Genomic DNA, 56,003 nt, shown 5'->3' with positions numbered 1-56,003 from the left:
CAAGAACGATTACATCGTAGTTGCCCAGTGTTTCAGTCAGGTCCAAAGGTTGTCTAACGATCATCTTCAATGTTTCCACACCGAAATATTCGTCCATCTCGCGTTTGTTAATGACAATGCGTCCTTCACCCGGTACAAGGCGAACACGTGCTACCGAATGTTTACGACGACCTGTCCCATAGTATTGTACTTGTGCCATGAAACTGTCCTCCTCTATTCTTATCCGCGAAGTTCGTAAACTTCAGGTTTTTGTGCTGCATGTGGATGCTCGGCGCCTGCATATACTTTGAGTCTCAGCTTCATTTGATTGCCTTGGCGAGTCTTAGGAATCATGCCGTGTACGGCGGATTCAATGACACGTTCAGGTTTAGTCTTCAGCAGATCCTCAGCAACAGTAACTTTCAAGCCGCCTGGGTGCATCGAGTGACGGTAGTATTTCTTGTTTTGCAATTTCTTACCTGTCAAATGAATCTTCTCTGCGTTGATAACAATTACGAAATCTCCAGTATCAACGTGTGGAGTGAATTGCGGTTTGTGTTTGCCACGGATCAAAGCAGCGGCTTCGCTCGCCAAACGGCCAAGTGTCTTGCCTTCGGCATCAATAATATGCCAATTGCGTTCAACTTCGTTCGGCTTCGCCATATAGGTGGTACGCATGAAAGTTTCCTCCTTGTTCTCGTACGAAAATCATATGTTTCGTATATCTAATTTCTCATTGAATTACGATTATGTGAGTTAAAAAAAGCTTGTTTGTTGGCATTTTCTTGATCGGGGCTGTGGGATAGCCATCAAGAAAACACAACTTTTATATTACAGCATAATCGCGGCTAGCGCAAGTGATTTCTAATATTAAAGGCATATTTTTTCTTGATAAAAAAGATGCCCAGCGATTAGCTTTCCACCTTGTCATATTCTACGCTCCATAGCGCCAACCCATTTGCCACCGCTGTGGGGCCCGCTGCCGCACGGTCGCATGCTGCCAGTATACCTGCAACTGCTTCCGCACGAATCTTGCCTTCGCCCACGTGAATTAGCGTGCCCATAATAATGCGGACCATATGCTGCAGAAAGCCGCTGCCTGTAATATAAGTATGAATAACGCCCTGGTCTCCAGACCCGCTGCGGCACATACTGCGGTCAATCTCCATATGCGCCTCAAAAATCGTCCGGACATGGGATGCCTTCGTGGACTTCCTAGATGCAAACGATGTGAAGTCATAGGTCCCCACAATATGAGCCAATCCCTGCTCCATAGCTGAAAGATCGAGCTTCACCGGATGATGATGCTGCCAGCGCCGCTGGAACGGGTCTGGAAACCGATTGCCGTTGATTGTATACCGGTAGGTCTTACGCTTCGCTCCTCTGCGGGAGTGGAAGGAAAGAGGAACCTCAGTTGCCTCAGTAACCACGATATCCTGCGGCAGCCGGGCATTCAGGGCCAGACACCAGCGTTGCGTTGGAATTTGCGAAGAGGTTACGAAGTTAAAAGGTTGACCATAAGCATGAACTCCTGCATCTGTGCGGCCTGAGGCTGTAATCTTGATCCTCTCCCCGGTAAGATGAAGAATAGCTTGCTCCAAATGGTCCTGAATCGTATTGCCCTGAGGTTGGGTCTGAAAGCCATCATAATTAGTGCCATCATAATTGACCTTCATCAATAGATTGCGCATTACGTTCTTCCTTTCAATCGAATTCCAATCTGCACATTCCAGAGGTTCTCAAAAAAAAAGAGCCCCGGCGGGAGCTCCTTCTACTCTATACAAGGTGATTCCCGCGGTAATTGTGCTGCAGGGCCTTAATGCCCCTGCAGCACAATAACGTTCATACATCTCTGCACATACTGCTTACAGTATATGCGTAAAGGGTACATCCGGAAATCATGGCTTGTGATACTACGCGCGGTCTACCAGTTCAAGATAAACCATAGGCGCAGCGTCGCCACGGCGAGGTCCCAGCTTCAGGATACGAGTGTATCCGCCTGGACGCTCTGTGTAACGAGGAGCAATATCAGAGAACAATTTTTGGATAGCGTCTTGTTCACCGTCTACAGTCTCACGACGGACAAATGCTGCTACTTGACGACGAGCATGAAGATCGCCTTTTTTCGCTTTAGTAATCAGCTTTTCAGCGATGGAACGAACTTCCTTCGCTTTAGCTTCCGTTGTCTGGATACGCTCATAAAGAAACAGATCCGTTACCATGTCGCGAAACAACGCTTTGCGCGCACTGGAATCACGGCCCAATTTTTGGTAAGCCATTTGTTTTCCCTCCTTTACTCAAGCAATCTGTCAGCTATTCTTCTGTACGGAGTCCTAAACCAAGTTCCTCGAGCTTTTCTTGTACTTCTTCCAAAGATTTGCGGCCCAGGTTACGAACCTTCATCATATCTTCTTCAGTTTTTGTAGTCAGCTCTTGTACGGTATTAATACCGGCACGTTTGAGGCAATTGTAAGAACGTACAGAAAGATCAAGCTCTTCGATTGTCATCTCAAGCACTTTTTCTTTTTTGTCTTCTTCTTTTTCCACCATAATTTCGGCGTCTTTCGCTTCATCCGTAAGTCCTACGAACAAAACGAGGTGCTCGTTCAAAATTTTGGCTCCGAGGCTAACAGCCTCTTCCGGTCTGATACTGCCATCCGTCCAAATTTCCATCGTCAGCTTGTCGTAGTTGGTCACTTGACCGACACGAGTGTTGTCGATGCCGTAATTCACACGGGAGATAGGCGTATAGATGGAATCCACCGGAATAACGCCGATGGGCTGATCCTCGCGTTTGTTGCGGTCCGCTTGGACATAACCGCGGCCACGGCCTGCAAAAATACGCATGTGAAGTCTCGCGCCAGGTCCCAGCGTTGCAATATGAAGATCCGGGTTCAGGATCTCAACATCGCTGTCCGCACGGATATCACCTGCGGTAACGATGCCTTCACCTTCAGCATCAATCTCGAACACTTTCTCTTCGTCTGAATGAATCTTCAAGGAAAGAGCTTTAAGGTTCAGAATGATCTCCGTCACATCTTCCATTACGCCAGGAACGGTCGAGAACTCATGCAGAACGCCGTCAATTTGGACCGAAGTCACTGCGGCTCCCGGAAGGGAGGAAAGCAAGATCCGGCGAAGCGAGTTCCCCAGAGTCGTGCCATATCCACGTTCCAGCGGTTCAACTACGAATTTCCCATAGGTTCCTTCATCATTGGCTTCTACGGTCTCAATCTTCGGCTTTTCGATTTCTATCACGAGTGTACCCCTCCTTCAAACGTCGCTCCTATATGAAACTGTCACCCCATCAGGTGTATCATGTAGTATGCCTAAACACCTATTATTAGCAGATGCGTCAGAATTATACCACAATCACAATTCTGATTTCACTATACGCGGCGACGTTTCGGCGGACGGCATCCATTGTGAGGAACCGGAGTTACGTCTTTAATGAGGTTTACTTCAAGGCCTGCGGCCTGAAGGGAACGGATGGCTGCTTCGCGGCCCGCGCCCGGTCCTTTAACCATAACTTCAACGGACTTCATGCCGTGTTCCATAGCTGCTTTGGCTGCAGATTCGGCTGCCATTTGCGCTGCAAATGGAGTCGATTTACGGGAACCTTTAAATCCTTGACCGCCGGAGCTTGCCCAGGAAATTGCATTTCCGTGAGGATCCGTGATCGTAACGATAGTGTTGTTGAACGTGGAACGGATGTGTGCCACGCCACTCTCGATATTTTTACGGTCGCGACGTTTGGTACGTACGACTTTTTTCGGTTTAGCCATTGTCTCTTTTCACCCCTTCTTATTTCTTTTTGTTTGCTACCGTACGACGCGGGCCTTTCCGGGTACGGGCATTCGTTTTGGTACGTTGACCGCGAACAGGCAATCCACGACGATGACGAACACCGCGGTAGCAGCCGATCTCAGTAAGACGTTTAATATTCAAGGAAATTTCACGACGCAGGTCACCTTCAACCTTAACCGATTTGTCGATCATTTCACGCAGTTTGCTGACTTCATCTTCCGTCAAATCACGGACACGTGTGTTAACGTTAATGCCTGTTTCATTAAGAATTTTCTGGGAAGTCGTTTTACCGATTCCGAAAATATAAGTCAAGGCGATCTCAACGCGTTTATCACGTGGCAAATCCACTCCAGCTATACGAGCCATTTTACGCTACACCCCCTTCTTAACCTTGTTTTTGTTTGTGTTTCGGATTTTCGCAAATTACCATAACAGTCCCTTTGCGGCGGATGACTTTGCATTTTTCGCAAATGGGCTTTACAGAAGGTCTTACCTTCATGTTAATTACCTCCTCAAAGTTTTGCGAAGCAAAACTTTTGTTGTAGTTCCCATCTATTTTCGGTAAGTTATACGGCCTTTAGACAAATCATAAGGCGATAACTGCACGACCACTTTGTCTCCGGTTAGGATACGGATAAAGTGCATCCGCAATTTCCCGGACACATGGGCAAGTATTTGATGACCGTTCTCAAGCTCAACCTTAAATGTTGCATTCGGCAACGGCTCAATGACCGTACCTTCCACTTCAATGACATCTTCTTTAGCCACAGTTAGTCTCCTTTCTCACTTGCACTTTTTCCGGCTGACGCACCGTACTTCATAACTGCAAACCGCAGCTTTCCGTTCGTTACCCGGCCGGTTTCTTCCAAACTGTTCACAATCTCACTGCTGATGAATGGTATGAGCTCCAGATGTCCGATATTCTTCTTCTTGGGCCCATCAAACTTACGTTTGTCTCCATCGGCAATGTATACAAATCTGCTATCAACAACTGCGATAACAACGGCAGCCTCTCCGGCATCTTTGCCTTTGAGAATTCTCACTAATTGACCAATCTGCGGGCTGCTCCCAGTATTCACGTGAAGATCACCTACGCATTCAGTTTTGTGAAAATTTCCATGCCTTCCGGCGTTACAGCTACTGTATGCTCAAAATGAGCGCACAGTGAGCCGTCTACCGTGACGACCGTCCAGTTATCTTCCAGCGTTCTGACATATCTGTCCCCTGCGTTCACCATCGGCTCAATCGCGAGTACCATACCCGGTTTCAGACGTGGTCCGCGGTCCGCTATGCCATAATTCGGAATTTGCGGTTCTTCATGCAGTTCTGCCCCAATGCCATGACCAACATACTCGCGAACGACGGAGAATCCGGCATCCTCGATGTACTGCTGAATTGCATGGGAGATTGTAAACAAGCGCACATCCGGCTTGACTAACGCCAGTCCTGCGTATAAGGAGCCTTCCGTGATATCCAGCAGACGCTGAGCCTCTTCGGAAATGCTGCCCACCCCGTAGGTCCAGGCGGAATCACCGTGATAACCGCGGTACTCTGCACCGATATCCAGCGTAACAATATCGCCTTCAACCAGTTTTCGCTTACCCGGAAATCCATGCACCAATTGTTCGTTGACTGAAGCGCAAATGCTGGCAGGAAAACCGTTGTAACCTTTGAAAGACGGCACAGCACCTTGACTGCGAATGTATTGATCGGCAATTCTGTCGAGCTCCCCCGTCGTAATGCCGGGCTGGATAGCCTCAGCAATCAGACGGTGACTCTCGGCAACTATTCGACCAGCTTCCCTCATAAAGGCAAGTTCCTGTTCGGATTTACAAATGATCATTACATTAACCTCGCAGCATAGATACGATTTCGGAAGAAACGACATTGATTTCGTTTTCCCCGTTCACCTGACGCAAAAGACCTTTATTGTCATAAAACGCAAGCAACGGCGCTGTCTTGTTGTCATACTCATCCAGACGCTTGCCTACACTTTCTTCGTTGTCATCCGGACGTTGATACAATTCACCGCCATCAATATCGCAAATGCCTTCTTGCTTCGGCGGGTTGAAAATCAAATGGTAGGATGTACCGCAAACTTTACAGATCCGGCGTCCGGTAAGACGCGCCATCAGTAGTCCACGGTCCACATTCAAGTTGATTACATGATCCAAGGAACGATTTAGACGGCTAAGAATATCTTCCAGCGCTTCCGCTTGCGAAAGGGTTCTTGGAAAACCATCCAATAAGAAACCTTTTTCGCAATCGGACTGCTGCAGCCGTTCTTCAACGATTCCAATAGTCACATCATCAGGTACAAGCAAGCCTTGGTCGATATAAGATTTGGCCTTAAGTCCAACCGGCGTACCTTGCTTGATTGCCAAGCGAAAAGCATCACCAGTCGAAATATGAGGAATATCCAGTTCTTTCACAACTACCGCTGCTTGTGTTCCCTTGCCTGCCCCAGGAGGGCCCATGAATAAAATGTTCACGATTTCTCTTCTCCCCCCAAAAGTTCGCCACCAAGCAAGAAACAGCACAATAGGTGCCGGGAAGTCTGTGATTCTTATGCTTCGCCGGAACCTATCGCCTATTTATTGATGAAGCCTTTGTAATGGCGTTTGATCAATTGGCTCTCGATCTGCTTCATCGTATCCAGTGCTACACCGATAACGATCAGCAGTGAGGTACCACCAATCTTCACGGAACGGGGCAGACCGGACAAGTTCCCAAAGAATACCGGCAGGACAGAAATCAGAGCCAGGAAGATCGCACCTGACATAGTCAGACGGGACATTACCCGAGTCAAGTATTTCTCTGTCGCTTTACCTGGACGAATGCCTGGAATGTAGCCGCCGTTCTTCTTCATATTGTCAGCCATTTGCTGCGGATTCATCTGGACGAACGTATAGAAGAACGTGAATCCGATGATCATGATCACGTAGAGGACCATACCGAGCGGCTTATCATAGTAAAGATTAGCAGTGACCCATTTAGCCCATTCATGACTTGCCCAGAAGCTGGAGATTACAATTGGAAATTGAAGCAGTGATACGGCGAAGATAACCGGAATTACACCTGCCGCATTGATTTTAAGCGGAATGTGCGTATTCTGTCCACCGTACATTTTGTTACCGACCACTCGCTTAGCGTATTGCACAGGAATTTTACGGATACCTTGTTGTACGAAGATAACCCCTGTAATAATCGCTATAATAACGATCAGTACAATAACGACTTTAAGAATATTCAGGAACACCTGATCCGGCTGAATAAAGCTTGATTGCGCCGTAGTCGTGATATATCCCGGGATGGCGGCGACGATTCCCGCAAAAATCAGGATCGAAATCCCGTTTCCTATTCCCTTTTCTGTGATCTGCTCACCAAGCCACATCAAGAACGATGTACCTGCAGTCAGTATGATCGCAATCAGCAGGTAATCCGCAAAGGTTGCATTTGGAATCATCTCAGTGCCATAAATCCGGTTAAACCCGATTGAAGTGGCAAACGCTTGAATCAGACCGAGCACGACCGTGCCGTACCGGGTGATTTGCGCCAGTTGCTTTTTCCCGTGCTCCCCTTGTTTGGCCCATTCGGCAAACTTAGGGATAACATCCATTGAGAGCAATTGCACAATGATGGATGCCGTAATGTACGGGTAAATACTAATCGCAAATATTGAGAAGTTTTTGAGCGCTCCGCCCGAGAAGGTGTTCAAAAGACCCATCAAAGCGTCACCGCTTTGATTTGTTGATTCCAGCACTGCTTTGTTCACACCGGGAACCGGTACAAACGAACCGATGCGGTAAATGATCAGAACGAACAGGGTAAACAGGATCTTTTTGCGCAAATCTTCAACATGCCATATATTCTTAAGCGTCTTGAACATTAGATCACCTCGGTTTTACCGCCGGCAGCCTCGATTTTCTCTACCGCAGATTGAGAGAACTTATTTGCTTGTACAGTCAATTTAACGGCCAGTTCACCATTACCGAGAATCTTGATGCCGCTTTTGGAATTCTTGACAACACCAGTTTCGAGCAACAACTGTGGAGTCACTTCAGTTCCTTCAGCAAAGCTGTTCAGATCTTCAAGGTTCACAATCGCATACTCTTTACGGGTAGGATTGATGAAACCACGTTTAGGCAGACGACGATAGAGTGGGTTTTGTCCACCCTCGAAGCCTGGACGAACACCGCCGCCGGAACGGGAGTTTTGCCCTTTATGACCGCGGCCGGAAGTTTTACCGTTCCCGCTACTAGGACCACGACCCACGCGGTTGCGTTCTTTACGTGATCCAGGAGCTGGAGCAAGTTCATGTAACTTCATCGTTTGCACCTCCTTATATTTGTTAATTTATGCGAGGCGTTTAGCCTTCAATTTCAGTAACAGACAATAGATGGCTCACTTTGTTGATCATCCCGCGAATTGCAGGAGTGTCATTGTGAACCACGGACGAATTGGTTTTACGCAGGCCGAGCGTCTTAACAGTAACACGTTGTGTTTCTGGACGTCCAATTACGCTGCGTACGAGGGTGATTTGCAATTTTGCCATTGACGTTCCCCTCCTTAACCGCGCAATTCTTCGACAGATTTGCCACGAAGTTTCGCGACCTCTTCAATGCGTTTCAGACGGGAAAGACCCTCCAAAGTTGCATTGACCATGTTCATGGAATTCGAAGAACCCAGAGATTTTGTCAAGATGTCGCCAACGCCTGCCAATTCCAATACCGCACGAACAGGACCGCCGGCAATAACGCCAGTACCTTCCGATGCTGGTTTCAGCAGCACGCGTCCTGCGCCGAAATGTCCAGTAACGAGATGGGGAATCGAAGTTCCTACGATTGGAATGTGAATCAGGTTTTTCTTGGCGTCTTCAATGCCTTTACGGATGGCATCCGGAACTTCACCAGCTTTACCGATACCTGCACCGACATAGCCGTTGCCGTCGCCCACAACAACAAGTGCACTAAAGCTGAAACGGCGTCCGCCTTTTACAACTTTTGCTACACGGTTAATGTGTACAACTCTTTCTGTCAGCTCTAAACTGTTCGGATCTATACGCAAGTCGTTAACCTCCTTTTAGAAATATTCTAGAATTCAAGACCAGCTTCGCGAGCTGCATTAGCCAAAGCTTGAATCCGTCCATGATAAAGGTATCCTCCGCGGTCAAATACAACCACAGCATAACCTTTTGCTTTAGCGCGCTCTGCGATCAATTGACCCACTTTGCTTGCAGCTTCAACGCTGCCGCCATTTCCGATTGTAGCGCTCAGATCTTTGTCCAATGTGGAGGCAGCTACGATAGTAACGCCTGTCACGTCATCAATCAATTGAGCGTAGATGTGTTTCGAAGAACGGAACACATTCAAACGTGGACGCTCAGTGGTACCCTGAATTTTCTTACGAACACGCAGGTGTCTTTTGAGACGAGCCTTGTTTTTATCCTCTTTTGTAATCATGACTTCCCTTTCACTCCCTTCAGTTTGCCGTAAACAGCTTCACTTTAAGATGCACGGGGTATCTTACGAAGAAAAGCAAGCCGATTATTTCTTCTTACCGGCTTTACCTTCCTTACGGATGATACGCTCGCCTTCATATTTGATACCTTTACCTTTGTATGGCTCAGGTTCGCGTACGGAACGGATTTTTGCAGCATATGCGCCTACGCGTTCTTTGTCGATACCTTTAACGATGATTTTCGTGTTCGCAGGAACCTCGAACTCGATGCCCGCTTCCGGTGTAATTTCAACCGGGTGGGAGTAACCAACGTTCAGAACGATTTTATCTCCGGATTTGCTTGCACGATATCCGACCCCAACCAGTTCCAGAGATTTCGAGAAACCTTCAGTCACACCGCTAACCATGTTGCTGACAACGGAGCGGGTTGTGCCGTGAAGTGAACGATGCAATTTGTTATCCGATGGGCGAACAACGGTGATTTCGTTATTTTCAACTGTAACCTTCATGTCTTTATGAAGCTCACGAGTCAAAGTGCCTTTAGGACCTTTTACTGTAATAACGGTGTTGTCCAAAGTGACATCTACACCGCTAGGTACTGCGATTGGTTTGCGACCAATACGAGACATGTGTTGCACCTCCTTATCTTGTGACGTTTATTACCAAATGTAGCAGACAACTTCTCCGCCCGATTTTGATTGACGAGCTTCTTTGTCGGTCATAACTCCCTTAGATGTGGAGATAATCGCGATACCAAGGCCGCCGAGTACACGAGGCACTTCATTGCTCTTCGTGTAAACGCGAAGACCTGGTTTACTGATTCTTTTCAGACCAGAGATAACGCGCTCTTGGTTAGGGCCGTATTTCAAGAAGATACGGATAATCCCTTGTTTGCTGTCTTCAACGAATTCCGCGTCACGGATGAAACCTTCACGCTTCAAGATGTCCGCGATTTGTTTTTTCATAGTAGAAGCAGGCATTTCTACTGTCTCGTGACGCACAGTGTTAGCGTTACGAATACGAGTAAGCATATCTGCAATAGGATCAGACATAGTCATGTGTGTAAACCTCCTTCCCGTTTATAAACTTCTTACCAACTTGCTTTTTTCACGCCAGGAATCTGGCCTTTATAAGCTAACTCACGGAAACAAATTCTGCAAATTTTGAACTTTTGCAGTACCGAATGTGGACGACCGCAACGCTCGCAACGTGTATATGCACGCACTTTGAACTTAGGTTCGCGTTGTTGTTTAACTTTCATTGAAGTTTTTGCCACTTAGCCTGACACCTCCTAAACATTTTCGGAGAAATGGATGAACCGTCCTTATTTCGTGAAAGGCATTCCCAGTTGAGCGAGCAGCTCACGGGATTCCTCATCCGTTCTAGCAGTCGTTACAATAACAATGTCCATACCGCGTGCTTTGTCAACTTTATCATATTCGATTTCGGGAAAGATCAATTGATCCTTAAGACCAAGTGTGTAGTTACCGCGACCGTCAAATGATTTAGTCGAAACCCCACGGAAGTCACGTACGCGTGGAAGTGTTACGTTAAGCAATTTATCAAGGAAGTAATACATGCGATCTCCGCGCAGTGTTACTTTAACCCCGATTGGCATGTTTTCGCGCAGTTTGAAACCGGCGATGGATTTCTTTGCTTTGGTGATTACGGGCTTTTGACCAGCGATCAGTTGCATATCGTTAACTGCGGAATCAAGTACTTTGGAGTTTTGAACAGCGTCACCCACACCCATGTTGATGACGATCTTCTCAATCTTAGGCACTTGCATAACAGTTGTATAGTTGAACTTCTGCATCAAAGCAGGTGTAATTTCATTCAGAAAACGTTCTTTCATTCTTGCTGCCATGAAGATGTACCTCCTTTCTTTAGGACTGTATTAGTCGATAATCTCTCCGGATCTCTTCGCTACCCGAACCTTCTTACCGTTATCGAGCACTTTGTAACCAATACGAGTAACTTTACCGCTCTTCGGATCAATGTGCATTACGTTAGACACATGAATCGAAGCTTCTTGCTCGATGATTCCACCTTGTGGATTGAGCTGGTTCGGCTTCTGGTGTTTCTTCACCATGTTCACGCCTTCTACCAGAACGCGGTTTTCGCGAGGATAAGCAGCGATGACACGGCCTTTTTTACCTTTGTCTTTCCCGCTGATCACAAGCACCACATCATCTTTTTTCACGTGCAGTTTATTGTTATGGGATTCCAGAACTTTTTTCACTCTAGGCATTTATTACACCTCCTATGACACTTTTTGGGGCATGATTAAATCTTTGTTTAGATTACTTCCGGTGCCAAGGAAACGATCTTCATGTAGTCTTTATCGCGAAGTTCGCGAGCAACTGGTCCGAAGATACGTGTTCCGCGTGGGCTTCTGTCGTCTTTAACAACAACAGCTGCATTTTCGTCGAATGCGATGTAAGATCCATCTTTACGGCGAACGGAACGTTTCGTACGTACAACTACCGCTTTAACAACATCACCTTTTTTGACAACGCCGCCTGGTGTTGCTTGTTTAACGGAACAAACGATCAGATCGCCGATTGCTGCTGTACGGCGTCCAGTACCACCCAGTACGCGGATACACATCAGTTCCTTCGCACCAGAGTTGTCAGCCACATGCAAACGTGTAAATGGTTGAATCATTATTAATTTCCTCCTTCCGATCAAGCTTCATAGGTCGTCTTAGATGATAACCGCTGCTTCTACCACTTCAACAAGTCTCCAGCGTTTGTCCTTGGACAGTGGACGAGTTTCCATGACTTTGACAGTATCACCGATCTTTGCAACATTCTCTTCATCATGTGCTTTGAATTTCTTCGTAGACTTGATGCGTTTGTGATACAGGTTGTGCTTCTTATAGGTTTCAACAGCAATTACGATGGTTTTATCCATTTTGTCGCTGACTACTTTACCGATCAGCACCTTACGTGCATTACGTTCTTCGCTCATAGTTAGCCTCCTTCCTGATTACGGATGATACATCCGCCGTCACTTAACTGATGCCAAGTACTCTTTGATGGATAACGGTTTTAGCACGAGCTATTTCCTTACGCACATCACGAATCCGAGTCGGGTTATCCAGTTGGCCAGTTGCCAATTGAAAACGGAGATTGAAAAGTTCTTCCTTAAATCCGGCGATCTTCTGTTCAATCTCAGCAGTGGTTAAGTTGCGAAGTTCATTAGCTTTCATTTGCTTCACCACCCAATTCTTCACGTTTCACAAACTTAGTCTTTACAGGCAGCTTGTGAGCGGCAAGACGCATCGCTTCACGAGCGATTTCTTCTGACACGCCTCCGAGTTCGAACATAATCTTGCCCGGTTTTACCACTGCTACCCATTTCTCAACGTTACCTTTACCACTACCCATACGAACCTCAAGAGGCTTCTGAGTAATTGGCTTATCTGGGAAAATCTTAATCCAAACTTGACCGCCACGTTTGATATAACGTGTCATTGCAATACGGGCAGCTTCAATCTGACGGTTAGTAACCCAAGATGGTTCCAAAGCTTGCAGACCATATTGGCCGAAGTTCAGCTCAGTACCGCCTTTTGCCATACCCTTCATGTGACCGCGTTGTTGCTTGCGGTGTTTAACGCGTTTTGGTACCAACATGATTAGTTGCCTCCTTCCTGAGCAGCTTGTTTCTTAGCTGGGGGAAGAACTTCTCCACGGTAGATCCATACTTTTACACCGATACGGCCGTAAGTAGTATGTGCTTCAGCTGTACCGTAGTCGATATCGGCACGAAGCGTATGAAGTGGAACTGTTCCTTCGCTATAACCTTCTGAACGGGCAATCTCAGCGCCGCCAAGACGTCCGCCAACTTGAGTTTTGATTCCTTTTGCGCCGGAACGCATAGTTCTTTGAATCGCTTGCTTCAGAGCACGACGGAACGATACGCGACGTTCCAATTGTTGTGCAATGCTTTCAGCAACCAGAATTGCATCCAGTTCAGGGTGTTTGATTTCATTGATGTTGATGTGCACTTTTTTGCCGCCAGCGATAGTTGTAACTGCGCTGCGAAGTACTTCTACTTCCGCTCCGCCTTTACCAATTACCATACCTGGTTTAGCAGTGTGAATTGTAACGTTCACTCGGCTTGCCGCTCTTTCAATCTCGATGCGGGAAACAGAGGAATCTTTCAATTTACCTTTAAGGTATTCACGGATTTTGACGTCTTCCATTAAAAGAGTACCGAAATCTTTGCCTGCATACCATTTCGATTCCCAATCGCGAATAATACCGATTCGGAGTCCGACTGGATTTACCTTTTGACCCACGTGTTATCCCTCCTTATTTCTCAGATACCACCAAAGTAATGTGGCTGGTACGTTTATTGATCCGGCTTGCGCGGCCCATGGCGCGCGGACGGAAACGTTTCATTGTAGGACCCTGGTTAACGAAAACCTCGCTAACGAACAAACTGTTCACGTCCATGGAGTAGTTGTGCTCAGCATTGGCAATCGCCGAGTTAAGCAGTTTTTCAACTACCGGAGAAGCGGACTTAGGAGTGTGGCGAAGAATTGCAATAGCTTCCCCCACTTGCTTGCCGCGAATCAAGTCAACCACCAGTTTCGCTTTGCGAGCAGAAATCCGCACCGATCTAGCATGTGCTTTTGCTTCCATTTATTTTCCCTCCTCTCGAACGAAGACCTTTAATTATCTTCTTGTTTTCTTATCGTCACCCGCGTGGCCTTTGTAAGTACGTGTTGGCGCGAACTCGCCCAACTTGTGACCTACCATATCTTCCGTTACGTATACAGGCACGTGTTTGCGGCCGTCATATACACCAAACGTATGTCCGATAAACTGAGGGAAAATAGTTGAGCGACGGGACCAGGTTTTAACAACAACTTTCTTATCTGCCGCGTTCAATTCCTCAACCTTTTTCAGCAGGTAGCCATCAATAAATGGCCCCTTCTTTAAACTGCGACCCATGTGTGAATCCTCCCTTCATCCGGTTCTTCAAACCGCGAATCGACGCTTCGCGCTTGCTAACATGCCAGAAGCGTCTTATTTTGTGCGGCGGCGAACGATATATTTATCAGATGCCTTGTTTTTCTTACGCGTTTTGTAGCCAAGGGTTGGTTTGCCCCAAGGAGACATAGGCGATTTCCGTCCGATTGGAGCGCGGCCTTCACCACCACCATGCGGGTGATCGTTAGGGTTCATTACTACCCCGCGAACTTCAGGACGTTGGCCAAGCCAGCGACTGCGTCCGGCTTTACCGATTTTGATCAATTCATGATCTTCGTTACCTACGGAACCGATTGTCGCACGGCATACGCTGAGAATTCTGCGAACTTCGCCGGAGTTCAAACGAACGGATACGTATTTTTCTTCTTTACCAAGCAATTGAGCTTCTGTACCGGCAGCGCGAACCAACTGTCCGCCTTTACCTGGTTTCAATTCGATGTTGTGGATAACTGTACCTACCGGAATGTTTTCCAGGGGAAGGCTGTTACCAACTTTGATGTCGGCTGCTGGGCCGGACTCTACTTTATCCCCAACTTTAAGTCCCTTTGGAGCGATGATGTAACGTTTTTCTCCATCGGCATAGTGGATCAAAGCAATATTGGATGTGCGGTTCGGGTCATACTCGATCGTAGCAACGCTACCTGGTATGCCGTCTTTGGTCCGCTTGAAGTCGATAATACGGTATTTACGTTTGTGTCCGCCGCCTTGATGACGAACCGTAATTTTACCTTGGTTGTTACGGCCCGCTTTTTTGCTCAGCGGCGCAAGCAACGATTTCTCAGGCTGGTTTGTTGTAATTTCTTCAAACGTAGACACGGACATACCGCGTCTTGCCGGAGAGGTCGGTTTGTACTTTTTGATTGGCACTATAGTTCCCTCCTTACTTTACAGAGTTTTATTCTACCGCTTCAAAAAATTCGAGCGGTTTGCTGTCCGGGCTAAGCTTAACGATGGCTTTTTTCCACTCTGGAGTGTAGCCGGAGTATTTGCCGTAACGTTTCAGTTTACCAGGTACGCGCATTGTGTTCACACTAACGACTTTCACTTTAAAAATAGCCTCAACAGCTTTTTTGATTTCGGTCTTGTTAGCACGGATATCCACTTCAAAAGCGTACTTCAATTCGCTCATGTATTCGGATGTGCGTTCCGTAATCACCGGACGTTTGATAATATCACGAGGATCTTTCATTACGCGAACACCTCCTCTACCTTCAGAACTGCTTCCTTAGTGATGATCAGTTTGTCGTACGTCAGTACGTCAAGAACATTGATGCCGTCAGCCGCTACGAATTTCACCCCAGGGATGTTACGAGCGGAAAGTGCTACATTGTCATCATAGCTAGGAGCTACGATCAGGGCCTTGCTGCCCACTTTCAGGTTGTTCAGAATAGCTGCGAATTCTTTCGTCTTCGGAGCATTCAGTGTCAGGCTATCCAATACGATGATGTCATTCTCGAGCACTTTCGAGGACAACGCGGATTTGATGGCCAAACGGCGAACCTTCTTAGGCAGTTTCCAGGAATAGCTGCGTGGTGTTGGTCCAAAGACTACGCCGCCGCCTTTCCATTGTGGAGAACGAATGGAGCCTTGACGAGCACGACCTGTACCTTTTTGTTTCCAAGGCTTACGTCCGCCGCCACGCACTTCAGAACGTCCTTTAACTTTGTGTGTACCGCGACGAAGGGAAGCTCTCTGCATAAGCGCAGCTTCGTGCAGAACATGCACGTTCGGTTCGATCCCGAACACTGTATCGCTCAGCTCAACTTCGCCAACTTCGTTACCACTGATATTAAAAAGTGTTACTTTTGGCATTTCATGTTCCTCCTTTCTTCAATAATTATTTCTTAACGGTTTCTTTAACTTTCACGAAGCTGTTTTTAGGACCTGGAATTGCGCCCTTAACCAGCAACACGTTGCGTTCAACGTCTACTTTGATGATTTCAAGCTTTTGAACGGTTACAGTCGTGTGACCCATATGCCCTGGCAGACGTTTGCCCTTAGGAACACGGTTAGCTTGAATGGAACCCATGGAACCCGGTCTTCTGTGGTAACGCGATCCGTGTGCCATTGGCCCGCGGCTTTGGCCCCAACGTTTGATAACGCCTTGGAACCCTTTACCTTTAGATGTGCCAGTTACGTCAACAAATTCGCCTTCAGTGAAGATATCAGCCTTCAGTTCCTGTCCAACCTCGAGTGACCCGAGGTCAACACCGCGAATTTCACGAACGTAGCGCTTAGGTGTTGCGTTTGCCTTTTTGGCGTGACCCTGTTCAGGCTTGTTGGAGCGACTTTCCTTCTTATCGGAAAAGCCCAACTGCACTGCTTCATATCCGTCGATATTCAGGTCTTTCTTTTGCAGTACCACACAAGGTCCAGCTTCAATAACCGATACAGCGATCACGTTACCTTCTGGAGTAAACACTTGAGTCATACCGAGTTTTTTTCCTAAGATACCTTTCAATGTTGACACCTCATTTCTTTTCCTATTTGCTTAAAGTTAGTATTACAATTTGATTTCGATATCTACACCGGACGGTAGATCCAAGCGCATCAAGGCATCCACAGTTTGTGGTGTTGGATTCACAATGTCGATCAGACGTTTGTGAGTACGCATTTCAAACTGTTCACGGGAATCCTTGTACTTGTGTACCGCACGGAGAATGGTAATGATTTGCTTCTCAGTTGGCAGCGGAATCGGCCCGGATACACCAGCACCCGAACGTTTTGCTGTTTCAACGATTTTCTCTGCGGATTGATCAAGAATTCTGTGATCGTATGCTTTCAAGCGAATACGAATTTTTTGCTTTGCCATTTTAGTCCCTCCTTCTATCGCCCAATTTATTATCGGACATACTCCGTGAAAATTTTCTGACGTCGACCTCATGGCAAAGGGGCCGGGTGTGTCAGTAACCTCTCACATCATCGCAACGTCTCAGAACAACATTTATTATTATATATAATAGGCGGGAACATTGCAAGCAAAAATGCAAAAACAGCGCATGATTTTTTCATACGCTGTTTGCCCGTTCAAAGATTCTCCGTCGCCGACTTAAAATACTCTGCAGAAGCTGCAGTCTGCGCTGTTGTCGTCCCTATTCCTTCAATGGTCTGAATCAATACTTTTATCTCTTCTTCGACGGCCACAATCTCCTGTGTGCTGGTCTGCATGGAATTGACTATATCACTGAATAGCTGGCTGGTCTCAATGGATTGAACTTTGCCGCTCTTCGTCAACTCCTGGACCTTTCGGATCTCGTCTACAACCTGTATAGTAAGGCTGCCCGATTGATGTGTCAGCTCTCCTATGCGTACAACCGTATTCTTTGTGTCCTCCGCCAGGCGGCTGACTTCCCCGGCAACTACACTGAACCCTTTGCCATGTACTCCAGCCCTTGCAGCTTCAATCGTAGCATTGAGTGATAATATTTTTGTCTGATCAGCTATATCCTGCACGGCGGCAACAATTTTCTGAATTTGCTTAGAGGAACTGCTTAATTCATTTATCGAGCGTTCCATAGCGTGCGTACTTTCATAGATGAGACTGATTTGGTCAGTAAGACTACCAAGATGACCATGCCCCTCTGTAGCCATGCCCTGCGATTCTAGAGCGGATGCAGCCGTTCTCCTGAAGGTGTTATTCACTTCATTACTGCTCGCCACTAACTGTTCTACTGCTGCGTTAGTATCAATGCTCAGATCCACAAGCTCACCGCTGAACTCGGCAATTTTTTGCTTGAGTTCATTTTTCACAGCCAAGTACTGTTCTTCTTTCTCACGAATGTTCTCTTTCTCATAAGCCTCGAGCACCAGTTGTTGCTCCAGATTCAATAGCTTTGTCACCGTCTGAACAACTTTAAGCCGCTCACTATCCTCGTTCATTTCATTATATATGACTGTAATGAAGACGTTCTGCAGGTTTTGAAAAGCAGACAAGTACCACTTGGGCTCCAAGCCTACCCGTTTATGAATTTTGGCAATAGCCAGACGTTTAGCGATATATTGTTCATTTATGTCCCCGTTAAAAATCTCAATAATATGCTCACGAAGAGTCTTTTTGAGGCGTTCTATGCTGCTGTGCTCCAGAATGATTGCTTCCAATTTGCTCACACCGAGTACAGTATTATAGAACTGATCGGTTATGTAGTCGATTTTCTTCTCTACAATGGGCTTCATTTGGCGTAATAAACTCAAGTCTTCTTCAGACAAGTCTATCATCCGCATCTGTTCGTTCAACTCATCATGGCCCTCAAGGGTATGATATGAAGCGTTAGCCGTGTGGTTGTAATCGTGACGGTCTATCGAGTGATTGGCAAGAGCTTCCTTGCTTGCATTACGCGAAGTCAAACCATGTAAAAAAGAAAAAGGACACTTCCCCATGCTAACCTCCCTTAAATTTCTAATAATTAACATCGCTATATAAAAGTATTCTACTTTATAAATGTGATAAATGCAAAGAATTTTAAGTATTTTTATGTAGAATATTGTTGAAAAATAGATTTTTTATAGGTTATATTGTCTTTTAATGTCGAAAAAAGCAATTTACTGCTGGACATGAATGCTGTGAATACGAGGTTACACTTTTATGGTCATACTGATTATCGCAAAAAAACAGGAATTCTTCGAATGAAGAATCCCTGTTTTTATAGTTCAGATCTATCCTAATGGATAGAACCAAATTATTTTTGGATGGAAGCTACGGAACCGGCACCAACTGTACGTCCGCCTTCGCGAATGGAGAATTTAGTACCTTCTTCAATAGCGATTGGGGAGATCAGTTGAACAGTTACAGTGATGTTGTCACCAGGCATAACCATTTCAGTACCTTCTGGCAGGTTGATGATACCAGTTACGTCAGTTGTACGGAAGTAGAACTGTGGACGGTAACCAGTGAAGAATGGTTTGTGACGTCCGCCTTCTTCTTTAGTCAGAACGTAAATCTGAGCAGTGAACTCAGTGTGTGGGTTAACGGAGTTCGGCTTAGCCAATACTTGGCCGCGCTCAATCATGTTACGGTCTACACCACGCAAGAGTGCGCCGATATTGTCGCCCGCTTGAGCGGAATCGAGCAATTTACGGAACATTTCAACGCCTGTAACAACGGATTTTTTCTTTTCTTCGTGAATACCAACGATTTCGATTTCTTCTCCGACTTTAACTGTTCCGCGTTCTACACGGCCAGTTGCCACAGTACCGCGGCCAGTGATGGAGAATACGTCTTCGACAGGCATCAAGAAAGGTTTGTCAGTTTGACGTTCTGGAAGCGGAATGTACGTGTCGATCGTTTCGAACATTTCAACGATCTTCTGTGCATAGTCGCCGTCAGGGTTCTGCAGAGCTTCACGAGCAGATCCACGGATGATTGGAGTATCATCGCCTGGGAAGTCGTATTCGCTCAGCAAGTCGCGAACTTCCATTTCAACCAATTCAAGCAACTCTTCGTCTTCAACCATGTCGCATTTGTTCAGGAACACGACGATGTAAGGAACGCCTACCTGACGGGACAACAGGATGTGTTCGCGAGTCTGTGGCATTGGGCCGTCAGCTGCGGATACAACCAGGATAGCTCCGTCCATTTGCGCTGCGCCAGTGATCATGTTTTTAACATAGTCGGCGTGTCCAGGGCAGTCAACGTGTGCGTAGTGACGGTTAGGAGTTTCATATTCAACGTGAGCTGTGGAGATGGTGATACCACGTTCGCGTTCTTCTGGAGCTTTGTCGATTTGGTCGAATGCTACAGCAGCACCGCCGTATTTCTTGGACAGTACAGTTGTGATTGCAGCAGTCAGAGTTGTTTTACCATGGTCGACGTGACCAATAGTACCGATGTTAACGTGTGGTTTGTTACGTTCAAACTTTGCCTTTGCCATTTGAACAGTTCCTCCTTAATGTGGGGTTCCTTATATTTGAGCCGCCCGCCTACATGTAATTCTTAGATGACTGAGTGCTGATATCCGGACGGCAAGTTAAAAATAGTAACTATTCTCCACCTTTATTCTTGGAAACGATCTCTTCTGCAATGGATTTAGGAACTTCTTCATAGTGAGAAAGCTCCATTGAGAATACACCGCGTCCTTGAGTACCGGAACGGAGAGTTGTGGAATAACCAAACATTTCGGAAAGAGGCACCTTCGCACGGATAATTTGTGCTCCACCACGGGAATCCATACCTTCGATTCTACCGCGACGGGAGTTCAGCATACCCATAACATCGCCCATGTATTCCTCAGGAACAGTTACTTCCACTTTCATGATTGGCTCAAGCAGGACAGGTTTACACTTCTCTTTAGCTGCTTTGAGTGCCATCGAGCCGGCAATTTTGAACGCCATTTCGTTGGAGTCAACATCATGATAGGAACCATCTACGATGGTAGCCTTAACGTCTACAAGCGGGAAGCCTGCAAGAACGCCGTTCTTCATTTGTTCTTCAATACCGGCAAGTGCAGGAGCGATGTATTCTCTAGGAACAGAACCACCGACAACTTTACTTTCGAATTGGCTGCCAGTACCTGGCTCGAGAGGTTCAAATTCAACCCATACGTGACCGTACTGACCGCGACCGCCGGATTGGCGAACGAATTTACCTTCGACACGTGCTGGTGCTTTGAAAGTTTCGCGGTAAGCAACCTGTGGTTTACCCACGTTGGTTTCTACTTTGAACTCGCGGCGCATACGGTCGATGATAATATCAAGGTGAAGCTCACCCATACCTGCCAGGATGGTTTGGCCAGTTTCTTCATCAGTATGCGCACGAAGAGTTGGATCCTCTTCAGTCAACTTACCGAGAGCAACGCCCAATTTATCTTGGTCGGCTTTGGTTTTTGGTTCAACTGCGATTTCGATAACCGGATCAGGGAAGTTCATCGACTCCAGAATGACCGGATGTTTCTCGTCGCAAAGGGTATCGCCAGTACTTGTGTCCTTCAGACCAACGGCTGCCGCGATATCACCAGCGTAAACGATGGAGATTTCTTGGCGGCTGTTCGCATGCATTTGCAGGATACGGCCGATACGCTCACGTTTGTTCTTAGTAGCATTCACTACATAAGAACCAGACTCCAGGATACCGGAGTACACGCGGAAGAACGTAAGTTTACCTACATAAGGGTCTGTCATGATTTTAAATGCCAGTGCCGAGAATGGTTCTTCATCCGATGAGTGACGAACCGCTTCAGTACCGTCATCCAGATGACCTTGAATAGCTGGCACATCCAGAGGAGAAGGCAGATAATCCACAACAGCATCCATCATGAGCTGAACGCCTTTGTTGCGATAGGAGGATCCAACGATAACAGGGAAGATTTTAACTTCACAAACGCCTTTGCGCAGTGCAGCCTTAATCTCTTCAACCGAAATCTCTTCGCCTTCCAGGTATTTCATAGTCAAATCTTCGTCGAGTTCAGCAACCTTCTCGATCAACTCGAGACGGAGTACCTCAACTTGTTCCAGATATTCAGCCGGAATCTCTGTTACTTCGATGTTTTGGCCCAGGTCATCTTTGAAGATATGAGCTTTTTGCTCAACCAAGTCAATAATACCAACGAAGTCATTTTCAGCACCAATTGGCAGTTGAATAGCAACCGAATTGGCTTGCAGACGATCACGCATACTTTTAACAACGTTAAGGAAGTCTGCGCCGATGATGTCCATCTTGTTAACATAAGCGATACGGGGAACGCCATACCGGTCAGCCTGTCTCCATACGGTTTCAGACTGAGGCTCAACGCCCTCTTTCGCACTGAAAACGCCTACTGCCCCATCCAATACACGCAGGGAACGTTCAACTTCAACAGTGAAGTCAACGTGTCCCGGGGTATCAATGATATTGATGCGGTGACCTTTCCATGCAGCAGTTGTAGCGGCGGATGTAATGGTGATTCCGCGCTCTTGTTCTTGTTCCATCCAGTCCATTGTAGCAGCACCTTCGTGAACTTCACCGATTTTGTGCGTACGGCCTGTGTAGAAAAGAATCCGCTCTGTGGTAGTAGTCTTACCAGCATCAATATGTGCCATGATCCCGATGTTGCGTGTATTTTTTAAGGAGAACTCTCTTGCCATGAAATGGGTCTCCCTTCAAAATATAAGTTATTTGAACGGCTAAATTCTACCAGCGGTAGTGAGCAAACGCTTTGTTCGCTTCAGCCATTTTGTGCGTGTCTTCGCGTTTCTTAACGGAAGCGCCTGTGTTGTTGGAAGCGTCGATAATCTCAGCCGCCAAACGCTCTTCCATAGTCTTCTCACCGCGGTTGCGAGAGTAGTTCACGAGCCAACGTAATCCCAAAGCAGTACGTCTTTCAGGCTTAACCTCGATAGGTACTTGGTAGTTAGCACCGCCGACACGACGAGCTTTGACTTCCAAAACCGGCATGATATTCTTGATGGCAGCTTCGAAAACTTCCATCGGTTCTTTACCCGTACGTTCTTGAATCAGCTTGAACGAATTGTACAGAATGCTTTGAGCGACACCTCTCTTACCATCCAGCATAATGCGGTTGATCAAACGAGTAACCAACTTGCTATTATACAATGGATCCGGCAGTACGTCTCTCTTAGTAACTGGACCTTTGCGTGGCATGGATATCCCCCTTTCTTAAATGGTTATTATTCGGTATCTAATCTTATTTCTTAGCCTTAGGACGTTTCGCGCCGTATTTGGAACGAGCCTGCATCCGGTTAGCTACACCTGCTGTATCCAGAGCCCCACGTACGATGTGGTAACGAACTCCTGCAAGGTCCTTCACTTTACCTCCGCGCAGCAATACAACACTGTGCTCTTGAAGGTTATGTCCGATCCCCGGGATGTAAGCAGTCACCTCAAGACGGTTCGTCAAACGAACACGGGCATACTTACGAAGCGCAGAGTTTGGTTTACGTGGAGTCATTGTGCCTACACGAGTGCATACACCGCGTTTTTGCGGAGCGCTCAAATTCGTAGCCTCACGCTTCAGGGCGTTGAACCCTTTTTGAAGAGCAGGAGATTTGGATTTGTCGATTTTGGCTTGACGGCCTTTACGAACCAATTGGTTAATAGTTGGCATTGTTGTGCCACCCCCTTCCTGAAGTAGTAATCTATTTATGAACGTTAAGTCCACAGACCCAGGTGGTTCATAAAAAGACAAATGAAAAGTTCTTGCCGCCGAAGTGTACCCCCGGTACAAAAACGTTTCTCTTGCTATTGTTTTAAGACGGCTGCCATAGCAGCACCAACTTCTATACCGCAGGCTTTGCCCAAGTTCAGCATGGTATCCACATAAGTGACCTTCACACCTTGTTTGTTGCAAAGCAATACAATTCTGGAAGTAAGCCGTTGATCTCCGTCCTCCGCCACATAGACTTCTGCAGCTTGGCCCAACTCTACCGCCTTGACGGTTTGTTTGGAACCGATCTTGACCTGAGCATCCTGCAGTCCCATATCATCAGTCATAATAAAAGCTTACCTCCAATGATTAAGAATAACAAGGCTACTCACGCACCTTAGACATATTAGCATTATCATCAGTTGATGTCAAGAAAATCGGCAATAAATTTATAAATATCCACAGCAGTCAGCCGCGCCACGTTTCAGTGGGAACCGTGACGCGGAAATCTGCCAACTGTGATTATTTAAATTAATCAGCCGGAACCGTTTCTAAAGCCTCTTCCACGCTTTCTTCATTCGGATCGGTCAGCTTAACGTTGCGGTAACGATTCATACCCGTACCGGCAGGAATCAGTTTACCAATGATAACATTTTCTTTGAGACCGAGCAGCTTATCCACTTTACCCTTAATTGCAGCATCTGTCAGGACGCGTGTTGTTTCCTGGAACGATGCAGCAGACAGGAATGAATCCGTCTCAAGAGATGCTTTGGTAATACCGAGCAGTACCGGTTTGGCAACAGCCGGCTCATTACCGGAAAGAATTGCTTCCTTGTTGGCTGTTTCATATTCGTGAATATCCGCAAATGCGCCCGGCAGGAGGTTAGTGTCCCCAGCGTCGATAATACGGATCTTGCGCAGCATCTGCTTGATCATAACTTCAATGTGCTTATCGTTGATTTCAACGCCCTGGTTACGGTATACACGCTGCACTTCCTGCAGAATGTAGTTCTGTACCCCGCGGATCCCTTTGATGCGCAGCATTTCTTTAGGGTCAATCGAACCGTCTGTCAGCTCATCGCCGGCTTCAATCTCCTGGCCTTCACTGACACGCAGACGCGAACCGTAAGTGATGGAATAAGTCTTGGATTCAGCTTCACCTTGAACCTCAATTTCACGGCGGTCCTTAGTTTCGCGGATTTCCTTGATTACCCCGTCAATCTCACTGATTGTAGCCTGACCTTTAGGGTTACGGGCTTCAAACAGCTCTTGGATACGCGGCAAACCTTGCGTGATGTCATCACCGGCAACCCCCCCGGTATGGAACGTACGCATGGTAAGCTGTGTTCCCGGTTCACCGATGGATTGGGCGGCGATAATGCCGACTGCTTCTCCGATTTCCACGAACTTGCCTGTTGCCAGGTTGCGTCCGTAGCACTTCTTGCAGACCCCGTGGCGGGCACGGCAGCTCAGTACAGAGCGAATCTGCAGCTTGGTAACACCGGCATTGACGATTTCCTCTGCCTTGTCGGAGTCAATCAGATCATTCCGGTGAACGATAATTTCCTTCGTTTCCGGATGACGGACAGTTTCAAAGGAGTAGCGGCCTTCAATACGGTCGTACAGATCCTCGATAACTTCCTTACCATCCTGGATACGGCTGACCGTGAAGCCTTTATCGGTTCCACAATCCTCTTCACGGACGATAACGTCCTGTGCCACGTCAACGAGACGGCGGGTCAGGTACCCTGAATCCGCTGTACGCAGCGCTGTATCGGCCAGACCTTTACGCGCACCGTGAGTAGAGATAAAGTACTCAAGGACTGTCAGACCTTCACGGAAGTTCGCCTTGATTGGCAATTCAAAGATTCGTCCTGAAGGTGTAGCCATCAGACCGCGCATACCGCCAAGCTGGGTGATCTGCGATTTATTACCGCGCGCCTTGGAGTCAACCATGAGCATGATGGAGTTGAAGCGGTCCATTGACTTCAGCAGGATATTGGTCAAGTCATCCTTCGTCTTGGACCAGATCTCGATAACACGGTCATACCGTTCATCGTTAGTGATCAGACCGCGGCGATATTGATTGGCAACCACATCAACCTTGGCCTCGGACTCTTTAAGAATGGTGGCCTTTTCTTCAGGCACAACAACGTCGGATACGGCAACCGTAACACCGGAGCGCGTGGAATAAGTAAATCCGAGTTGTTTGATTCTGTCCAGAATCATAGAGGTTTTGGTTGTGTGATAGGTTTCGAAGCAGCGGGCAATAATGAGCCCCAGATATTCCTTACCTACCGCACTTGCATCCGAAGCAGCCATGATCAGCTCGCGGATATCCGCACCTTTTTCATAGATGAAATACTTCTCTGGAGTGCCTTGCAGCAGATTCGCTTTGGTTGCTTCGTTGATATATGGGAAACTGCTCGGATAGATTTCGTTGAAGATAATCTTACCGATTGTTGTGATCAGCATTGCTCCCTGCTGCGCCTCAGTGAAGCTGGTCTTGCCGAGCGCTTTAGCAGGAATAGCCACACGTGCATGCAGCCCTGCAGTTCCGCGCTGGTAAGCTGAAACAGCTTCATTCACAGTACGCAAAATCATGCCTGTTCCCTTTTCTTCCTTGTTGTCCATGGTCAGGTAGAATGTACCAAGGACCATATCCTGGGAAGGGGTAACTACCGGTTTACCATCCTTAGGGTTCAGGATGTTGCCGGATGCCAGCATGAGAATACGTGCTTCTGCTTGAGCTTCTGCTGACAAAGGTACGTGCACCGCCATTTGGTCACCGTCAAAGTCGGCGTTGTAGGCCGTACATACGAGCGGGTGAAGACGAATTGCATGACCTTCCACCAGAATCGGTTCGAAAGCTTGAATACCAAGTCTGTGAAGCGTAGGGGCACGGTTCAGCAGAACCGGATGCTCTCTGATTACTTCCTCAAGCACATCCCATACCTCAGGGCTTACGCGTTCAACCTTGCGTTTTGCGCTCTTGATATTGTGGGCAAGACCTTTGTTAACAAGCTCTTTCATGACGAACGGCTTGAACAATTCGAGCGCCATTTTCTTCGGAAGACCACATTGATACATCTTCAGGTAAGGTCCTACGACGATAACGGAACGACCGGAATAGTCAACGCGTTTGCCAAGCAAGTTCTGGCGAAAACGGCCTTGTTTACCTTTCAGCATATGGCTGAGCGATTTAAGCGGACGGTTACCAGGGCCTGTTACCGGACGACCGCGGCGGCCGTTGTCGATCAGTGCATCGACAGCTTCCTGAAGCATGCGTTTTTCATTCTGTACAATAATATCAGGAGCGCCGAGATCCAGCAGTCTCTTTAGACGGTTGTTCCGGTTAATTACACGGCGATACAGATCATTGAGGTCAGACGTAGCAAAACGGCCGCCATCGAGCTGAACCATTGGACGAAGCTCTGGAGGGATAACCGGAAGCACATCCATGATCATCCAATCAGGCTTGTTGCCGGAGTTGCGGAAAGCCTCGATAACTTCCAGACGCTTAATCGCGCGGTTACGCCGCTGGCCTTGAGCCGTGCGCAGCTCTTCTTTGAGGAATTCCAGTTCTTTGTCGATGTCGATATCCTGAAGCAGCTTTTTGACAGCCTCAGCACCCATGCCGGCTTGGAATCCGTAGCCATACTTTTCACGATAGCTGCGGTATTCTTTTTCGGACAATAGCTGCTTCTTCTCAAGAGGAGTTTCACCTGGATCAGTTACAACATACGATGCGAAGTAGATGATCTCTTCAAGCGATCTTGGAGACATGTCAAGCGCCAGACCCATACGGCTCGGAATTCCTTTGAAATACCAGATATGAGAAACCGGAGCTGCCAGTTCAATGTGGCCCATACGTTCGCGGCGAACTTTAGCGCGGGTTACTTCAACGCCGCAGCGATCGCAGACAACGCCTTTGTAACGGACGCGTTTGTATTTACCGCAATGACATTCCCAGTCCTTTTGCGGTCCAAAAATACGTTCGCAGAAAAGACCTTCCTTCTCCGGTTTTAACGTACGGTAGTTAATGGTTTCCGGTTTTTTAACTTCTCCGCGGGACCAAGAACGAATTTTTTCCGGGGAAGCGAGCCCGATTTTCATAAATTCAAAATTGTTAACGTCCAACAAGGAGCAACCCTCCTTAACCTATATCCTGATTTAGTACCGCACAGCCCTCTGTTGACAGCGAAGTCGACAGAGGGCACGGTCCATTTTTAGATGAAATTAATGTCCTGCTGGCTAACTACTCTATTCCAACTTCTGCGCCTTCCAAGTTAAGGCTCAGTTTGTCGCCTGACGTCTCGTCCTCATCGTCCAGTTCCTTCATCTCAATCTCCTGCTCGTCGCCGCTAAGGATTTTCACATCCATACCCAGTGATTGCAGTTCCTTGATCAATACTTTGAACGATTCCGGAACACCCGGTTCTGGAACATTTTCACCTTTGACGATGGACTCATACGTCTTCACGCGGCCAACTACGTCATCGGATTTCACGGTCAAGATTTCTTGCAATGTATAGGCAGCGCCGTAAGCTTCAAGCGCCCAAACTTCCATTTCCCCGAAACGCTGTCCACCAAACTGTGCTTTACCGCCGAGCGGCTGCTGGGTAACGAGTGAGTAAGGACCTGTGGAGCGGGCATGAATCTTATCGTCAACCATATGCGCCAGCTTGATCATGTGCATGACACCGACAGTAACTTCACGCTCGAAGCGTTCACCTGTACGTCCATCATAAAGGATGGTCTTACCATTACGCTGCATACCGGCTTCTTCCATCGTATCAAACACGTCATACTCACGTGCTCCGTCAAATACCGGCGTTGCTACATGAATACCAAGACGAAGTGCAGCCATACCAAGATGGACTTCCAGCACCTGTCCGATGTTCATACGTGAAGGTACACCCAGCGGGTTCAGGACAACCTGTACCGGCGTACCGTCAGGAAGGAACGGCATATCTTCTTCCGGCAGGATACGGGCAACGACACCCTTGTTACCGTGACGTCCGGCCATCTTGTCACCTTCAGAAATCTTACGTTTCTGAGCGATGTAGACACGAACCAACTGGTTAACACCCGGAGGCAGCTCATCGCCGTTCTCGCGTGTGAATACTTTTACGTCAACGATAATACCATCACTACCATGAGGAACACGCAAAGAAGTATCTCGAACTTCACGCGCCTTCTCACCAAAGATAGCATGCAACAGGCGTTCTTCAGCAGTCAGCTCAGTTACACCCTTAGGAGTTACTTTACCAACAAGAATATCGCCGGCGTTGATTTCCGCACCGATGCGAATGATACCGCGCTCGTCGAGATTGCGCAGCGCTTCTTCACCCACGTTCGGAATGTCGCGCGTAATTTCTTCAGGTCCAAGCTTCGTATCGCGGGCTTCGGATTCGTATTCCTCGATATGGATCGAAGTGTATACATCTTCCTTAACCAGCTTCTCGCTCAGCAGGATTGCATCCTCATAGTTGTAACCTTCCCAAGTCATGAACGCAACGACTACGTTGCGGCCCAGAGCCAATTCGCCCATTTCTGTAGAAGGGCCATCTGCCAGGATATCGCCTTTCTTCACAATGTCGCCCCGTTTGGCAAGCGGACGCTGATTGATGCAAGTCCCCTGGTTCGAACGCATAAATTTATGCAGCTTATATTTAACGATATCGCCTTTAACTTCCTTGCCGTCAACACTTTCAACACGGCGAAGCCAAATTTCATTGGCAGAGGAGCGTTCGATAATACCGTCGTATTTGGAAACAATACATACGCCGGAGTCCTTAGCGGATTTATGCTCCATTCCTGTACCTACCAGCGGTGCCTTCGGAATCAGCAATGGAACAGCTTGGCGCTGCATGTTAGATCCCATCAGTGCGCGGTTGGAGTCATCGTTCTCCAGGAACGGAATGAGCGCCGTAGCGACAGATACGACCTGTTTTGGCGATACATCCATGTAATCAACACGGCTGCTAGCCATAGTGGTAATGTTATCTGAATCCTTGTTGTAGCGAACGATAACCATGTCTTCTTTAAAGGTTCCATCTTCATCAATCTGTACATTTGCCTGAGCAACTACGTAATTGTCTTCTTCATCGGCGGTCAGATAATCAATATGCTCTGTTACCTTGCCGGTCTTCGGGTCCACCCAACGATACGGAGCTTCAATAAAGCCGTATTCATTGATGCGGGCAAAGGTGGACAAGGAGTTGATCAGACCGATGTTTGGACCTTCCGGTGTTTCAATTGGACACATCCGCCCGTAGTGACTGTGATGGACGTCACGAACCTCGAAGCCCGCACGTTCACGAGTCAGACCGCCTGGTCCGAGTGCAGACAGACGACGTTTATGTGTAAGTTCCGCCAGCGGGTTCGTCTGATCCATAAACTGTGACAACTGGGAGCTGCCAAAGAACTCTTTAATGGACGCGATAACCGGACGAATATTAATCAGAGCCTGCGGTGTAATTGCATTCGCATCCTGAATCGACATTCTTTCACGCACTACGCGCTCCATACGGGACAGCCCGATACGGAATTGATTCTGCAGCAATTCACCAACGGAACGCAGACGGCGGTTACCCAAGTGGTCAATGTCATCTGTGTTGCCGATACCGTGCAGCAAATTAATAAAGTAGCTGATTGAGGAAATAATATCAGCCTGAGTAATATGCTTAACAGACTTGTCGATATTGCCGTTGGCAATCAGCTTGATAACCCGGCCTTCCTCGATCGGAGAGAATACGTCGATCGTCTGCAGCGGAATATCTTCACTGTCCAGCACCCCGCCGGTTACACGGTAGGTTTTGGCAGCGACACTTTTCTCAAAATAAGGAATCAGCTCATCAAGGAGTCTGCGGTCAACCATTTGTCCGGATTCCGCCAGAATTTCCCCAGTGGATTCATCAACCAATGGTTGTGCCAGACGCTGATTAAACAAGCGATTCTTAATGTGCAGCTTCTTGTTAATTTTGTAACGGCCTACATTGGCCAAGTCGTAGCGTTTTGGATCGAAGAAACGTGCGACCAAAAGGCTCTTGGCGTTATCCAGTGTCGGCGGTTCGCCCGGACGCAGACGCTCGTAGATTTCAATAAGCGCCTTCTCCGTAGAATCAGTGTTGTCCTTATCCAGCGTATTGCGAATATATTCATCATTGCCTAGCAGTTCCAGAATTTCGGCATCACTGCCGAACCCGAGAGCACGCAGAAGCACGGTAACCGGAATTTTGCGTGTCCGGTCGATGCGGACGTACATGATGTCCTTAGCATCGGTTTCCAGCTCAAGCCAGGCTCCGCGGTTTGGAATTACTGTGGCGGTGTAGGTTTTTTTGCCGTTCTTATCTACCTTTGTGCTGAAATAGACGCTTGGAGAGCGAACCAACTGGCTGACAATAACCCGTTCCGCACCATTGATAATAAAAGTGCCGGTCTCCGTCATCAGCGGGAAATCTCCCATGAACACTTCCTGCTCTTTGACCTCACCGGTCTCCTTATTAATGAGCCGCACTTTCACACGTAGAGGAGCCGCATATGTTACGTCCCGCTCTTTAGCGTCGTCAACCGTATACTTCGGTTCGCCTAGGCTGTAATCAATGAACTCAAGTACCAAATTACCCGTGAAATCCTGGATCGGCGAAATATCCTGAAACATTTCCCGCAATCCTTCCTCCAAAAACCAATCATAAGATTTTTGTTGGATCTCGATCAGGTTAGGGACCTCGAGTACCTCTTTAATTCTCGCATAGCTCCGCCGAGTGCGTCGACCATACTGAACAAGATGTCCTGCCAACTTTACTCACCCCTCATGTCTACTCACTTAAAAATTGATTGCGAACCCTTGTTTGGACCCGTATAATGGAACCATAACATAAGGATTCAGCCATAAATGAAGAAAAGCCCTTATCGAAATCTTCGAAAAAAGAGCGCATCTTTCCACGGCCAAAATACTCCTTATCCAGTAGATTTGCCTAAAACGTAAGTATTATACGTCACCAAGCAACAGTTTATGCGCTATTATCTATTGTCCCGGCGACCTTCGCCGTGACAGGAACATAGAGAACTGAATTCGCAAAAACTTGCCGTACGGCATGCGCTTACCGGCGACAATATATTACTTGACATTTCAGCAAACTAAAGACATGGAGCCTAGCTTAATACTGACATTTTATAATAATAACACTATCGACATCGTCTGTCAACAGGTTATAATATCTTATTTCTGCGCCTTAATGATTCGATACCCTTTGTCTTTGCCCACTTCTTCCACATCCGGGAACAAACTCTCAAGCTTAGTCACAGCCGATGGTGCCCCCTGCTTCTTCTGCATTACAATCCACAGCGTTCCACCCTCATTCAAATGCTCGTAGGCTTCCTCAAAAATCTGATGAACTACCGCCTTACCGGCGCGGATCGGAGGATTCGTCAGTATCACATCAAATTTCTGTCCGCCCACTGACGAGAGCACATCACTCTCCATAACCGTAACATTACCCACTCCGTTGTTTCGGGCGTTCTCACGGGCAAGCTCCACTGCACGGCTGTTGATATCAATCATAGTCACATGGCCTTTGGGTGCCAAATAAGCTGCACTAATGCCAATAGGCCCATAACCGCACCCTACATCAAGCACAGACGATCCATCCGGAATATCCATTGCTTCAATCAGAACACGGCTGCCGAAATCAATGTCGCCTTTAGAAAAAACACCAGCGTCACTGGTAAAGCGGAGGCTTTTTCCTCTCAGCACCGTATCAATGGTACGTCTGTCATGACGTGCATCGGGCTGCTGCGAGTAATAATGCTGCGACATAAAATCCTCCCTTTCGTGTACTCTTTCTATATAAACTGAATAACAGACTCACCAAATCGGCTTTGATCGCGTTATCTTCCTTATAGAGCAACCCCCTTGAACAAGTTCAAGGGGGTTGCTGGAACCGGAATGCGCAAGGCGCATTCCGTGAGAAAAGCTTATTGCCTTATATTACTTCACTTCTACAGCTGCGCCTGCTTCTTCCAATTTCGCTTTTACAGCTTCTGCTTCTTCTTTGGCAACTTTTTCTTTGATTGGCTTAGGAGCGTTGTCTACGAGGTCTTTAGCTTCTTTCAAGCCCAGGCCTGTGATTTCGCGAACGATTTTGATAACGTTAATTTTGGAAGCGCCAGCGCCTGTCAAAATTACGTCAAATTCGGATTGTTCTTCAACAACTGCAGCAGCCGCGCCGCCACCTGCTGCAACTGGAGCTGCAGCAGTTACGCCGAATTCTTCTTCAATTGCTTTAACCAGATCGTTCAGTTCCAATACGCTCATGCCTTTAATTGCTTCCAAGATTGCTTCTTTACTCATGGTTGAACCTCCATTTTATAATTGAATTTGTTTGTGTTTGTTACGAGACCAGAGTCAAAGGCTTACGCGCTTTGCTCTTCTTTCTCAGCGACAGCTTTAACTGCAAGCGCGAAGTTGCGCATTGGAGCTTGAAGCACGCTAAGCAGCATGGACAGCAAACCTTCGCGGGAAGGAAGCTCAGCCAGTGCTTTCAGTTGTTCCGCATCAATGACACGGCCTTCTACAACGCCGCCTTTAAGTTTCAGAGCGTCGTTCTTCTTAGCGAAATCGTTCAGAATCTTAGCTGCTACTACTGCGTCTGTTTCGCTGAAAGCGACCGCTGTAGGACCAGTCAGAACTGCATCGAGCTCAGTCAGTTCAGCCGCAGCAGTTGCGCGACGAACCAATGTATTCTTCAGGACTTGAAAATCAACCCCAGCTTCACGAAGCTGCTTACGCAGTTCGGTTACTTGGGAAACGTTCAATCCGCGGTAGTCCGCAACAACAGTAGAAACACTGTTTTGCAGTTTGCCAGTAACAACATCAACCGCATCCTGTTTAGCTTGGATTACTTTTGCATTTGCCAATTGTATACACCTCCTGAAAAATTATGTTACGACGATTCTTTCCGAAGAATCCACGCCGTTCCTACGCAGGCATTAGAAAAGCCTCCGCAGATTCACGAAGGCTTGATAAAACGAAAGTGGGTCAGGCATGAGCCAGGCACTTCTTGTTTCTATCACAACACCTCGGTAGGAAATTAAGCCGTGCGGCACCTACTGTCTACGGTAAGCATATTCAAGTTCAAGAATGATCACCTTAAAGTTTACAACTGTTACAGATTATCAAAGATGACTGCGAGAGTCAACCTTTATTTATCTGAAAGCAGCCGTGTTCACACGAGCGCTAGGTCCCATAGTGGACGAAATTGCAACGCCTTTAAGGTATACACCTTTGGCAGCGGCTGGTTTCGCACGGTTAAGGGCGTCGATCAGAGCTTTGAGGTTATCGTTCAGTTGTGCAGCATCGAAAGACACTTTACCGATTGGTGCGTGAATTTGACCTGCTTTATCAAGACGGTATTCGATTTTACCGGCTTTAATTTCTTGCACAGCCTTGGTAACGTCGAAAGTAACTGTGCCGGCTTTAGGGTTAGGCATGAGACCTTTACCACCAAGCAGACGACCTAGTTTACCGACTTCGCTCATCATATCAGGTGTAGCTACGCAGACGTCGAATTCAAACCAGCCCTGTTGGATTTTGTTGATCATATCCTGATCGCCTACAAAATCCGCGCCAGCAGCTTCCGCTTCTTTCGCTTTATCACCTTTTGCAAATACAAGCACACGTTGTGTTTTACCTGTGCCGTGAGGCAGGACAACCACACCACGAACTGCTTGGTCTTGTTTACGCGGGTCTACACCCAGACGAACTGCTGCTTCAACGGTTTCGTCGAATTTGGCAGTTGCCGCCTTTTTCACAAGCTCTACAGCTTCTGAAGGCTCGTAAGTAGCTTCGCTGTTGATCAGCTTAGCTGATTCTTGGTACTTCTTACCATGTTTAGCCATGAAAATGTTCCTCCTTTGTGGTATTAGCGGAAATTCCTCCCACATATTGCGGTCATAGATGACCGGTTCATCGAATACTTATTAGTCTTCGATTGTAATCCCCATACTGCGGGCAGTACCTTCAACCATACGCATTGCAGCTTCAACAGATGCAGCGTTCAGGTCAGGCATTTTTGTTTCAGCGATTTCACGAACCGCTGCGCGGCCCAGCTTCGCTACTTTTTTCTTGTTTGGTTCACCGGATCCTTTTTCTACTTTAGCAGCAATGCGAAGCAGAACGGCAGCCGGAGGAGTTTTGGTAATGAAGGTAAAGGAACGGTCTTCAAATACTGTAATTTCAACCGGGATGATCAGGCCAGCCTGGTCGGCAGTACGAGCGTTGAATTCCTTACAGAATGCCATGATGTTGACACCTGCTTGACCTAACGCCGGACCTACTGGAGGCGCTGGGTTCGCTTTCCCTGCAGGAATCTGCAGTTTCACCATTTTAATAACTTTTTTAGCCATGAGTGACACCTCCTTGCGTGAATAGTGGTATTCGAACGCCAAAACGCGTTCTCCCACAAGAAACCCTTGCGACTGTTATATTTTCTCCACTTGAGTGAAATCCAACTCCAGCGGGGTTTCCCGTCCAAACATGTTAACATGCACTTTGATCTTGCTCTTGTCAACCAAAATTTCTTCCACGGAGCCCACAAAATTCGCAAAGGGACCAACCATAATACGTACGGATTCCTTAATTTCGAAATCAATCTTCGCTTTAGGTTCAACCATGCCCATATGCTTCAGAATTTGTTCAACTTCTTCCGGAAGCAGAGCAGTAGGTTTGGACCCGGAACCTGTCGAACCGACAAAACCGGTAACGCCCGGCGTATTGCGGACCACATACCAAGAATCATCAGTCTGAATCATTTCGACCAAAACATAACCAGGGTAAACTTTACGCATGACGGTTTTTTTCTTCCCGTCCTTGTTTACCAGTTCTTCTTCCATAGGAACAAGAACACGGAATATTTTGTCTTCCATGCCCATGGACTCAACGCGTTTTTCCAAATTGGCCTTAACCTTATTCTCATACCCGGAATAGGTATGAACAACATACCATCTTTTTTCCATACCAAGCCACCTGGGACCTCTCTAAATAATCCTTTCGATCACAGCGGAAATACCGATGTCCAGAACCCAGAAGTAAAGAGCGATCACTACAATTGTACCGAGAACGATCAATGTGTAGTTTTTCAATTCCTTACGGCTGGGCCAGCGAACCTTCTTAAGTTCACTCCAGCTCTCAGTGAAAAAGGAAAACAAAGACTTGAAACTACGTTTCACGCCGACTACACCTCCAAAGACTATCTGGTTTCGCGATGAGGAGTTTGCTCGTTACAGAACTTGCAAAATTTCTTCATCTCCAAGCGGTCGGGGTGATTTCGCTTGTTTTTGGTTGTCGCATAGTTTCTTTGTTTGCAACTTGTACAAGCCAAAGTGATAATTACCCGCATGATGTGCACCTCCCGAAGACGTCCTTCTAACGTTGAATTTAGAAGACGCAAAATTGATCCTAAAAAAAAACCGCGAATTTAGGCCTACCTAAAACACTTTAGCATAATGTCAACTGCTGTGTCAACGAAAGAATTCCCCATCGCACTGGGTAATTTCAGGTGCTCCAGCCATGCGCCGAATGTCATCTTTAGCTTTTCCTTTTCCATGTCAATCGCTGATAAAGACTCTGATGACTCCTTCGAAAGGGCATTAATTAATGCTTCTCTTACGGCATAGCCGTTCCTACTTACCATTATGGAGCATTCAATCATTCTGTAAACCTGCCGTCAATGTCAAACGGCCAAAATTCTGTATCACCCGGAATATCTTAATGCACTAAAAAAAGACTCGATCTCCGAGCCTTTCCTGTTCATTATATCATCAATTGTCACGCACTTCCAGATATCTTTCCAATTTACGTTTCACTCGCTGCAAAGCGTTGTCAATTGACTTCACGTGCCGCTTCAAATCCTCAGCAATCTCCTGATAGGATCGTCCGTCCAAATAGAGCATCAGAACCTTGCGTTCCAGATCACTCAAAATTTCCGCCATCTTATCTTCCAGGCCGATGAACTCTTCCTGGTTAATAATCAGTTCCTCAGGATCGAGCACCTGGGTTCCGCAAATGACATCCATCAGTGTCCGATCGGAATCCTCATCATAAATGGGCTTGTCCAAAGAGACATAAGAATTGAGTGGAATATGCTTCTGTCGCGTGGCTGTCTTAATGGCGGTAATAATCTGGCGGGTAATGCAGAGCTCGGCAAATGCCTTGAATGAAGAGAGCTTATCGCCCTTGAAGTCACGAATTGCCTTGTATAAGCCAATCATGCCTTCCTGCACAATATCTTCACGGTCTGCCCCAATCAGAAAATATGAGCGGGCCTTGGCACGGACAAAGTTGCGGTACTTATTAATTAAATGCTCCAATGCGCCACTGTCGCCACCACGGAAGATCTCGACAATTTCTTCATCGCTTATGAAATCATACTCGGATAGCATTATTTCCTTGAGGTCGACACTCACCAAGAATCCCCCCGGCTGCAACGCAAGACACATCGTTACTTCGCGAAATATAGGACAAGTATATATTATGTTACCTTACACCGTCAACCGCAGATTGTCCAAAAACAATCTTCAATAACATTTTATGTCATTTTGTCCAGAGATGCTACAGCTCACGGCAGCTTCATTGACGGCGCCAATCCTCCAGACGTTTGCGCATTTCAGGCGGCAGCTTTTCTTCCAATGAATTTCGTTTGGAACTGATGCTCTGGGGTTCGATTGCTTTCTTGACCTGTTTCTGATTCTCTTCGATCGCAATCCGCAGTTCCCGGGCAGAAATCCGCAGGGCGCCTTGAGCAAAAATAACATGCTGCTCAATAAAATCACTGGTGGCTACGTAAATCTGCCGCCTGCGGTGACTGAACTCACCGACCAGACGTTCGATGCATTCATCCGCAGTCTCTTTTTCCTTGGTGAAGAACACCTGCACCTTCCCCTGTACAAAGGAACGCCCAAGGCCAGGCACACGGTAAGCATCGAACACGGCAATGACACGCAGCCCGGAAAATGCCTGATAATCTGCCAGGAAATCCAGCAGTCTGTCGCGCGCTTCCTGCATGCCGGTCTGTGACAATGCGGCAAGATCAGGCCAGCCGCCGATCATATTGTATCCGTCCACAAGCAGAATATCACGCCAGTCAGCCATCGCTACCCTTGCTGATGCCGGCGGCGCAGCACCTCATACATAACTACGCCGGCGGCGACTGAAGCATTTAGCGAATTGATCTTTCCGGCCATAGGCAGCTTCAGCAGCACATCGCATTTTTCCCGGATCAAACGGCCCATCCCTTTATTCTCATTGCCGATTACCACAGCCACCGGACCTGCAAAAATATCAGAAGCATACAGATTCTGATCGGTATCCACATCAGTGCCGACTACCCAGACCCCCAGCTCCTTAAGCCGGTCTATCGTCTGTCCGAGATTGGTCACCCGTGCGACAGGAACATATTCCACAGCCCCTGCGGAGGTTTTGGATACAGTAGCTGTGATCTGCGCCGAGCGCCGTTTGGGAACGATGACTCCATGCACACCGGTGCAATCGGCGGTACGCAGAATAGAACCCAGATTGTGCGGATCTTCGATTTCATCCAGCAATATAAGAAACGGCGGTTCCCCCTTGGCTTCTGCTGCTGCCAGAATGTCCTCCACCTCGGCATAGGCAAATGGCGCCGCCTGTGCCACTACTCCCTGATGCTGCACACCAGGGGCAAGCTGGTCCAGCTTCCTTTTATCCACATGCTGGATTACAATCCCCGCTTTGCGTGCTTCGGCGATAATCGGTGCGGTCAAATGCTTTTGTGCCGTTTCGGCAATCCATATTTTATTAAGGGTACGGCCGGCACGAAGCGCTTCAAGCACTGAATGCTTGCCAGCCAACACTTCCTCTTCTGTCTTCAAATCTTCCATGTTCATGCCTCCTATTCTATAAATCTATATCCCGAAAAAGCCTTACTTCGGCCGGTTCATCATGTATTCAAAGCTGCTGTGAACGATTTCTTGTATGCGGGCCTGCTGGCCTGTGTAATACAAATAACCGATCAGACATTCAAATCCGGTAGCGTGACGGTACTCCAGCACATCTGCATTTTTGGGGATTGTCCCCGATTTGGCATTCCGCCCTTGCCGGGCGACATCCTTCTCCTCCTCGGTAAGCAGCGGCTCAAGATAAGCCAGAATTGTGCTCTGCGCTTTGGCCGAGACCAACCCTGTCGCTGCACGGTGCAAATGGTTCGGGCGCAGGTTCGGCAGTGAAATCAGGTACTGGCGGACCGCCACCTCGTAAATGGCATCACCCGCATACGCCAGCACGAGCGGCGGGAGCAGCCGGGCCTGCTTGGAAGGCTCATAGGGAAACCAGGCGCTCTCCGGTTGGAATGACCCGCTCATTTCCGCCGCCACCGCATGCCTTGAGGAGTGTCCTCAAGCAGAATACCCATGGCGTTCAGTTCATCGCGGATCTCATCGGAACGGCTCCAGTTCTTATTCTTGCGTGCCTCGGCCCGCTCAGCAATCAGACGCTCCACTTCTTCACCGGCAGCCTCTTCATCCCGTTCGGGAGTAAGGCGCAGCACCGCATTCATCTCGGCAAAAACCTTCAACAGTGCGGCAAAGTCTGCGGACAACGCGTCTGTATTCGCAAGTGTATTGTTCGCAAGGCTTACCCAATCGAACACCGCTGTAATCGCATCCGGCGTGTTGAAGTCATCCTGCATTTTGGCATGAAAATTATTGATAATCGCTGACAGGTGCCCCGTAATCTGCCCGCTGGCCTCTCCTTCGGCACCTGCTGAATCAAGCTCCAGCCGATGCTTCACATTGCTCTCTGCGAGAGCAATACGCTCAGCGCTTTTTTCAGCCGACAGCATGGATTCTTCCGTGAAATTCAGCGGATTACGGTAATGGGTGGAGAGCATGAAATAACGGATGGTCCCGGCTTTGAAGCGCTCGCGGATGTCTTTTACAAGATGACCGTTTCCGAGCGATTTCGACATTTTTTCGTCGCCGATATTAATAAATCCGTTGTGCATCCAGTAGTTGGACAGTGGCTTGCCTGTTAATGCTTCTGTCTGAGCGCATTCGCATTCATGGTGCGGGAACTGCAGATCCTGCCCACCGCCGTGAATATCAATAGTGTCGCCAAGAAATTCGCGGGCCATAGCCGAGCACTCAATATGCCAGCCTGGACGTCCCTCGCCCCAAGGGCTGTGCCAGTGAACTTCGCCCGGTTTGGCTGCCTTCCAGAGCACAAAATCCTCCGGCTTTTCTTTGCGCGAATCCACTTCCACCCGTATGCCGAAATGCAGCTCCTCCAGATTCTGGCGGGACAGCTTGCCGTAGTCGGCAAACTTGGCTGTGCGGTAGTAGACGTCGCCGCCATTTTCATATGCGTAGCCTTTTTCCTCAAGCTCCTTAATGAACTCGATAATCAGGTCCATGCTCTGCGTTACGCGCGGATTCATTGTTGCCGGCTTCACGCCCAGACCCGCGATATCTTCACGGTAAGCCGCAATGAAAATCTCCGCGACCTCAGCTACAGTGGTGTTCATTTCCTCCGCTTTGCGGATCAGCTTGTCGTCCACATCCGTGAAATTCGTAATGTACTGCACTTCATTGCCGATGTGCTCCAGGTAGTTCCGAACCATATCAAAAACGATAATCGGTCTGGCATTTCCAATATGCATATAGCCATAAACCGTTGGACCGCAGACGTACATTTTCACCTTGCCTGGCTCCTGCGGCGCAAACAGTTCCTTGCTGCGGGACATTGTGTTGTAAATTTGCAAAGCCATTCTTTTCCCAATCCTTCCTGATTATATTTCGTAATCGCCGATATACTGCTGGCTTTCCAGCCTGCGCTGCTCTTGTTTTTGCTTGTCTTCTGTGCCTAGCTGCTCTCTGATTTCCTCGATCTCCTTCTGCAGGAAGCGCAGGGAGTCGATAAGCGGGTCCGGCATCTTGGTATGGTCGAGGCGGTCGGATACCCGTTCTCCGTTGCGCTTAACCACACGGCCAGGATTGCCTACCACTGTGCTGTTGCTTGGCACTTCCCGCAGGACCACTGAGTTAGAGCCGATATTGCAATTATCGCCAATCTGGAATGATCCGAGTACTTTCGCGCCTGAGCCTATAACAACGTTGTTGCCGACGGTTGGATGCCGCTTTCCCTTTTCCTTTCCGGTTCCCCCGAGCGTAACCCCTTGATAGATAATCACATCATCACCAATTTCACAGGTTTCTCCGATGACAATTCCCATTCCATGGTCGATAAACAATCTGCTGCCAATGGTGGCGCCGGGATGGATTTCAACACCGGTCATGAATCTGCTGACTTGGGAAACGATTCGTGCGAGCGTGAACCAGCGCCGCTTGTAGAAAAAATGCGCGAGCCGGTGCGCCCAAATGGCGTGAAGTCCGGCATAGGTGAAGACAACCTCGAACCAACTGCGGGCTGCGGGATCGTTGTCGAATACTGCCCGAATGTCCGATTTGATATGCTTAAACATCACGGTTCCCCTCTTCTTTGGCTTCCCCGCCTCCTGTTTACAGGTATGCATAAGGAAGGAATTATCTCCGGCCCACGCTTTCTATCTGTACGCATCCTATGAGCCTTGGTTTGAAATGAACACCACGCCCCGAAATTTCAACAAAAAACGCCCCTGCAGCATAAAGCTGCAGAGACGTATAACCGCGGTTCCACTCTGCTTGGACTTGTGCATACTCACTGTCTTCATGATGACTTGCCAGTAGATGCTCCATCCCTCTTGGCGTCTGTAACGGCAACGTTTCCGGCACGGTCTAACATCCCAAGCAGGAATGCTCAACCGAGCAGCTCACAGGCGCATGTTCAGCGGCGGACAAATGAATAACTCCCAGCCTGTAAGGAAACATCCCTTAGCGGTTATTCTCTCTGGTAATTGTCCTTATACGCGTACTTTTCCTGATCCCAGCTATTATCATATTCTTCTATCTTAGCGAAAAGACTAAGGCCTGACAAGGGGCTGCCCCTCCGGTTATCCCGCTCTAAGCCTCTTTAATTTGCGACTTCAGACGATCAATGACCCGGTCACGGCCGAGCAGCACAATCGTTGCATTCAAATCACGGCCATGCGTTTGTCCGGTCAAAGCGACACGAATCGGCATAAACAGCGCTTTGCCCTTATGTCCGGTTTCTTTCTGCACTTCTTTGATCAGAACGGCCATATTGGCCGGTGTAAATTCATCAGTCGCCTCTACTTTGACAAGGAAAGCAGACAAAACCTCCGGCACCTGGCTCTCAGCAAGAATCTGAGCAGCTTCTTCCGACTCAAGCTCCACATGGCTGCGGAAAAACAGTTCGGATAGCTCCACAATATTCGAGGCAGAGGTCATCTGCTCCTGGTACAGTGCAACCAGACTTTCCGCCCAAGCCTGCTGTTCTTCGTTAAGCTTCTCCGGCAATCTTCCCGCTTGTTGCAAATGAGGAATGGCGAGCGCGGCGATTCGCTTTGGATCGGCATGCTTGATATAGTGATTATTCAAATGAGCCAGCTTGTTCGTATCGAATACCGCCGGGCTCTTAGACAGACGGTTCGCATTGAAAATTGAGATCAGCCCTTCTTGGCTGAAAATCTCCTCTTCACCTTCCGGCGACCAGCCGAGCAGTGCGATGAAGTTGAACAGCGCTTCCGGCAGATAGCCCAGTTGATCGTACTGCTCAATGAACTGAATAATAGATTCATTCCGTTTGCTCAGCTTCTTGTGATCATCGCCGACTATCAGAGTCATATGGCCAAACAGCGGTGGTTCCCAGCCAAGGGCCTCATAAATCATCAACTGGCGCGGCGTGTTGGAAATATGATCTTCCCCACGCAGCACATGCGAGATATCCATCAGATGATCATCCACGGCTACGGCAAAGTTATAGGTCGGTATTCCATCCTTCTTCACAATTACAAAATCGCCCATTTCTTTGGAGTTAAAAGAAATGCTGCCTTTTACGATATCATCAAAGGTATAAGTGCGGTCCTCCGGCACCCGGAAACGGATGCTGGCTACGCGTCCTTCCGCTTCATAGGCAAGACGCTGCTCTTCCGTCAAATTACGGTGCTTGCCTGAATACCGCGGAGTTTCGCCACGGGCCGTCTGTTCTTCGCGTTCCGCTTCAAGCTCCTCTTCAGTGCAATAGCAGCGATATGCAAGGCCCCGGTCCAATAGATCCTGCCAATGCACACGGTACAGATCGAGACGTTCGGTCTGACGGTAAGGTCCGTATTCTCCGCCGACATCGACACTTTCATCCCAATCCATTCCCAGCCATTTCAAATATTTAAGCTGGCTTTCTTCGCCTTCAGCGATATTGCGCTTCACGTCCGTATCTTCGATCCGGATAATGAATTTGCCGCCCAGATTACGGGCAAACAAATAGTTAAATAACGCCGTTCTGGCATTTCCGATATGTAAATGTCCCGTAGGGCTTGGTGCGTAACGCACCCGGACTTGATCCGCCATGTCATTCCCTCCGCTTCATAATGGTTAATATTAGGCTGCATACAGCCATCTCAAGATGATATCACATCTTGGAGCAGACAGACAATAGATTGTGCCGCAATTCCTTCACCGCGTCCAGTAAAGCCTAACTGCTCGGTAGTGGTTGCTTTGACATTCACTCTTGAGCTCTCGGCACCCAGCGCCTTGGCAATAATCTCGGTCATTTGCGGGATGTATGGCGCCATCTTCGGCTTCTGGGCAATGATGGTAGAATCAATATTTCCCAGCTTATAGCCACGCTCGCGGGCAAGCGCCCACACATGTTCCAGCAGCTTCAAGCTGTCCGCATCCTTAAAAGCCGGGTCAGTATCGGGAAAATGTCTGCCGATATCTCCAAGCCCCAGCGCCCCAAGGATAGCATCGCTCACTGCATGCAGCAGCACATCAGCATCAGAATGACCGAGCAAGCCTTTTTCATAAGGAATGGTAACCCCGCCAATAATGCACGGCCTTCCTTCCACCATCTGGTGTACATCAAATCCTTGTCCTACAGCAATCATGTTTGTACCTCTCCCCTGTTTCTTTGTGTAAATTCGGCAAAATCGAGATCTTCCGGCGTAGTAATCTTAATATTTCCGTAACTTCCCTCCACTACAGCAACCGGAATGCCGCTGCGTTCTGCCAGGCTTGAATCATCGGTGCCGAGAAACCCGTCACGCTCCGCCTCCTTGTAGGCGTTCAGCAACTCAGAAAGACGAAAAGTCTGCGGGGTCTGAATCGCCCACAGACTTCGCCGATCAGGCGTGGACAGCACCTTGCCTTCTGTGTTCACCTGCTTGATCGTATCTTTCACCGGCACAGCGAGCACCGATGCACCAATCTCCCGGGCACGCTCGTAGCAGGCTGTAATCTCCTTCTCCTGCACAAACGGACGGACACCATCATGCACCATCACCCAGGTTGTCCCAAGGTTCCCCAGCCCCCGGTAGACGGAATGCTGACGTTCGGAGCCTCCGGCTACTACGGCGGCTACTTTGCCGAGCTTGTAGGTGATAATCCACTCCTGACAACGTTCTACATCCTCTTCACCTGTAACGAGTACGATTTCAGAAATAAGCGGATGCCGCTGAAATACCTCAAGGGTATGAACGATTATCGGTTTGCCCTGCAAAAGCAAATACTGCTTGCTCTCCGCAGTCCCCATTCTTGTCCCTCTGCCCGCCGCCACGATCACGACGCCCACACTGTTTGGCATTCTGTCTGCTCCTGTCCTCACGTATATCCCCATCATAACGTGTTTGGCGGCCATTTCCAACCCATTTGGACAGCTTCAGCGCCTCGAATCCGATTATTGCGCCTTTTCCATCAGCTTCGGTTTGGCAAAGATCATCCGTCCAGCCGAAGTCTGAAGCACACTGGTTACCAGCACCTCCATGGTAGTGCCAATATATTCACGTCCGCCTTCTACAACGATCATTGTCCCGTCATCGAGATAAGCCACACCTTGTCCATGCTCCTTGCCATCCTTAATGACCTGAACAATAATTTCTTCGCCAGGCAGCACGACCGGCTTCACCGCATTAGCGAGGTCATTGATATTCAGCACCGACACCCCTTGAAGCTCACACACCTTGTTGAGGTTAAAATCATTGGTCACTACCTTGCCGCGCAGCACCTTAGCCAGCTTGACCAGCTTGCTGTCCACTTCGGAAATTTCTTCGAAATCACCTTCGTAGATCAGGACCTTTACATCAAGCTCTTTTTGGATTTTGTTGAGAATATCGAGCCCTCGCCGCCCGCGGTTGCGTTTCAGCAGATCTGAAGAATCGGCAATATGCTGTAGCTCTTCGAGAACGAATTCTGGAATGACAATCGTCCCTTCGATAAATCCCGTTTTGCAAATATCGGCAATCCGTCCGTCGATAATGACGCTAGTATCGAGGATTTTATGCTCCTCCAGGCCCCGCCCCTCCGGTTCAGCCGCCTGTCCCCAGCGTCCGGTGGTCCACAGCAAAGCCAGCTCCTCTTTCTTTTCCAGTCCGATCCGCAGCCCCATATAGCCGAGAATCATCGTAGCGGCCACCTGCAGCAGCTCCCCCGCCTTCCCAAGCCAATTCATGGCCGGATACAGCAGCAGTGACAACAGAAGCCCTCCCGTGAGCCCAGCCACGCCTGCAGCCAATTCATTCATTGGTATACGCGAACAGTACAGCACCGCCTCCCGCAGTTTTGAGCCTCCCCACTCCGCGCATAAAGTCACCGCAAACAAAAAAATGATGGCACCCAGCACCGCAAACAAAATGCTTCCCTGCACAGGCAAGCTTTCCCCCAGTTTTCCCATTCCTGCCGGGAATCCTCTCTCTGCCGCATGGTATAGCGTATAACCGGACCAAGCCCCGCATAACGCGGCAAGCGTCAAAATCAATTTTTTCCACATAACCTCAGGCACCTCCCTTTATTCATCCAAAATGATCTATACCTCACCAGTATGTTCCAATTTTTTGGACGATAATCCGGGAGACCGTTATTTTTTCTTGAGCTGTACATTATGGGTTGTGCACAAGGCACGGAAACTTCTGTTCTTGGTTGAAAATAAGGGAGGACCTGACATATAATGAACTCAATTATGAACCCAGGGGTGAATGGAAAATGAGCGCACCAAGTTTACAGGCCTTCCAGGATCAAGTCTCCGAACTATTGCTCCGTCACCGCAGTCTTCTGGATGTAATGTCCAAGAACGGGCAGAGCAGTGCTTCTGTTAATCGGGCAGTTGTCAAAGCCATTACAGAATGCGGTTGTATTCAACTGCATGCCAAGAAACAGGTATTCGAGCCTGCTTTAGGACTTGAGCAAGCCAAGGAACTCGCGGGAACTCATCTCGAAGGCGAGCTGTGCGAGAACTGCCGTGAGGTAGTCGCCTCAGAGCTGGGACGTGAGCTGTTCTATATGTCAGCACTGTGCAACCTGCTTGGTATTAATATGGACGAGGTTGTCAAAAAGGAATCGCAGAAGTGTGCTACACTCGGATTGTTTAATTTCTCCTGACCAGAACCGTCTCGCTCTCCTTCATCCTCGTAAACGCAAAAAGGCTTTGCCGTCCACTGAATTCAGGGATGGCAAAGCCTTTTTGCGCTGTATCGCTGTATATTAGCCGTTCTTCGAATGGTAAATTTTATCTTCCGAACGCGGTCTGCGGCGGCGGTGACGGCGTGCCGTCAGCCGGTCAATGTTTTGCTTGAAGCCGTATAAGGCATATAAAGCAAGCAGAACAAAGATAACCTTGCCGATCTGCTCCGGGAAAATCACTGCAACGGTGACGGCCACGACAATGACCGCCGGCGCACCTACAATCGCCTTTTTAGGCAATCCAACTTTTTTGAAATTCGGATATTTAACTGTGCTGACCATGAGATAAGACAACAACAGCGTAGCTATTATCATAAAAGGAGCCGAAACATCTTTATGGAAAAGCGCCATTGTAGCAAGCACTCCACCTGCCGCCGGAATTGGAAGTCCCACAAAATATCCCGGAATCCCCGGGCGGACATTAAAGCGGGCCAGGCGAAGCGCACCGAATACCGGAAATATTGCCGTAACCGTCCAGCCTAATGCAGAGTTCAATTCCTGCAGGCTTGTAACATACATGATAAGCGCCGGTGCCACTCCAAAAGACACAACATCAGATAATGAGTCCAGCTCTTTGCCAAATTCGCTTTCACATTTGAGCGCTCGCGCAACACGACCATCCAGCCCATCTAACAGCATAGCGATAATCACCATGATAGCGGCCATGCTCAGCTTGCCGTCAAACGCCATCATGATACCAAACATTCCAAGCATCAAGTTACCAATGGTAAACAAACTCGGAATTGATTTTTGTATCATTTCTTCACCTCTGTTTTCTTACTTTGAAGCACTAACGTTCCAATATTACGTGATTGTATGTTATTTACATTTGTCTGTCAATAAGAACTTGCTTCTGCAGACGTTTGAGCCCATCCTGAATATTGCGGGCACGCACTTCCCCAATCCCGTCCACCTCATCCAATTCCGCAATGCTTGCCGTCATAAGATTAGGCAACGCTTCAAACCGTTCCACCAGATTGTGTATGATTACATTCGGCAGCCGCGGAATTTTGTTAAGCAGGCGGTAACCGCGCGGAGTCACCACTTCTTCCGAAGAAATGGCTGTGGAGGAGTATCCGAGCAGACGGGCAATGTGGTTGTCGTCCATCAGATCATCGTCACTGGTCCGTTTGAGTCCGGCAATAATATCACGGATTTTGTCCTCCTGCTCCTCTCTTGCATAGTCTCTGTACAAAAGCCATGCTTCTTCCTCTGTATTTCCGACCAGCTCTTCCATCTGCATGCTGATTAAGCGTCCTTCATTGCCCAGTTCATTGATGTAGCGTTTAATTTCCATCTTAATCCGCAGCACCATCTCCACACGCTGGATGACTCCAACAACCTCAGCCATTGTCACAATTCCCTCATATTCAGAGGCGGACAAATTGGTTAAGCTTTGGGTGAGCACTGCTCTGTATTTCTCCAGCGTTTGAATCGCCTGATTGGCCTTGGCCAGAATCGCTCCGATCTCCTTCAGTGCATAACGGATAGTACCTTGATACAGGGTAATGATGTTGCGCCGCTGGGAAATGGAAACGACCAACTTGCCGGTTTGTTTGGCGACACGCTCTGCTGTACGATGCCGGATGCCTGTCTCAATTGATGAGATGGAGGAATCGGGAATCAACTGCGTGTTCGCATAGAGAATCCGTTTCAAATCCTCGCTTAAAATAATCGCGCCATCCATCTTAGCCAGCTCATATAAATAATTGGGCGAAAAATCACAGTTAATGGAAAATCCGCCGTCGACAACCTCCATCACTTCAGGACTGTATCCGACAACAATGAGCGCTCCTGTCTTCGCCCGCAGCACATTCTCCAGACCTTCCCGGAAGGGTGTTCCCGGTGCCGCCATTCTGAGCAGATCGTTCATATTTTCTAATTCCTTCATATCCTGTGCCCCCTAATCTAACGCGACCTTTAGTGCATCTGCTACGGTGCTGACGCCAATAATCTGGATATCCTGCGGATGCTTCCAGCCCTTCATGCTTTTCTCAGGCATAATTACCCTGCGGAAGCCAAGCTTGGCAGCCTCCTTGACGCGTGTTTCCGCACGCGAAACGCCCCTTACTTCTCCCGTAAGCCCAACTTCACCGAAAAAGACATCATAGGGCTTCGTCGAAATATCGCGGAAGCTGGAGGCAATGCTGACCGCAACCGCCAAATCAATGGCCGGCTCATCCAGCTTCACCCCACCGGCAACATTGAGGTAAGCATCCTGATTCTGCAAAAACATGCCCATCCGCTTCTCCAATACCGCAAGAATCAGCGCCATCCGTTGATGATCCATCCCCGTGCACATCCGCCGTGGCGAAGGGAAATGGGTAGCGGCCACAAGCGCCTGAAGCTCTACAAGCACCGGTCTTGTTCCTTCCATGCTGGCTACAACCGCCGAGCCTGCTACTCCAAGCGGACGCTCCGACAAGAAGAGCTCGGAAGGGTTCTCCACCTCGGTAAGCCCAATCTCCCCCATCTCGAAAATCCCGATCTCATTGGTTGAACCAAAGCGGTTCTTCACCGCCCGCAGCAGGCGATAAGTATGATGCCGCTCCCCTTCAAAATAAAGCACGCAATCCACCATATGCTCCAGCATGCGGGGGCCGGCAATTGCGCCTTCCTTGGTGACATGCCCTACGAGCACCGTGGCAATCCCACGGATTTTGGCAATTCGCATGAACCTGGTTGTACATTCACGAACCTGCGTCACGCTGCCTGGGGCACTGGTTACCTCCGGCATAAACACTGTCTGGATAGAGTCGATGACCAGAAACTGGGGCTGGATTTGTTCAATTGCTTCCTCAATGCTCTCCATATTCGTCTCGCACAATACGTACAGCTCTGCCGACAACGCCCCAAGCCGATCAGCGCGAAGCTTGGTCTGCCGGACCGATTCTTCTCCTGAAATATACAATACACGCAATCCCTGTGTCGTCAGCGCGTGAGAGGTCTGCAGCAGCAGCGTCGATTTACCGATGCCGGGATCGCCTCCTACAAGCACAAGTGATCCTGGCACGATCCCCCCGCCAAGCACACGGTTAAGCTCACCGATGCCTGTAAGGATACGCGGCTCTTTGTCACTTTCTATATTTATGATTGATTGCGGCTTTTCTTTACTCTGAAAAATCGGTGCATTCATTCCTTGTGTTTTGACTACGCTTTCCGTCTCTTCCACCATGGAATTCCATTCCTTGCAGCCCGGACATTTGCCGAACCACTTCGGCGATTCGTAGCCGCACTCGGTGCAGAAAAATTTTGTTTTTGGTTTGGCCATGTGTTCTCCTTACAATCGGAACTTGCTAAAATTGTGGGTAATTTTCTCTTATTCAAAGTTTACCATTTCTGCACACTTAACGGAAGGTCACTTAAGATCTACTTTTGGCCTGCCTCCTTAACCTGCCTGAAACAGAGCCAATTTAAACCTCCGTACGCCGATCGCCAAATTATCCCCTAAACCAAACAAAGCTCCCGCCCCTCTATACAGAGGGACGGGAGCTTTGTTTCAATTGCTAAGCGCTCATAATATCGTTATTCGGTTCCAACCTCTTTTTCCAAAGTAACGCCAACCGGCGGCTCCACGGTTGTTACCACAAGCTCACCGCCGACTTCATCAATTTTGAGGGAATCGCCCTTCTTGATGTTGCCCCTCAGCAGTTCCTCAGAAAGGCGGTCTTCGATATGCTTCTGAATTGCCCGGCGCAAAGGACGAGCACCAAAGGCAGGATCATAGCCTTCTTTGGCGAGGAAGGCTTTAGCCCCATCTGTGAGCATAAAGTCCACATCGTATTCACGCAGCCGCTTGCGCAATTCATCGGACATCAGCGTGACGATTTCGGCAATATGCTTTTCTTCCAGGGAGTGGAAGACGATGATTTCGTCAATGCGGTTCAGGAACTCAGGACGGAAGCTCTTCTTCAGCTCTTCCATCACTTTGCCCTTCATGTTGTTATAATCCGCTCCGGCATCCTGTACAGCCGTAAACCCAAGCGTCGAATTCTTCTTGATCGCCTGCGCCCCAACATTGGAGGTTAGAATGATCAGAGTGTTGCGGAAGTCGACTACACGGCCTTTGGAGTCGGTCAAACGGCCATCTTCCAGTACCTGCAGCAGAATGTTGAATACTTCCGGATGAGCCTTCTCGATTTCATCCAGCAGTACAACGGAATATGGTTTGCGGCGAACCTTCTCGGTCAATTGGCCGCCTTCTTCGTAGCCAACATACCCCGGAGGCGCTCCGACCAGACGGGAGGTGGAATGCTTCTCCATATACTCGGACATGTCGATACGGATAACCGCATTTTCGTCACCGAACATTGCTTCGGCGAGTGCCCGCGCCAGCTCGGTTTTACCAACCCCGGTTGGTCCAAGGAAGATGAACGAGCCCATTGGACGTTTAGGGTCTTTAAGGCCTGCACGTGCCCGGCGGAGCGCCCGGCTGACCGCCTTGACGGCTTCGTCCTGTCCAATTACACGTTCATGAAGCAGCTCTTCCATCTTGAGCAGGCGATCTGTTTCCTCTTCCTTCAGCTTATTGACCGGAATCCCCGTCCAACTGGCAACCACCTGAGCGATATCCTCCGGTGTAACCTGAGAATCGGTGCGGCCTTGTTTTTCTTTCCATTGATTCTTTGTGGTATCCAGTTCCTCGCGGATCTTCTGCTCAGTATCGCGCAGTGCAGCAGCCTTTTCAAATTCCTGGCTCTGTACAGCGGAATCCTTCTCCTTGCGGATATCATCAAGGCGCATTTCAAGTTCCTTCAGATTTGGCGGAATCGTGTAAGAATTAAGTCTTACCTTGGAGCCCGCTTCATCAATCAGGTCAATCGCCTTATCCGGCAGGAAGCGGTCAGAAATATAGCGGTCGGACAGCTTAACAGCTTCAACGATAGCTTCATCCGTAATCTTCACCCGGTGGTGGGCCTCATATCGGTCACGAAGACCGTAGAGAATTTGTACAGCTTCTTCCGGAGAAGGCTGATCTACCGTAATCGGCTGGAAGCGGCGCTCCAGTGCTGCATCCTTCTCAATATATTTGCGGTATTCATCCAGTGTGGTAGCACCGATGCATTGTAGCTCTCCACGGGCCAGTGCAGGCTTCAGGATGTTGGAAGCATCAATTGCGCCTTCAGCTCCGCCTGCACCAATCAGCGTATGCAGCTCATCAATGAAGAGGACGATGTTGCCTGCTTGACGGATCTCATCCATAATTTTTTTGAGGCGGTCTTCGAACTCACCGCGATATTTCGTACCGGCAACCACAGAGCCCATATCAAGGGTCATTACGCGTTTGTCGCGCAGGGTTTCGGGAATTTCATTGTTGATGATCTTTTGAGCCAAGCCTTCGGCAATCGCTGTTTTACCTACCCCAGGTTCACCGATCAGCACCGGATTATTTTTGGTCCGGCGGCTGAGCACTTGAATCACCCGCTCAATTTCCTTGCTGCGGCCAATAACCGGATCAAGATTGCCGTCTTTGGCGTATGCGGTCAAATCGCGGGCCAGGCCATCCAGCGTTGGAGTGCTGACATTGGCTGGGGCACCGCTGTGGCTGGAAGTAGCCTCACTGCTGCCCAGAAGCTGCAGCACCTGCTGGCGGGCTTTGTTCAAGCTGATTCCCAAATTGTTCAGTACACGGGCAGCTACGCCCTCTCCCTCACGGATCAGCCCGAGCAGGATATGCTCAGTGCCGACATACGTATGTCCCAGCTTGCGGGCTTCATCCATCGACAGCTCAATCACTTTTTTGGCGCGAGGAGTATACGCGATGTTTGTCGGCTGCTCTTGTCCGCGGCCAATCAGCGTCTCCACTTCATCCTGAATTTTCTCAAGACCCAGACCGAGACCTATCAAAGCCTTGGCGGCTATGCCGTCTCCTTCACGAATCAGTCCGAGCAAAATATGTTCTGTCCCAATATTATTGTGTCCCAAACGAACGGCTTCTTCCTGCGCCAGCGCCAGCACTTTTTGTGCGCGTTCCGTAAATCTTCCAAACATCATATCTCCTGCACCTCCACGAATAATAAATATCTATAATTAATGTTGTGATCCCAGTGTCTCCCGAAGCAGCTTCGCCCGGTACATATCTCTCTCGGTAGCTGTCAGCTCGTCGCCGAACATTTTTTGCAGAAAGCCCGGCTGTGTCTTAACGTTAAGCTCATTGAGCACTGAAATCGAAGGCCCTTCCAGAATTCCAAGATCCACTCCAAGCCTTAGGTCGGAGAGCCGCTGTGCGGACTCCTTCAGCTCCATCACCGCCGCATAAGACAAAATGCCGTAAGAACGTTTGATTCTGTCGGTAATCCGCAGTGCGGAATCTGCGAGCAAACGTTCACGTGCATTGCGCTCATGCTCAATGATCTGGGTGACGACACTGTGAAGATTCTCAATAATCTCAGTTTCAGTCTGGCCGAGCGTGATTTGGTTGGATATCTGAAAGATGTTCCCTACTGCTTCGCTGCCTTCACCATAAATTCCTCTTACCGTAAGTCCTACCTGATTAACAGCGGATAAAATCCGGTTGATTTGCTGTGTCATTACCAACGCCGGCAAATGCACCATCACCGATGCGCGAAGCCCTGTGCCAACATTCGTGGGACAACTGGTCAAATACCCTCTGCGGTCATCAAAGGCATAATTAACAGAGCCTTCAAAAATATCATCAATTGCTGTAGCCCTCAACCAAGCCTCTCTAACCTGCAGACCGGGGAACAGGCATTGAATACGCAAATGGTCTTCCTCATTGATCATGATGCTGACCGACTCGTCCTCATTCAGGATGACCGCGCCGCCCCGTGAGTCATTGGCCAGGTTAGGGCTGATAAGATGCTTTTCCACCAGCACTTTTTTATCCAGCTCATCCAGCTCATCCAGCTTCAGCAATTGAAAGGTTCCGAAATCCGCACTGGCCTCCCCCTGAAATACAGGAGCGAGCTGCTCCAGCACTTCTTCCGACTGCTCTGCCGAGGCCAGCAACGGGAAAGGAAGATGCTCCAGATTACGGGCGATACGCATACGGCTGCTGATCACTATCTCGGAATGGCTGCCTCCGCAGCGCATCCAGTCACTAAGCGCTTGTTCGGTAAACCGGAGATTTGACACGTCGTATCCCCCCTATATATCAAAGACTTTACTCTTGCGGCATTTCTTTTTCAAGCCTGCGGATCTGATCCCTCAGCTCGGCTGCAGTTTCGAACTCCTCCTGCACGATGCTTTGCTGCAGCTCCTGCTTCAGTTCATCAATCTGCCGCTTGCACATGATCTGGGCTCCTGCCCGTTTTGGAAGCTTGCCTACATGAGCAGTGCTGCCATGTACCCGTCTGAATAGCGGGTCAAGCGTGCTGTCAAAATATTTATAACAAGAGCTGCAGCCAAAACGTCCAAGCTTGCTGAACTGCGAATATGTCATTCCGCAATTCTCACAATGCAGGCCCTGTACGGTCTGGGCTGCTGCAGTTTTCTCCTTGCCCGCCCCCTCAAGATCCAACAGGCCTGACAGCAAGCTGTGAATGGAGAAGCCTCCCGCTGTTCCCGGAATAAGCTCCCCTTTCTCCCGTGCGCAGCTTTCACAAATATGAAACTCCGTCTTCTCCCCGTTCACGATCTTCGTGAAATGGAGCGTCGCCGGTTTGACCCCGCATTCCTGGCATAGCATAAGCGGTGTCCCTCCCTTAGATTGAGCATTATTTGCCTAACAAAGAGATCAACATAGCCTTCATCAGCTTGGCACGAATCTCATCCCGGTACGGAAGATTAACCGTCAGGCATTCCCGGGAAACAGCGGCGCGCATGAGGCACGCTTCACGCTTGGTTAGAAAACCAGCCTCCTCAAGCTGATAGATCAGCCCTTCGGCGGAATTTTGATCAATATCTTTTCCGATTGTAGAGTTGAGATGGGCGTACAGTGCCACATTCTGGGGCAGCTCAAAACGCTGAATTCGAATATAGCCTCCGCCTCCCCGTTTGCTCTCCACTACATAGCCCTTTTCCAAAGTAAAGCGTGTACTAATGACATAATTGATCTGAGACGGTACGCATGAGAACTGGTCCGCCAGGTCATTGCGCTGAATTTCCACCGTACCTTCGGGACTTTCATGCAAAATATTCTTCAGATATTGTTCGATAATATCAGAGATATTACGCATCACTCATCCTCCAGTGTTCAATGCTTGTAGTACCTTTTGCGTTGACTTTGACTTTCTTTGACTTTTTTCATATTATAACACATTCTCAGTGAATTCCAAGGGGTTACTTTTATTTTTTACTTTTTAGTCCCATTGTATTCTGACTATCCGTTATACGGGGCATCATTTATATATGGAATAGGCTCCCCAGCTTCTTATTTTGAAGAGGAGAGCCTAAGCTTCGTATCAGAAAAAATCAAACAAAGCCGTCTTTGATTGTGGAACAATATCCTCCAGCCATTGCACAGCCTCGGCCTTCCCGGTTAATTGTCCGTAGCGTGCCAGCTCCGATGGACGTTTATATCCAAGCAGCAGCACAGTAAGTGTACCAATAGTACAGCTTAGATCAGCCGTATCCTTAGTTCCTTCTACGCGGCTTAACGTTGCTTCCCCTTGTTCCGTTACAGTCCATTGCCACAATCCATCATTCCATGGGGCATGCTCGTCTTCGATATACAGGGTACACTTCTGAATGCTGTTCTGGCCTCTAAAGGAAAAATTGTTCACAAACGCTTCTGCATTTACAATCCGTGCCATAAAATATGGATAACTCTCTTGTTGAATCCGCGGGTCCGGCAGCAAATAGGGCAGCATATCATCGGACGGCACCAGCTTCAGTAAAGCTCCTGTTATCATCGAGTCATGGTTGGCTAGAAATGTCCAGAGGCCTTGGCGCGCTTTTTCATTCAGATATACAAATTCATCAATGACCAGCTCTTTTTTCTCTATTTTATAGAGAACATAGCCTTCCGGTTCCCCAAGCTCCGAATAAAAAACGCAGTGATGCGTGTCCTCATCCAATACGCTCCGTTTCCACCAATCCCTGTCACGCTGCAATGTTCCATTATATTCGGCGGCAAAACGGCTATACAATTGCTCCAGAATTTCAAGCTCCGCTGTATCACGCATTATACTGCCCTGAATTTCCGTCTTCCGTGGAAACATCGCTACTGGAATAGAATACTTCTTGTACTCACAGTAAACCTCCCAACCGAACCTCCGGTAAAAGGGAATTAGAAAGGGATGTAAAAAAGACAACGTCTGCCCCGCCTCATTCATCGTTTGCAGTGTATGTCTCAAAAGCTTGGCGACCAGTCCCTGTCTGCGGTTCTCCGGCCATGTTGCTACACCGGCGATGCCTCCCATGCGCACAGCTTTCCCCTGTATGTACACCTGAAGCGGAAGCAACGTCAACTCAGCCCCTAAAACCCCTTCTTCAAAACCCCCCCACACTCTCTCCGGCTTAAATTTCATCCGGGACTCAGCCCTGGCCTCACCGCTAACCTTGTATTGAAAAGCATATTCGGACAGGCTTAAGCTGGCTTCAAATTCCTCGGGCCGCAATTGTCTGATATCCACATTCGTTCACCTCGTCTACGTTAATAGCAGTGCATAATGTGAGTATATCAAGCCCGGGGCCCGTACGCTAATCAATTAAAAAATAAGATACGCCCAAAGTTATCCACAGACCCTGTGCATTAACTCCCAATACCGGAATGATTATTTCACGCAAAAAATAGTTATCCACGATTTCCACTACATTATCCACAATATCCACTTTTTATCCACAAAAACCGTGTGTTTCTTGGTGCTCATCTTGACGAATCCACATAAATATGTATTCCATCCACACTAACAGTGGATAGAATGTTTCCGAGAATTGCGTCACATGTGCGTAAGTTTTCTGCACTTGCTGAAAATTATCCACAGTTTTTCCACAACTCTGCACAACGCAAAAAATCCACTGTCAATGATTCAACAGTGGTCATAAATTGCTTGGCGGCGTCCTACTCTCCCAGGACCCTTCGGTCCAAGTACCATCGGCGCTGGAGGGCTTAACGGTCGTGTTCGGGATGGGTACGCGTGGAACCCCTCCGCTATCGCCACCAAACGGGCAC

69 protein-coding genes, 1 rRNA gene and 1 other annotated feature (1 of these 71 running past the window's edge) are annotated in these 56,003 nt (G+C 48.3%); of the genes, 1 reads left to right on the top strand and 69 read right to left on the bottom strand.

Features of this window, described 5'->3' with window-relative positions:
* From rpsI to B212_RS0100055, 60 genes are all read right to left on the bottom strand, one after another.
* Positions 1-199, bottom strand: the 5' portion of a protein-coding gene (gene rpsI, locus B212_RS0100350; RefSeq protein WP_019908258.1) for a 30S ribosomal protein S9. It extends 194 nt beyond the left edge of the window; 199 of the gene's 393 nt are visible here — the first part of the coding sequence; the start codon lies at positions 197-199; its stop codon lies off the left edge, out of view.
* 20 nt (positions 200-219) lie between these two features.
* Positions 220-657: a 50S ribosomal protein L13 gene (gene rplM / locus B212_RS0100345; protein ID WP_019908257.1), complete on the bottom strand. Its 438-nt coding sequence runs from the start codon at positions 655-657 to the stop codon at positions 220-222.
* A 233-nt stretch (positions 658-890) separates the two neighbouring features.
* Entirely contained in the window at positions 891-1,670 is a 780-nt protein-coding gene (truA, locus tag B212_RS0100340; RefSeq protein ID WP_019908256.1) for a tRNA pseudouridine(38-40) synthase TruA, read from the bottom strand.
* A 222-nt stretch (positions 1,671-1,892) separates the two neighbouring features.
* Entirely contained in the window at positions 1,893-2,258 is a 366-nt protein-coding gene (gene rplQ / locus B212_RS0100335) for a 50S ribosomal protein L17 (RefSeq protein ID WP_019908254.1), read from the bottom strand.
* A 34-nt stretch (positions 2,259-2,292) separates the two neighbouring features.
* Positions 2,293-3,237, bottom strand: a complete 945-nt coding sequence (locus B212_RS0100330; protein WP_019908253.1) for a DNA-directed RNA polymerase subunit alpha — start codon at positions 3,235-3,237, stop codon at positions 2,293-2,295.
* Between the two features lie 131 nt (positions 3,238-3,368).
* Complete coding sequence (gene rpsK / locus B212_RS0100325) at positions 3,369-3,764, bottom strand: 30S ribosomal protein S11 (protein ID WP_019908251.1); 396 nt, start codon at positions 3,762-3,764, stop codon at positions 3,369-3,371.
* 19 nt (positions 3,765-3,783) lie between these two features.
* Positions 3,784-4,152, bottom strand: a complete 369-nt coding sequence (gene rpsM / locus B212_RS0100320; protein ID WP_019908250.1) for a 30S ribosomal protein S13 — start codon at positions 4,150-4,152, stop codon at positions 3,784-3,786.
* Positions 4,153-4,171: 19 nt separating this feature from the next.
* Positions 4,172-4,285 carry a 50S ribosomal protein L36 gene (gene rpmJ / locus B212_RS0100315; RefSeq protein ID WP_003322638.1) on the bottom strand — a complete coding sequence of 38 codons (114 nt, stop codon included), beginning with the start codon at positions 4,283-4,285 and terminating at the stop codon, positions 4,172-4,174.
* A 53-nt stretch (positions 4,286-4,338) separates the two neighbouring features.
* Complete coding sequence (infA, locus tag B212_RS0100310; RefSeq protein ID WP_018753971.1) at positions 4,339-4,554, bottom strand: translation initiation factor IF-1; 216 nt, start codon at positions 4,552-4,554, stop codon at positions 4,339-4,341.
* 2 nt (positions 4,555-4,556) lie between these two features.
* Positions 4,557-4,865, bottom strand: coding sequence for a KOW domain-containing RNA-binding protein (locus tag B212_RS0100305; RefSeq protein WP_019908249.1), 309 nt, complete (start codon positions 4,863-4,865; stop codon positions 4,557-4,559).
* Between the two features lie 11 nt (positions 4,866-4,876).
* Positions 4,877-5,629: a type I methionyl aminopeptidase gene (gene map, locus B212_RS0100300; protein ID WP_028530520.1), complete on the bottom strand. Its 753-nt coding sequence runs from the start codon at positions 5,627-5,629 to the stop codon at positions 4,877-4,879.
* 4 nt (positions 5,630-5,633) lie between these two features.
* Entirely contained in the window at positions 5,634-6,278 is a 645-nt protein-coding gene (locus B212_RS0100295; protein ID WP_019908246.1) for an adenylate kinase, read from the bottom strand.
* Between the two features lie 98 nt (positions 6,279-6,376).
* Positions 6,377-7,675 (bottom strand): preprotein translocase subunit SecY, encoded by a 1,299-nt coding sequence (gene secY, locus B212_RS0100290; protein WP_019908245.1) that lies wholly within the window; start codon positions 7,673-7,675, stop codon positions 6,377-6,379.
* On the bottom strand, positions 7,675-8,115 hold the full coding sequence (rplO, locus tag B212_RS0100285) for a 50S ribosomal protein L15 (RefSeq protein WP_019908244.1): 441 nt from the start codon (positions 8,113-8,115) through the stop codon (positions 7,675-7,677). Before rplO ends, secY begins: the two co-directional genes overlap by 1 nt.
* 40 nt (positions 8,116-8,155) lie before the next feature.
* Positions 8,156-8,341, bottom strand: coding sequence for a 50S ribosomal protein L30 (rpmD, locus tag B212_RS0100280; protein ID WP_019908243.1), 186 nt, complete (start codon positions 8,339-8,341; stop codon positions 8,156-8,158).
* Between the two features lie 14 nt (positions 8,342-8,355).
* The gene (gene rpsE, locus B212_RS0100275; protein ID WP_019908242.1) at positions 8,356-8,853 is read right to left on the bottom strand and encodes a 30S ribosomal protein S5; all 498 of its coding nucleotides are present in this window, start codon (positions 8,851-8,853) and stop codon (positions 8,356-8,358) included.
* A 26-nt stretch (positions 8,854-8,879) separates the two neighbouring features.
* A complete protein-coding gene (gene rplR / locus B212_RS0100270; RefSeq protein ID WP_019908241.1) occupies positions 8,880-9,248 on the bottom strand; it encodes a 50S ribosomal protein L18 in 369 nt (122 codons plus the stop codon).
* An 84-nt stretch (positions 9,249-9,332) separates the two neighbouring features.
* Positions 9,333-9,875: a 50S ribosomal protein L6 gene (gene rplF / locus B212_RS0100265; RefSeq protein WP_019908240.1), complete on the bottom strand. Its 543-nt coding sequence runs from the start codon at positions 9,873-9,875 to the stop codon at positions 9,333-9,335.
* Positions 9,876-9,905: 30 nt separating this feature from the next.
* The gene (gene rpsH / locus B212_RS0100260) at positions 9,906-10,304 is read right to left on the bottom strand and encodes a 30S ribosomal protein S8 (RefSeq protein ID WP_019908239.1); all 399 of its coding nucleotides are present in this window, start codon (positions 10,302-10,304) and stop codon (positions 9,906-9,908) included.
* A 32-nt stretch (positions 10,305-10,336) separates the two neighbouring features.
* On the bottom strand, positions 10,337-10,522 hold the full coding sequence (locus B212_RS33565) for a type Z 30S ribosomal protein S14 (protein WP_036589425.1): 186 nt from the start codon (positions 10,520-10,522) through the stop codon (positions 10,337-10,339).
* 48 nt (positions 10,523-10,570) lie between these two features.
* Positions 10,571-11,113 (bottom strand): 50S ribosomal protein L5, encoded by a 543-nt coding sequence (gene rplE / locus B212_RS0100255; protein ID WP_019908238.1) that lies wholly within the window; start codon positions 11,111-11,113, stop codon positions 10,571-10,573.
* Between the two features lie 30 nt (positions 11,114-11,143).
* Positions 11,144-11,497, bottom strand: coding sequence for a 50S ribosomal protein L24 (gene rplX / locus B212_RS0100250; protein ID WP_019908235.1), 354 nt, complete (start codon positions 11,495-11,497; stop codon positions 11,144-11,146).
* 47 nt (positions 11,498-11,544) lie between these two features.
* A complete protein-coding gene (gene rplN, locus B212_RS0100245; RefSeq protein WP_019908234.1) occupies positions 11,545-11,913 on the bottom strand; it encodes a 50S ribosomal protein L14 in 369 nt (122 codons plus the stop codon).
* 39 nt (positions 11,914-11,952) lie between these two features.
* Positions 11,953-12,219: a 30S ribosomal protein S17 gene (rpsQ, locus tag B212_RS0100240; protein WP_019908233.1), complete on the bottom strand. Its 267-nt coding sequence runs from the start codon at positions 12,217-12,219 to the stop codon at positions 11,953-11,955.
* Positions 12,220-12,262: 43 nt separating this feature from the next.
* Positions 12,263-12,460, bottom strand: coding sequence for a 50S ribosomal protein L29 (gene rpmC, locus B212_RS0100235; RefSeq protein WP_019908232.1), 198 nt, complete (start codon positions 12,458-12,460; stop codon positions 12,263-12,265).
* The gene (rplP, locus tag B212_RS0100230) at positions 12,450-12,884 is read right to left on the bottom strand and encodes a 50S ribosomal protein L16 (RefSeq protein WP_019908231.1); all 435 of its coding nucleotides are present in this window, start codon (positions 12,882-12,884) and stop codon (positions 12,450-12,452) included. The genes rpmC and rplP overlap by 11 nt, the downstream gene beginning before the upstream one ends.
* 2 nt (positions 12,885-12,886) lie before the next feature.
* Entirely contained in the window at positions 12,887-13,552 is a 666-nt protein-coding gene (gene rpsC, locus B212_RS0100225) for a 30S ribosomal protein S3 (RefSeq protein ID WP_019908229.1), read from the bottom strand.
* Positions 13,553-13,565: 13 nt separating this feature from the next.
* Positions 13,566-13,898, bottom strand: a complete 333-nt coding sequence (rplV, locus tag B212_RS0100220; protein WP_019908228.1) for a 50S ribosomal protein L22 — start codon at positions 13,896-13,898, stop codon at positions 13,566-13,568.
* A 33-nt stretch (positions 13,899-13,931) separates the two neighbouring features.
* Entirely contained in the window at positions 13,932-14,210 is a 279-nt protein-coding gene (gene rpsS / locus B212_RS0100215; RefSeq protein ID WP_019908227.1) for a 30S ribosomal protein S19, read from the bottom strand.
* A 75-nt stretch (positions 14,211-14,285) separates the two neighbouring features.
* On the bottom strand, positions 14,286-15,116 hold the full coding sequence (rplB, locus tag B212_RS0100210; protein ID WP_019908226.1) for a 50S ribosomal protein L2: 831 nt from the start codon (positions 15,114-15,116) through the stop codon (positions 14,286-14,288).
* Positions 15,117-15,144: 28 nt separating this feature from the next.
* Positions 15,145-15,438, bottom strand: a complete 294-nt coding sequence (rplW, locus tag B212_RS0100205; RefSeq protein ID WP_019908225.1) for a 50S ribosomal protein L23 — start codon at positions 15,436-15,438, stop codon at positions 15,145-15,147.
* A complete protein-coding gene (gene rplD / locus B212_RS0100200; protein WP_019908224.1) occupies positions 15,438-16,061 on the bottom strand; it encodes a 50S ribosomal protein L4 in 624 nt (207 codons plus the stop codon). Before rplD ends, rplW begins: the two co-directional genes overlap by 1 nt.
* 25 nt (positions 16,062-16,086) lie before the next feature.
* Positions 16,087-16,710 carry a 50S ribosomal protein L3 gene (gene rplC / locus B212_RS0100195; protein WP_019908223.1) on the bottom strand — a complete coding sequence of 208 codons (624 nt, stop codon included), beginning with the start codon at positions 16,708-16,710 and terminating at the stop codon, positions 16,087-16,089.
* Positions 16,711-16,752: 42 nt separating this feature from the next.
* On the bottom strand, positions 16,753-17,061 hold the full coding sequence (gene rpsJ / locus B212_RS0100190) for a 30S ribosomal protein S10 (protein WP_005544556.1): 309 nt from the start codon (positions 17,059-17,061) through the stop codon (positions 16,753-16,755).
* A gap of 215 nt (positions 17,062-17,276) precedes the next feature.
* A complete protein-coding gene (locus B212_RS0100185) occupies positions 17,277-18,626 on the bottom strand; it encodes a globin-coupled sensor protein (protein WP_019908222.1) in 1,350 nt (449 codons plus the stop codon).
* Positions 18,627-18,925: 299 nt separating this feature from the next.
* On the bottom strand, positions 18,926-20,116 hold the full coding sequence (gene tuf / locus B212_RS0100180; protein WP_019908221.1) for an elongation factor Tu: 1,191 nt from the start codon (positions 20,114-20,116) through the stop codon (positions 18,926-18,928).
* Between the two features lie 109 nt (positions 20,117-20,225).
* Positions 20,226-22,304 carry an elongation factor G gene (gene fusA / locus B212_RS0100175; protein WP_019908220.1) on the bottom strand — a complete coding sequence of 693 codons (2,079 nt, stop codon included), beginning with the start codon at positions 22,302-22,304 and terminating at the stop codon, positions 20,226-20,228.
* Positions 22,305-22,350: 46 nt separating this feature from the next.
* Positions 22,351-22,821 carry a 30S ribosomal protein S7 gene (gene rpsG, locus B212_RS0100170; RefSeq protein WP_019908219.1) on the bottom strand — a complete coding sequence of 157 codons (471 nt, stop codon included), beginning with the start codon at positions 22,819-22,821 and terminating at the stop codon, positions 22,351-22,353.
* A gap of 43 nt (positions 22,822-22,864) precedes the next feature.
* The gene (rpsL, locus tag B212_RS0100165; RefSeq protein ID WP_019908218.1) at positions 22,865-23,284 is read right to left on the bottom strand and encodes a 30S ribosomal protein S12; all 420 of its coding nucleotides are present in this window, start codon (positions 23,282-23,284) and stop codon (positions 22,865-22,867) included.
* Between the two features lie 134 nt (positions 23,285-23,418).
* A complete protein-coding gene (locus B212_RS0100160; RefSeq protein ID WP_019908216.1) occupies positions 23,419-23,670 on the bottom strand; it encodes a ribosomal L7Ae/L30e/S12e/Gadd45 family protein in 252 nt (83 codons plus the stop codon).
* 184 nt (positions 23,671-23,854) lie between these two features.
* Positions 23,855-27,466 carry a DNA-directed RNA polymerase subunit beta' gene (rpoC, locus tag B212_RS0100155; RefSeq protein WP_019908215.1) on the bottom strand — a complete coding sequence of 1,204 codons (3,612 nt, stop codon included), beginning with the start codon at positions 27,464-27,466 and terminating at the stop codon, positions 23,855-23,857.
* Between the two features lie 115 nt (positions 27,467-27,581).
* Positions 27,582-31,127 carry a DNA-directed RNA polymerase subunit beta gene (gene rpoB / locus B212_RS0100150; RefSeq protein WP_028530519.1) on the bottom strand — a complete coding sequence of 1,182 codons (3,546 nt, stop codon included), beginning with the start codon at positions 31,125-31,127 and terminating at the stop codon, positions 27,582-27,584.
* A 423-nt stretch (positions 31,128-31,550) separates the two neighbouring features.
* Positions 31,551-32,147 carry a class I SAM-dependent methyltransferase gene (locus B212_RS0100145; RefSeq protein ID WP_019908212.1) on the bottom strand — a complete coding sequence of 199 codons (597 nt, stop codon included), beginning with the start codon at positions 32,145-32,147 and terminating at the stop codon, positions 31,551-31,553.
* Between the two features lie 171 nt (positions 32,148-32,318).
* Entirely contained in the window at positions 32,319-32,681 is a 363-nt protein-coding gene (gene rplL, locus B212_RS0100140) for a 50S ribosomal protein L7/L12 (protein ID WP_019908211.1), read from the bottom strand.
* A gap of 62 nt (positions 32,682-32,743) precedes the next feature.
* Positions 32,744-33,247 carry a 50S ribosomal protein L10 gene (gene rplJ / locus B212_RS0100135; protein ID WP_019908210.1) on the bottom strand — a complete coding sequence of 168 codons (504 nt, stop codon included), beginning with the start codon at positions 33,245-33,247 and terminating at the stop codon, positions 32,744-32,746.
* A gap of 65 nt (positions 33,248-33,312) precedes the next feature.
* Positions 33,313-33,467: a sequence feature (ribosomal protein L10 leader region), on the bottom strand.
* 68 nt (positions 33,468-33,535) lie between these two features.
* Positions 33,536-34,228 (bottom strand): 50S ribosomal protein L1, encoded by a 693-nt coding sequence (rplA, locus tag B212_RS0100130; RefSeq protein WP_019908209.1) that lies wholly within the window; start codon positions 34,226-34,228, stop codon positions 33,536-33,538.
* An 81-nt stretch (positions 34,229-34,309) separates the two neighbouring features.
* Positions 34,310-34,735 carry a 50S ribosomal protein L11 gene (rplK, locus tag B212_RS0100125; RefSeq protein ID WP_019908208.1) on the bottom strand — a complete coding sequence of 142 codons (426 nt, stop codon included), beginning with the start codon at positions 34,733-34,735 and terminating at the stop codon, positions 34,310-34,312.
* A 75-nt stretch (positions 34,736-34,810) separates the two neighbouring features.
* Positions 34,811-35,344, bottom strand: a complete 534-nt coding sequence (gene nusG, locus B212_RS0100120) for a transcription termination/antitermination protein NusG (RefSeq protein ID WP_019908207.1) — start codon at positions 35,342-35,344, stop codon at positions 34,811-34,813.
* Between the two features lie 21 nt (positions 35,345-35,365).
* Positions 35,366-35,557, bottom strand: a complete 192-nt coding sequence (gene secE, locus B212_RS0100115; protein WP_019908206.1) for a preprotein translocase subunit SecE — start codon at positions 35,555-35,557, stop codon at positions 35,366-35,368.
* Between the two features lie 20 nt (positions 35,558-35,577).
* On the bottom strand, positions 35,578-35,727 hold the full coding sequence (rpmG, locus tag B212_RS33560) for a 50S ribosomal protein L33 (protein ID WP_074086515.1): 150 nt from the start codon (positions 35,725-35,727) through the stop codon (positions 35,578-35,580).
* A 421-nt stretch (positions 35,728-36,148) separates the two neighbouring features.
* A complete protein-coding gene (sigH, locus tag B212_RS0100105) occupies positions 36,149-36,793 on the bottom strand; it encodes an RNA polymerase sporulation sigma factor SigH (RefSeq protein ID WP_019908203.1) in 645 nt (214 codons plus the stop codon).
* A gap of 163 nt (positions 36,794-36,956) precedes the next feature.
* Positions 36,957-37,478, bottom strand: a complete 522-nt coding sequence (locus B212_RS0100100; RefSeq protein ID WP_019908202.1) for an NYN domain-containing protein — start codon at positions 37,476-37,478, stop codon at positions 36,957-36,959.
* 2 nt (positions 37,479-37,480) lie between these two features.
* Positions 37,481-38,242, bottom strand: a complete 762-nt coding sequence (rlmB, locus tag B212_RS0100095; RefSeq protein WP_019908201.1) for a 23S rRNA (guanosine(2251)-2'-O)-methyltransferase RlmB — start codon at positions 38,240-38,242, stop codon at positions 37,481-37,483.
* Positions 38,243-38,284: 42 nt separating this feature from the next.
* Positions 38,285-38,722 carry a Mini-ribonuclease 3 gene (locus tag B212_RS0100090; RefSeq protein WP_019908200.1) on the bottom strand — a complete coding sequence of 146 codons (438 nt, stop codon included), beginning with the start codon at positions 38,720-38,722 and terminating at the stop codon, positions 38,285-38,287.
* Entirely contained in the window at positions 38,719-40,125 is a 1,407-nt protein-coding gene (cysS, locus tag B212_RS0100085; RefSeq protein ID WP_019908199.1) for a cysteine--tRNA ligase, read from the bottom strand. The genes B212_RS0100090 and cysS overlap by 4 nt, the downstream gene beginning before the upstream one ends.
* 21 nt (positions 40,126-40,146) lie before the next feature.
* Positions 40,147-40,839: a serine O-acetyltransferase gene (gene cysE / locus B212_RS30400; RefSeq protein ID WP_019908198.1), complete on the bottom strand. Its 693-nt coding sequence runs from the start codon at positions 40,837-40,839 to the stop codon at positions 40,147-40,149.
* Positions 40,840-41,356: 517 nt separating this feature from the next.
* On the bottom strand, positions 41,357-42,823 hold the full coding sequence (gene gltX, locus B212_RS0100070; RefSeq protein ID WP_019908196.1) for a glutamate--tRNA ligase: 1,467 nt from the start codon (positions 42,821-42,823) through the stop codon (positions 41,357-41,359).
* 50 nt (positions 42,824-42,873) lie between these two features.
* Entirely contained in the window at positions 42,874-43,362 is a 489-nt protein-coding gene (ispF, locus tag B212_RS0100065; RefSeq protein ID WP_019908195.1) for a 2-C-methyl-D-erythritol 2,4-cyclodiphosphate synthase, read from the bottom strand.
* The gene (gene ispD / locus B212_RS0100060) at positions 43,359-44,057 is read right to left on the bottom strand and encodes a 2-C-methyl-D-erythritol 4-phosphate cytidylyltransferase (protein WP_019908194.1); all 699 of its coding nucleotides are present in this window, start codon (positions 44,055-44,057) and stop codon (positions 43,359-43,361) included. The genes ispF and ispD overlap by 4 nt, the downstream gene beginning before the upstream one ends.
* 93 nt (positions 44,058-44,150) lie before the next feature.
* The gene (locus B212_RS0100055; protein ID WP_019908193.1) at positions 44,151-45,239 is read right to left on the bottom strand and encodes a PIN/TRAM domain-containing protein; all 1,089 of its coding nucleotides are present in this window, start codon (positions 45,237-45,239) and stop codon (positions 44,151-44,153) included.
* A gap of 212 nt (positions 45,240-45,451) precedes the next feature.
* Here B212_RS0100055 and B212_RS0100050 point away from each other — a divergent pair, with 212 nt between their 5' ends.
* Positions 45,452-45,847, top strand: coding sequence for a hypothetical protein (locus B212_RS0100050; RefSeq protein ID WP_019908192.1), 396 nt, complete (start codon positions 45,452-45,454; stop codon positions 45,845-45,847).
* 102 nt (positions 45,848-45,949) lie between these two features.
* On the opposite strand, the gene pssA is transcribed toward B212_RS0100050, so the two are convergent.
* From pssA to rrf, 9 genes are all read right to left on the bottom strand, one after another.
* Positions 45,950-46,687 carry a CDP-diacylglycerol--serine O-phosphatidyltransferase gene (gene pssA / locus B212_RS0100045; protein ID WP_019908191.1) on the bottom strand — a complete coding sequence of 246 codons (738 nt, stop codon included), beginning with the start codon at positions 46,685-46,687 and terminating at the stop codon, positions 45,950-45,952.
* 64 nt (positions 46,688-46,751) lie between these two features.
* Positions 46,752-47,819 carry a DNA integrity scanning diadenylate cyclase DisA gene (gene disA / locus B212_RS0100040; protein WP_019908189.1) on the bottom strand — a complete coding sequence of 356 codons (1,068 nt, stop codon included), beginning with the start codon at positions 47,817-47,819 and terminating at the stop codon, positions 46,752-46,754.
* A 12-nt stretch (positions 47,820-47,831) separates the two neighbouring features.
* Positions 47,832-49,199 carry a DNA repair protein RadA gene (radA, locus tag B212_RS0100035; RefSeq protein WP_019908188.1) on the bottom strand — a complete coding sequence of 456 codons (1,368 nt, stop codon included), beginning with the start codon at positions 49,197-49,199 and terminating at the stop codon, positions 47,832-47,834.
* Positions 49,200-49,453: 254 nt separating this feature from the next.
* Positions 49,454-51,922 (bottom strand): ATP-dependent protease ATP-binding subunit ClpC, encoded by a 2,469-nt coding sequence (gene clpC, locus B212_RS30395; protein WP_019908187.1) that lies wholly within the window; start codon positions 51,920-51,922, stop codon positions 49,454-49,456.
* A 36-nt stretch (positions 51,923-51,958) separates the two neighbouring features.
* Positions 51,959-53,023, bottom strand: coding sequence for a protein arginine kinase (locus B212_RS0100025; protein ID WP_019908186.1), 1,065 nt, complete (start codon positions 53,021-53,023; stop codon positions 51,959-51,961).
* A gap of 28 nt (positions 53,024-53,051) precedes the next feature.
* A complete protein-coding gene (locus B212_RS0100020) occupies positions 53,052-53,576 on the bottom strand; it encodes a UvrB/UvrC motif-containing protein (protein WP_019908185.1) in 525 nt (174 codons plus the stop codon).
* Positions 53,577-53,604: 28 nt separating this feature from the next.
* Positions 53,605-54,066 (bottom strand): CtsR family transcriptional regulator, encoded by a 462-nt coding sequence (locus B212_RS0100015; protein ID WP_019908184.1) that lies wholly within the window; start codon positions 54,064-54,066, stop codon positions 53,605-53,607.
* 225 nt (positions 54,067-54,291) lie between these two features.
* Positions 54,292-55,464 carry a GNAT family N-acetyltransferase gene (locus B212_RS0100010; RefSeq protein ID WP_019908182.1) on the bottom strand — a complete coding sequence of 391 codons (1,173 nt, stop codon included), beginning with the start codon at positions 55,462-55,464 and terminating at the stop codon, positions 54,292-54,294.
* 415 nt (positions 55,465-55,879) lie between these two features.
* Positions 55,880-55,996, bottom strand: a 5S ribosomal RNA gene (gene rrf / locus B212_RS0100005).
* Positions 55,997-56,003: the final 7 nt, after the last annotated feature.

It is taken from the genome of Paenibacillus sp. HW567 (assembly GCF_000374185.1).
In the GTDB taxonomy this organism is placed as follows: domain Bacteria; phylum Bacillota; class Bacilli; order Paenibacillales; family Paenibacillaceae; genus Paenibacillus_AQ.
The sequence above is the reverse complement of the archived record's forward strand: the minus strand, read 5'-3'. Positions and strand labels throughout refer to the sequence as shown.

What these genes read in the sequence shown, in the direction of transcription:
- B212_RS0100050 (WP_019908192.1), top strand. Translation starts at nt 45,452, where the DNA reads ATGAGCGCACCAAGTTTACAGGCCTTCCAGGATCAAGTCTCCGAACTA.
- rplX (WP_019908235.1), bottom strand. Translation starts at nt 11,497, where the DNA reads ATGCCTAGAGTGAAAAAAGTTCTGGAATCCCATAACAATAAACTGCAC.
- rpsH (WP_019908239.1), bottom strand. Translation starts at nt 10,304, where the DNA reads ATGACTATGTCTGATCCTATTGCAGATATGCTTACTCGTATTCGTAAC.
- rpsK (WP_019908251.1), bottom strand. Translation starts at nt 3,764, where the DNA reads ATGGCTAAACCGAAAAAAGTCGTACGTACCAAACGTCGCGACCGTAAA.
- B212_RS0100145 (WP_019908212.1), bottom strand. Translation starts at nt 32,147, where the DNA reads ATGTCGCAGCATTATTACTCGCAGCAGCCCGATGCACGTCATGACAGA.
- ispD (WP_019908194.1), bottom strand. Translation starts at nt 44,057, where the DNA reads ATGCCAAACAGTGTGGGCGTCGTGATCGTGGCGGCGGGCAGAGGGACA.
- B212_RS0100090 (WP_019908200.1), bottom strand. Translation starts at nt 38,722, where the DNA reads ATGAGCGGGTCATTCCAACCGGAGAGCGCCTGGTTTCCCTATGAGCCT.
- B212_RS0100055 (WP_019908193.1), bottom strand. Translation starts at nt 45,239, where the DNA reads ATGTGGAAAAAATTGATTTTGACGCTTGCCGCGTTATGCGGGGCTTGG.
- rplQ (WP_019908254.1), bottom strand. Translation starts at nt 2,258, where the DNA reads ATGGCTTACCAAAAATTGGGCCGTGATTCCAGTGCGCGCAAAGCGTTG.
- rplW (WP_019908225.1), bottom strand. Translation starts at nt 15,438, where the DNA reads ATGAAAGATCCTCGTGATATTATCAAACGTCCGGTGATTACGGAACGC.
- rplN (WP_019908234.1), bottom strand. Translation starts at nt 11,913, where the DNA reads ATGATTCAACCATTTACACGTTTGCATGTGGCTGACAACTCTGGTGCG.
- truA (WP_019908256.1), bottom strand. Translation starts at nt 1,670, where the DNA reads ATGCGCAATCTATTGATGAAGGTCAATTATGATGGCACTAATTATGAT.
- ispF (WP_019908195.1), bottom strand. Translation starts at nt 43,362, where the DNA reads ATGATTGCTGTAGGACAAGGATTTGATGTACACCAGATGGTGGAAGGA.
- rpsJ (WP_005544556.1), bottom strand. Translation starts at nt 17,061, where the DNA reads ATGGCAAAGCAAAAAATTCGTATTCGCTTGAAAGCATACGATCACAGA.
- rplE (WP_019908238.1), bottom strand. Translation starts at nt 11,113, where the DNA reads ATGGCAGCAAGAATGAAAGAACGTTTTCTGAATGAAATTACACCTGCT.
- gltX (WP_019908196.1), bottom strand. Translation starts at nt 42,823, where the DNA reads ATGGCGGATCAAGTCCGGGTGCGTTACGCACCAAGCCCTACGGGACAT.
- map (WP_028530520.1), bottom strand. Translation starts at nt 5,629, where the DNA reads ATGATCATTTGTAAATCCGAACAGGAACTTGCCTTTATGAGGGAAGCT.
- rpmJ (WP_003322638.1), bottom strand. Translation starts at nt 4,285, where the DNA reads ATGAAGGTAAGACCTTCTGTAAAGCCCATTTGCGAAAAATGCAAAGTC.
- fusA (WP_019908220.1), bottom strand. Translation starts at nt 22,304, where the DNA reads ATGGCAAGAGAGTTCTCCTTAAAAAATACACGCAACATCGGGATCATG.
- rpmC (WP_019908232.1), bottom strand. Translation starts at nt 12,460, where the DNA reads ATGAAAGCTAATGAACTTCGCAACTTAACCACTGCTGAGATTGAACAG.
- disA (WP_019908189.1), bottom strand. Translation starts at nt 47,819, where the DNA reads ATGAAGGAATTAGAAAATATGAACGATCTGCTCAGAATGGCGGCACCG.
- rlmB (WP_019908201.1), bottom strand. Translation starts at nt 38,242, where the DNA reads ATGGAAGATTTGAAGACAGAAGAGGAAGTGTTGGCTGGCAAGCATTCA.
- rplD (WP_019908224.1), bottom strand. Translation starts at nt 16,061, where the DNA reads ATGCCAAAAGTAACACTTTTTAATATCAGTGGTAACGAAGTTGGCGAA.
- B212_RS0100160 (WP_019908216.1), bottom strand. Translation starts at nt 23,670, where the DNA reads ATGACTGATGATATGGGACTGCAGGATGCTCAGGTCAAGATCGGTTCC.
- rpsQ (WP_019908233.1), bottom strand. Translation starts at nt 12,219, where the DNA reads ATGAGCGAAGAACGTAATGCACGTAAGGTGCTGATCGGTAAAGTAGTC.
- rplA (WP_019908209.1), bottom strand. Translation starts at nt 34,228, where the DNA reads ATGGCTAAACATGGTAAGAAGTACCAAGAATCAGCTAAGCTGATCAAC.
- pssA (WP_019908191.1), bottom strand. Translation starts at nt 46,687, where the DNA reads ATGATACAAAAATCAATTCCGAGTTTGTTTACCATTGGTAACTTGATG.
- B212_RS0100100 (WP_019908202.1), bottom strand. Translation starts at nt 37,478, where the DNA reads ATGGCTGACTGGCGTGATATTCTGCTTGTGGACGGATACAATATGATC.
- B212_RS0100020 (WP_019908185.1), bottom strand. Translation starts at nt 53,576, where the DNA reads ATGCTATGCCAGGAATGCGGGGTCAAACCGGCGACGCTCCATTTCACG.
- rplR (WP_019908241.1), bottom strand. Translation starts at nt 9,248, where the DNA reads ATGATTACAAAAGAGGATAAAAACAAGGCTCGTCTCAAAAGACACCTG.
- cysS (WP_019908199.1), bottom strand. Translation starts at nt 40,125, where the DNA reads ATGGCTTTGCAAATTTACAACACAATGTCCCGCAGCAAGGAACTGTTT.
- rplP (WP_019908231.1), bottom strand. Translation starts at nt 12,884, where the DNA reads ATGTTGGTACCAAAACGCGTTAAACACCGCAAGCAACAACGCGGTCAC.
- rpsM (WP_019908250.1), bottom strand. Translation starts at nt 4,152, where the DNA reads ATGGCTCGTATAGCTGGAGTGGATTTGCCACGTGATAAACGCGTTGAG.
- nusG (WP_019908207.1), bottom strand. Translation starts at nt 35,344, where the DNA reads ATGGAAAAAAGATGGTATGTTGTTCATACCTATTCCGGGTATGAGAAT.
- rplV (WP_019908228.1), bottom strand. Translation starts at nt 13,898, where the DNA reads ATGGAAGCAAAAGCACATGCTAGATCGGTGCGGATTTCTGCTCGCAAA.
- rpmG (WP_074086515.1), bottom strand. Translation starts at nt 35,727, where the DNA reads ATGCGGGTAATTATCACTTTGGCTTGTACAAGTTGCAAACAAAGAAAC.
- tuf (WP_019908221.1), bottom strand. Translation starts at nt 20,116, where the DNA reads ATGGCAAAGGCAAAGTTTGAACGTAACAAACCACACGTTAACATCGGT.
- rpsG (WP_019908219.1), bottom strand. Translation starts at nt 22,821, where the DNA reads ATGCCACGCAAAGGTCCAGTTACTAAGAGAGACGTACTGCCGGATCCA.
- rplF (WP_019908240.1), bottom strand. Translation starts at nt 9,875, where the DNA reads ATGTCTCGTATTGGTCGCAAACCAATCGCAGTACCTAGCGGTGTAGAT.
- rpsS (WP_019908227.1), bottom strand. Translation starts at nt 14,210, where the DNA reads ATGGGTCGCAGTTTAAAGAAGGGGCCATTTATTGATGGCTACCTGCTG.
- secY (WP_019908245.1), bottom strand. Translation starts at nt 7,675, where the DNA reads ATGTTCAAGACGCTTAAGAATATATGGCATGTTGAAGATTTGCGCAAA.
- B212_RS0100015 (WP_019908184.1), bottom strand. Translation starts at nt 54,066, where the DNA reads ATGCGTAATATCTCTGATATTATCGAACAATATCTGAAGAATATTTTG.
- rplL (WP_019908211.1), bottom strand. Translation starts at nt 32,681, where the DNA reads ATGAGTAAAGAAGCAATCTTGGAAGCAATTAAAGGCATGAGCGTATTG.
- cysE (WP_019908198.1), bottom strand. Translation starts at nt 40,839, where the DNA reads ATGTTTAAGCATATCAAATCGGACATTCGGGCAGTATTCGACAACGAT.
- rplM (WP_019908257.1), bottom strand. Translation starts at nt 657, where the DNA reads ATGCGTACCACCTATATGGCGAAGCCGAACGAAGTTGAACGCAATTGG.
- rpsL (WP_019908218.1), bottom strand. Translation starts at nt 23,284, where the DNA reads ATGCCAACTATTAACCAATTGGTTCGTAAAGGCCGTCAAGCCAAAATC.
- rplK (WP_019908208.1), bottom strand. Translation starts at nt 34,735, where the DNA reads ATGGCTAAAAAAGTTATTAAAATGGTGAAACTGCAGATTCCTGCAGGG.
- radA (WP_019908188.1), bottom strand. Translation starts at nt 49,199, where the DNA reads ATGGCCAAACCAAAAACAAAATTTTTCTGCACCGAGTGCGGCTACGAA.
- clpC (WP_019908187.1), bottom strand. Translation starts at nt 51,922, where the DNA reads ATGATGTTTGGAAGATTTACGGAACGCGCACAAAAAGTGCTGGCGCTG.
- rpmD (WP_019908243.1), bottom strand. Translation starts at nt 8,341, where the DNA reads ATGGCAAAATTGCAAATCACCCTCGTACGCAGCGTAATTGGACGTCCA.
- rplO (WP_019908244.1), bottom strand. Translation starts at nt 8,115, where the DNA reads ATGAAGTTACATGAACTTGCTCCAGCTCCTGGATCACGTAAAGAACGC.
- B212_RS0100185 (WP_019908222.1), bottom strand. Translation starts at nt 18,626, where the DNA reads ATGGGGAAGTGTCCTTTTTCTTTTTTACATGGTTTGACTTCGCGTAAT.